Annotated in this window: 47 protein-coding genes (2 of these 47 only partly in view); 27 read left to right on the forward strand and 20 right to left on the reverse strand. The window is 63.3% G+C overall.

The features are described from left to right. The 3 genes in view from PW947_RS17290 to PW947_RS17300 are tightly spaced (at most 18 nt apart) and all read right to left on the reverse strand, a layout consistent with a single transcriptional unit that may run on beyond the window. Positions 1-1672 carry the 5' portion of an efflux RND transporter permease subunit gene (locus PW947_RS17290; RefSeq protein WP_299633565.1) on the reverse strand. 1637 nt of this gene lie to the left of the window's left edge, so 1672 of the gene's 3309 nt are visible here — the first part of the coding sequence; its start codon is at positions 1670-1672; its stop codon lies beyond the left edge, outside the window. Beyond that, positions 1669-4776: an efflux RND transporter permease subunit gene (locus PW947_RS17295; RefSeq protein ID WP_299633566.1), complete on the reverse strand. Its 3108-nt coding sequence runs from the start codon at positions 4774-4776 to the stop codon at positions 1669-1671. The genes PW947_RS17290 and PW947_RS17295 overlap by 4 nt, the downstream gene beginning before the upstream one ends. 18 nt (positions 4777-4794) lie before the next feature. Beyond that, positions 4795-5976 carry an efflux RND transporter periplasmic adaptor subunit gene (locus tag PW947_RS17300; protein WP_299633567.1) on the reverse strand — a complete coding sequence of 394 codons (1182 nt, stop codon included), beginning with the start codon at positions 5974-5976 and terminating at the stop codon, positions 4795-4797. A gap of 420 nt (positions 5977-6396) precedes the next feature. On the opposite strand from PW947_RS17300, the gene PW947_RS17305 reads away from it, so the two are divergent. After that, positions 6397-6690, forward strand: coding sequence for a hypothetical protein (locus tag PW947_RS17305; protein WP_299633568.1), 294 nt, complete (start codon positions 6397-6399; stop codon positions 6688-6690). A gap of 57 nt (positions 6691-6747) precedes the next feature. On the opposite strand, the gene PW947_RS17310 is transcribed toward PW947_RS17305, so the two are convergent. Continuing rightward, the gene (locus PW947_RS17310) at positions 6748-7098 is read right to left on the reverse strand and encodes a DUF3331 domain-containing protein (protein WP_299633569.1); all 351 of its coding nucleotides are present in this window, start codon (positions 7096-7098) and stop codon (positions 6748-6750) included. Positions 7099-7140: 42 nt separating this feature from the next. After that, the gene (locus tag PW947_RS17315; protein WP_299633570.1) at positions 7141-8433 is read right to left on the reverse strand and encodes an NAD(P)/FAD-dependent oxidoreductase; all 1293 of its coding nucleotides are present in this window, start codon (positions 8431-8433) and stop codon (positions 7141-7143) included. A gap of 151 nt (positions 8434-8584) precedes the next feature. On the opposite strand from PW947_RS17315, the gene PW947_RS17320 reads away from it, so the two are divergent. Then, positions 8585-9247 (forward strand): TetR/AcrR family transcriptional regulator, encoded by a 663-nt coding sequence (locus PW947_RS17320; protein ID WP_299633571.1) that lies wholly within the window; start codon positions 8585-8587, stop codon positions 9245-9247. Positions 9248-10096: 849 nt separating this feature from the next. Next, a complete protein-coding gene (locus PW947_RS17325; protein ID WP_299633572.1) occupies positions 10097-11428 on the forward strand; it encodes an MFS transporter in 1332 nt (443 codons plus the stop codon). Positions 11429-11540: 112 nt separating this feature from the next. On the opposite strand, the gene PW947_RS17330 is transcribed toward PW947_RS17325, so the two are convergent. Then, entirely contained in the window at positions 11541-11882 is a 342-nt protein-coding gene (locus PW947_RS17330) for a helix-turn-helix transcriptional regulator (RefSeq protein ID WP_299633573.1), read from the reverse strand. Positions 11883-11962: 80 nt separating this feature from the next. On the opposite strand from PW947_RS17330, the gene PW947_RS17335 reads away from it, so the two are divergent. Continuing rightward, a complete protein-coding gene (locus PW947_RS17335) occupies positions 11963-12763 on the forward strand; it encodes a hypothetical protein (protein WP_299633574.1) in 801 nt (266 codons plus the stop codon). 178 nt (positions 12764-12941) lie between these two features. Here the strand turns inward: PW947_RS17335 and PW947_RS17340 are convergent, their stop codons facing one another. From PW947_RS17340 to PW947_RS17350, 3 genes are all read right to left on the reverse strand, one after another. Beyond that, positions 12942-13166: a hypothetical protein gene (locus PW947_RS17340; protein WP_299633575.1), complete on the reverse strand. Its 225-nt coding sequence runs from the start codon at positions 13164-13166 to the stop codon at positions 12942-12944. A gap of 248 nt (positions 13167-13414) precedes the next feature. Next, positions 13415-13618, reverse strand: a complete 204-nt coding sequence (locus PW947_RS17345; RefSeq protein ID WP_299633576.1) for a cold-shock protein — start codon at positions 13616-13618, stop codon at positions 13415-13417. A 311-nt stretch (positions 13619-13929) separates the two neighbouring features. Continuing rightward, a complete protein-coding gene (locus tag PW947_RS17350) occupies positions 13930-14568 on the reverse strand; it encodes a LysE family transporter (RefSeq protein ID WP_299633577.1) in 639 nt (212 codons plus the stop codon). Between the two features lie 436 nt (positions 14569-15004). On the opposite strand from PW947_RS17350, the gene PW947_RS17355 reads away from it, so the two are divergent. Next, positions 15005-15268 carry an H-NS family nucleoid-associated regulatory protein gene (locus PW947_RS17355; protein WP_299633578.1) on the forward strand — a complete coding sequence of 88 codons (264 nt, stop codon included), beginning with the start codon at positions 15005-15007 and terminating at the stop codon, positions 15266-15268. Positions 15269-15559: 291 nt separating this feature from the next. Here the strand turns inward: PW947_RS17355 and PW947_RS17360 are convergent, their stop codons facing one another. The 3 genes from PW947_RS17360 to pcaH form a co-directional block, all read right to left on the reverse strand. After that, positions 15560-15907, reverse strand: a complete 348-nt coding sequence (locus PW947_RS17360) for a hypothetical protein (protein WP_299633579.1) — start codon at positions 15905-15907, stop codon at positions 15560-15562. A gap of 76 nt (positions 15908-15983) precedes the next feature. Further along, the gene (gene pcaG, locus PW947_RS17365) at positions 15984-16574 is read right to left on the reverse strand and encodes a protocatechuate 3,4-dioxygenase subunit alpha (protein WP_299633580.1); all 591 of its coding nucleotides are present in this window, start codon (positions 16572-16574) and stop codon (positions 15984-15986) included. Positions 16575-16577: 3 nt separating this feature from the next. Then, complete coding sequence (gene pcaH, locus PW947_RS17370) at positions 16578-17282, reverse strand: protocatechuate 3,4-dioxygenase subunit beta (RefSeq protein WP_299633581.1); 705 nt, start codon at positions 17280-17282, stop codon at positions 16578-16580. Between the two features lie 111 nt (positions 17283-17393). Between pcaH and pcaQ the strand changes: the two genes are divergently transcribed. Both pcaQ and PW947_RS17380 read left to right on the forward strand, forming a co-directional pair. Continuing rightward, positions 17394-18557, forward strand: coding sequence for a pca operon transcription factor PcaQ (gene pcaQ, locus PW947_RS17375; protein ID WP_299633582.1), 1164 nt, complete (start codon positions 17394-17396; stop codon positions 18555-18557). 142 nt (positions 18558-18699) lie between these two features. Continuing rightward, positions 18700-19824: a VOC family protein gene (locus PW947_RS17380; RefSeq protein WP_299633583.1), complete on the forward strand. Its 1125-nt coding sequence runs from the start codon at positions 18700-18702 to the stop codon at positions 19822-19824. A 23-nt stretch (positions 19825-19847) separates the two neighbouring features. Here the strand turns inward: PW947_RS17380 and PW947_RS17385 are convergent, their stop codons facing one another. Next, positions 19848-20534, reverse strand: coding sequence for an XRE family transcriptional regulator (locus PW947_RS17385; RefSeq protein ID WP_299633584.1), 687 nt, complete (start codon positions 20532-20534; stop codon positions 19848-19850). A gap of 222 nt (positions 20535-20756) precedes the next feature. On the opposite strand from PW947_RS17385, the gene PW947_RS17390 reads away from it, so the two are divergent. The 4 genes from PW947_RS17390 (at position 20757) to PW947_RS17405 (ending at position 25614) form a co-directional block, all read left to right on the forward strand. Beyond that, positions 20757-22715: an arylsulfatase gene (locus tag PW947_RS17390; RefSeq protein ID WP_299633585.1), complete on the forward strand. Its 1959-nt coding sequence runs from the start codon at positions 20757-20759 to the stop codon at positions 22713-22715. A 79-nt stretch (positions 22716-22794) separates the two neighbouring features. After that, complete coding sequence (locus PW947_RS17395) at positions 22795-23778, forward strand: formylglycine-generating enzyme family protein (protein ID WP_299633689.1); 984 nt, start codon at positions 22795-22797, stop codon at positions 23776-23778. Next, positions 23775-24584: a MetQ/NlpA family lipoprotein gene (locus PW947_RS17400; RefSeq protein ID WP_299633586.1), complete on the forward strand. Its 810-nt coding sequence runs from the start codon at positions 23775-23777 to the stop codon at positions 24582-24584. The genes PW947_RS17395 and PW947_RS17400 overlap by 4 nt, the downstream gene beginning before the upstream one ends. Before the next feature lie 301 nt (positions 24585-24885). Further along, positions 24886-25614 (forward strand): OmpW family outer membrane protein, encoded by a 729-nt coding sequence (locus PW947_RS17405; RefSeq protein ID WP_299633690.1) that lies wholly within the window; start codon positions 24886-24888, stop codon positions 25612-25614. A gap of 69 nt (positions 25615-25683) precedes the next feature. On the opposite strand, the gene PW947_RS17410 is transcribed toward PW947_RS17405, so the two are convergent. Next, positions 25684-26169, reverse strand: coding sequence for a hypothetical protein (locus tag PW947_RS17410; RefSeq protein ID WP_299633587.1), 486 nt, complete (start codon positions 26167-26169; stop codon positions 25684-25686). 176 nt (positions 26170-26345) lie between these two features. On the opposite strand from PW947_RS17410, the gene PW947_RS17415 reads away from it, so the two are divergent. Beyond that, positions 26346-26792 (forward strand): hypothetical protein, encoded by a 447-nt coding sequence (locus PW947_RS17415; RefSeq protein ID WP_299633588.1) that lies wholly within the window; start codon positions 26346-26348, stop codon positions 26790-26792. 15 nt (positions 26793-26807) lie between these two features. Here the strand turns inward: PW947_RS17415 and PW947_RS17420 are convergent, their stop codons facing one another. Then, entirely contained in the window at positions 26808-28865 is a 2058-nt protein-coding gene (locus tag PW947_RS17420) for an FUSC family protein (protein WP_299633589.1), read from the reverse strand. A gap of 256 nt (positions 28866-29121) precedes the next feature. Beyond that, positions 29122-29883: a 2OG-Fe(II) oxygenase gene (locus PW947_RS17425; protein WP_299633590.1), complete on the reverse strand. Its 762-nt coding sequence runs from the start codon at positions 29881-29883 to the stop codon at positions 29122-29124. A 222-nt stretch (positions 29884-30105) separates the two neighbouring features. Here PW947_RS17425 and PW947_RS17430 point away from each other — a divergent pair, with 222 nt between their 5' ends. The 13 genes from PW947_RS17430 to PW947_RS17490 all read left to right on the forward strand — a co-directional run bounded on the left by PW947_RS17430 (position 30106) and on the right by PW947_RS17490 (position 51508). Beyond that, on the forward strand, positions 30106-30960 hold the full coding sequence (locus tag PW947_RS17430; protein WP_299633591.1) for a MaoC family dehydratase N-terminal domain-containing protein: 855 nt from the start codon (positions 30106-30108) through the stop codon (positions 30958-30960). Between the two features lie 136 nt (positions 30961-31096). Beyond that, positions 31097-32260, forward strand: coding sequence for an acyl-CoA dehydrogenase family protein (locus PW947_RS17435; RefSeq protein WP_299633592.1), 1164 nt, complete (start codon positions 31097-31099; stop codon positions 32258-32260). Positions 32261-32276: 16 nt separating this feature from the next. Further along, complete coding sequence (locus tag PW947_RS17440; protein ID WP_299633593.1) at positions 32277-33455, forward strand: CaiB/BaiF CoA-transferase family protein; 1179 nt, start codon at positions 32277-32279, stop codon at positions 33453-33455. A 33-nt stretch (positions 33456-33488) separates the two neighbouring features. Next, the gene (locus PW947_RS17445; protein ID WP_299633594.1) at positions 33489-34937 is read left to right on the forward strand and encodes an MmgE/PrpD family protein; all 1449 of its coding nucleotides are present in this window, start codon (positions 33489-33491) and stop codon (positions 34935-34937) included. Continuing rightward, complete coding sequence (locus tag PW947_RS17450; protein WP_299633595.1) at positions 34934-35797, forward strand: CoA ester lyase; 864 nt, start codon at positions 34934-34936, stop codon at positions 35795-35797. The genes PW947_RS17445 and PW947_RS17450 overlap by 4 nt, the downstream gene beginning before the upstream one ends. Positions 35798-36189: 392 nt before the next feature. Beyond that, positions 36190-37212, forward strand: a complete 1023-nt coding sequence (locus PW947_RS17455) for an IS110 family transposase (protein WP_299633596.1) — start codon at positions 36190-36192, stop codon at positions 37210-37212. 1152 nt (positions 37213-38364) lie between these two features. Further along, positions 38365-39864 (forward strand): aldehyde dehydrogenase family protein, encoded by a 1500-nt coding sequence (locus tag PW947_RS17460; protein WP_299633597.1) that lies wholly within the window; start codon positions 38365-38367, stop codon positions 39862-39864. 48 nt (positions 39865-39912) lie between these two features. Next, complete coding sequence (locus PW947_RS17465; protein ID WP_299633598.1) at positions 39913-41085, forward strand: FAD-binding oxidoreductase; 1173 nt, start codon at positions 39913-39915, stop codon at positions 41083-41085. Between the two features lie 114 nt (positions 41086-41199). Continuing rightward, on the forward strand, positions 41200-43071 hold the full coding sequence (locus tag PW947_RS17470) for a DUF2138 domain-containing protein (RefSeq protein ID WP_299633599.1): 1872 nt from the start codon (positions 41200-41202) through the stop codon (positions 43069-43071). Positions 43072-43130: 59 nt separating this feature from the next. Continuing rightward, the gene (locus PW947_RS17475; RefSeq protein WP_299633691.1) at positions 43131-43784 is read left to right on the forward strand and encodes a DUF1175 family protein; all 654 of its coding nucleotides are present in this window, start codon (positions 43131-43133) and stop codon (positions 43782-43784) included. Next, positions 43781-48718 (forward strand): alpha-2-macroglobulin, encoded by a 4938-nt coding sequence (locus PW947_RS17480; protein WP_299633600.1) that lies wholly within the window; start codon positions 43781-43783, stop codon positions 48716-48718. Before PW947_RS17475 ends, PW947_RS17480 begins: the two co-directional genes overlap by 4 nt. Before the next feature lie 13 nt (positions 48719-48731). Further along, entirely contained in the window at positions 48732-50582 is a 1851-nt protein-coding gene (locus PW947_RS17485) for a DUF2300 domain-containing protein (RefSeq protein WP_299633601.1), read from the forward strand. A gap of 122 nt (positions 50583-50704) precedes the next feature. Then, the gene (locus PW947_RS17490; RefSeq protein WP_299633602.1) at positions 50705-51508 is read left to right on the forward strand and encodes a DUF2135 domain-containing protein; all 804 of its coding nucleotides are present in this window, start codon (positions 50705-50707) and stop codon (positions 51506-51508) included. Between the two features lie 848 nt (positions 51509-52356). Here PW947_RS17490 and PW947_RS17495 read toward each other — a convergent pair. From PW947_RS17495 to PW947_RS17505, 3 genes are all read right to left on the reverse strand, one after another. Then, complete coding sequence (locus PW947_RS17495) at positions 52357-52893, reverse strand: metal-dependent hydrolase (protein ID WP_299633603.1); 537 nt, start codon at positions 52891-52893, stop codon at positions 52357-52359. A gap of 183 nt (positions 52894-53076) precedes the next feature. After that, positions 53077-53421, reverse strand: coding sequence for a sugar ABC transporter ATPase (locus PW947_RS17500; protein ID WP_299633604.1), 345 nt, complete (start codon positions 53419-53421; stop codon positions 53077-53079). Between the two features lie 383 nt (positions 53422-53804). Continuing rightward, positions 53805-54959, reverse strand: coding sequence for a porin (locus PW947_RS17505; RefSeq protein ID WP_299633605.1), 1155 nt, complete (start codon positions 54957-54959; stop codon positions 53805-53807). 704 nt (positions 54960-55663) lie between these two features. Here PW947_RS17505 and PW947_RS17510 point away from each other — a divergent pair. Next, on the forward strand, positions 55664-56191 hold the full coding sequence (locus PW947_RS17510; RefSeq protein ID WP_299633606.1) for a hypothetical protein: 528 nt from the start codon (positions 55664-55666) through the stop codon (positions 56189-56191). A 57-nt stretch (positions 56192-56248) separates the two neighbouring features. Here the strand turns inward: PW947_RS17510 and PW947_RS17515 are convergent, their stop codons facing one another. Beyond that, positions 56249-56764: a hypothetical protein gene (locus PW947_RS17515; RefSeq protein ID WP_299633607.1), complete on the reverse strand. Its 516-nt coding sequence runs from the start codon at positions 56762-56764 to the stop codon at positions 56249-56251. A 347-nt stretch (positions 56765-57111) separates the two neighbouring features. Here PW947_RS17515 and PW947_RS17520 point away from each other — a divergent pair, with 347 nt between their 5' ends. Then, positions 57112-57671 carry the 5' portion of a CDP-alcohol phosphatidyltransferase family protein gene (locus PW947_RS17520; protein WP_299633609.1) on the forward strand. Its footprint extends 124 nt past the window's final position, so the window shows 560 of its 684 coding nt (coding positions 1-560); it begins with the start codon at positions 57112-57114; its stop codon lies beyond the right edge, outside the window.

Here is a 57671-nt window from a genome sequence, read left to right on the forward strand (position 1 = left end):
CCTGTTCCGGGAAAAACGTGGACGGTAGCAGCTTGAACAGAAACACGTTAGCGACCAGCAAGCCGACCAGCAGCACGATCACCAGCAACGCGTGATCGAGCACCAGCGTCAGCGAGCGCGCATACGCCCCTTTGATGCGGTCGAATTGCGCTTCGATCCAGCGCGCCCAGCGTGCCTGCGAATGCCCGCCGTCCTGTCGCGTCAGCACGTACGCGCACATTGCGGGCGTGACCGTCAACGAGACCAGCAGCGAGATCAGGATCGCGATGGAGAGCGTGACCGCGAACTCGTGAAACAGCATCCCGACGATGCCCGGCATCAGCAGAATGGGCAAAAACACCGCGATCAGCGACAGGCTCATCGAGATCACCGTGAACGCGACTTCGCCGCTGCCGCGCATCGCCGCTTCGTAAGGGCTGAGTCCCTGCTCGTGATAGCGCACGATGTTTTCGAGCACGACGACCGCGTCGTCGACGACGAAGCCGGTGCCGATGGTCAAGGCCATCAACGACAGGTTGTCGATGCTATAGCCGAGCAGATACATCGGCCCGAACGCCCCGACGATGGACAGCGGTAACGCGACGGCCGGAATCAGCGTGGCGCGCGGCGATTGCAGGAACACGAACACCACCGCGACCACCAGCAGCACCGCGATCAGCAGCGTGCGTTCGGTATCGCCGACCGACGCCCGCACCGATTGCGAGCGGTCCAGCGCGACTTTCACGTGGACGCTGGCGGGCAGTGTCGCTTCGATCGACGGCAGGATATTGCGGACCTGCGACACGGTCTGGATCACGTTGCTGCCGGGCATCGGAAACACGACCACCAGAATCGCCGATTTGCCGTTATACAGGCCCGCGTTGCGAATGTTCTCGTTCGAATCGACCACCTCGGCGACGTCGCGCAGCATGACCGGCGCGCCGCTGCGATAGGCGACCACCAGATCGCGATACGGCGCGGCCTTGGTGATCTGGTCGTTCGACACCACGACGTAACGCTGATCGCCCTGATCGAGGTGACCTTTCGCGCTGTCGGCGTTCGCGGCGCTGATCGCGGCGCGCACGTCTTCGAGACCGATGCCGTAACTGGTCAGCTTGCCCGGCTGCAACTCGACCCGCACCGACGGCAATGCGCCGCCGCCGAGCGTGATCGCGCCGACGCCCTTGATCTGCGAAAGCTGCTGCTGGATCACGGAGTCTGCGGAATCGTAGAGTTGCGCCTTGGTCAACGTGTCCGACGTCAGCGCAAGCACCATCACCGGTGAGTCGGCCGGGTTGTACTGGCGATAGCTCGGATTGCTGCGCAAGGTGGTCGGCAGATCGGCGCGCGCGGCCTGGATCGCCGCTTCGACATCGCGCGCCGCGCCGTTGATATCGCGATTCAGCCCGAATTGCACCACGATCATCGACGAACCGGCGTAGCTGATCGACGTCAGTTCGTTGACGTCGGCGATCGTGCCGAGCCGTCGTTCGAGTGGCTCGGCCACCGTGGACGCCATGATGTCCGGACTCGCGCCCGCCATCGTCGCCTGCACGACGATCACCGGGAACGCGATGTTCGGCAACGGCGCGACCGGCAAACGGAAATACGCGAGCACCCCGGCGATCGCAATCGCGATCGCCATCAGCGTGGTGGCCACCGGCCGCCGGATGAAGAGCGCCGGGATGTTCACGGCGCCACCTCTTCGGTCGGCCCGCGACGCCAGCGCCGCACGCGCGCGGCGAGACGGTCGAAGAACAGATAGATGACCGGCGTGGTGAACAGCGTCAGCAATTGACTCAGCGTCAGGCCGCCGATAATCGCCAGCCCGAGCGGACGGCGCAATTCAGAACCGGTGCCGCTGCCGAGCAGCATCGGCAGTGCGCCGAGCATTGCCGCGAGCGTCGTCATCAGGATCGGGCGGAAGCGCAGCAACGAGGCTTCGAAGATCGCTTCGCGCGGCGACTTGCCTTCGGTGCGTTCGGCGGCCAGCGCGAAATCGACCATCATGATGGCGTTTTTCTTTACGATGCCGATCAGCAGCACGATGCCGATAATGCCGATCACGTCGAGATCGCTACCGGCGATCATCAGCGCGAGCAACGCGCCGATCCCCGCCGACGGCAACGTGGACAGGATCGTCACCGGATGGATGAAGCTCTCGTACAGCACGCCCAGCACGATATACACGGTGACGAGTGCGGCGATCAGCAGATACACCTCGCTCGACAGCGAATCTTCGAACGCCTGCGCCGCGCCCTGGAACGACGACGTGATCGAATCGGGCAAATCCACGGCCTTTTGCGCGGCGCGAATCTGCTCGACGGCGGTGCTCAGCGACGCGCCTTTCGCGAGATTGAACGAGATCGTCACGGCCGGGAATTGCGCCAGATGACTGATCGCGAGCGGCGATTTCTTTATGCTGATCTTCGCGATGCCGCTCAGCGGCACCTGGCCGGTGCTGCTGGTCTGGCTCGGCAGGTACAGGCTTCCCAGCGAATTCACATCGGGCAGCGTCTCGGGTTTCGCCACCAGAATCACGCGGTATTGATCCGATTGCTGGAAGATCGTCGAGACGATGCGCTGACCGAGCGCGTCATATAGCGCGTTGTCGATCGTCGCGGGCGTGATGCCGAACCGCGCGGCAAGCTGACGGTTCACTTCGACATTGACGCTCAGGCCGTCGGTGTCCATGTCGCTGGTCACGTCCGACAGCGCGGGAATCGCTTTCATGCGCGCCACGAGGTCGGGCACGTATTTCTCGAACGCCTGGCTGTTCGGCCCGCGCAGTACCAGGCTGTACTGGTTCGGCGAAACCGTGGTGTTCAGCGTCAGGTCCTGTTCCGGCTGCAAATACAGCTTGATGCCGGGCACGTCCGCGACTTCCTGTTGCAGACGCCGCGCGACTTCCTGCGCGGTAGTGGAGCGGTCGTCGTGCGGCTTCAGGTTGATCAGGAAGCGGCCGTTGTTCAGCGTCGTATTGATACCGTCGATGCCGACATACGAGGTCAGCGAGGTCACGTCGGGGTCTTTCAGGATCGCATCGGCGAGCGCGCTCTGACGCCGCGTCATCGCGGTGTACGACACCGAGTTGTCGGCGACGCTGATGCCTTGAATCACGCCGACGTCCTGAGTCGGAAACAGGCCCTTCGGAATCACGACGTACAGCACGCCCGTCAGCACGACCGTGCCGACCGCGACGAACAGCGTCAACGTCTGGTGATCGAGCACCCAGCGCAAACCGCGCTCGTAGGCCGCGAGCGTTTTGTCGAACAGCCCTTCGCTGATGCGCTCGAAGCGGCTCGGATGCCGTTGCGCCTGCGCGCGCAGCAGGCGCGCGCACAGCATCGGCACGACGGTCAGCGACACCACGGCGGAAATCACGATGGTGACCGCGAGCGTCACCGCGAACTCGCTGAACAGCCGGCCGATCACGCCGCCCATGAACAGCAGCGGAATCAGCACCGCAATCAGCGACACCGTCAGCGAGATGATCGTGAAGCCGATCTGTCCCGCGCCTTCCAGCGCGGCTTCGAGCGGTGTCTTGCCTTCTTCCAGATAGCGCACCACGTTTTCGATCATCACGATCGAATCGTCGACGACGAAGCCGGTCGCGATGATCAACGCCATCAGCGAAAGATTGTCGATCGAGTAGTTGAGCTGGTACATCACGGCAAGCGTGCCGATCAGCGAGACCGGCACCGAGACGCTCGGGATGAGCGTGGCCGGCACGTTGCGCAGAAACACGAAGATCACGAACACGACCAGCACGACGGCGAGCACGAGTTCGAACGCAGCATCCGACACCGACGAGCGGATCACGCCCGTGCTGTCCGACACGATGGTGACTTTCATGCCGGCGGGGAGTGTCGCTTCGAGTTGCGGCAGCTGCTTCTTGATCTGGTTGACCGTGGCGATCACGTTGGCGCCGGGTTGCCGCTGCACGTTCAGCACGATCGCAGGCGTGCCGTTGTACCACGCGCCGCGTTCGACATCCTGCGCCGCCTGGGTGACGCGCGCGACGTCGCGCATAAACACCGGCGCGCCGTTCTGATACGCGATCACGGTGTTCAGATAGTCTTTTGGATCGGAGATCTGGTCGTTCGCGTTGACCGTGTAGTCGAGATCGGGGCCGTCGAAATTGCCCTTCGGCTGGCTGACGTTGACGTAGCTGAGGAGCGTGCGCAAGTCGTCGATATTCAGGCCGTAGGCGGCCAGCTTGTGCGGGTCGGCTTCGACGCGAATCGCGGGGACGTTGCCGCCGCTGGTGGTGACGACGCCCACGCCCGAGACCTCGGAGATCTTGGTGCCGAGCCGGTTGTTCGCGATGTCTTCGAGTTGCGTCAGCGACATCGATTTCGACGTGACCGCGAGCGTCAGAATGGGCTGGTCGGACGGATTGACCTTTGCATAAGTGGGCGGCGCGGGCAGACCGCTGGGCAGATAGCTGTTGGCCGCGTTGATTGCCTGCTGCACGTTCTGCTGCGCGACATCGAGATTCAGCGAAAGATCGAACTGCAACGTGATGACCGATGCGCCGTCCGAGCTGTACGACGTCATCTGTTGCAGGCCGGGAATCTCGCCGAGTTGTACTTCGAGCGGTGCGGTGACCGTGGTTGCCATCACGTCCGGGCTCGCGCCCGGATAGAAGGTTTGCACCTGAATGGTCGGGTAATCGACGTTGGGCAACGACGACACCGGCAGGATGCGCACCGCGACGAGACCGACCAGCACGAGCGCGACCATCAGCAGCAAGGTCGCGACGGGCCGGAGAATGAACAGACGGGAAATATTCATCGTGACGTCGATCCGCGGCTATGACCCGGCGTCCGGACCGGACGCCGGCGCGGCGCTCGATGCCGACGCCGGCCGGATCTTCGCGCCGTCGCTCAGGCGGTCGGTGCCGTCGGTCACGATGCGGTCGCCCGCCTTCAGGCCGGACGCGATCACGGTGTTTTTGCCGTCGCTCGGGCCGAGTTTGACCTTGTGTACCGACACGGTATTGTTCGCGTTGACGAGGTACACGTAGTCGCCGGGTGCGCCGGTTTGCACGGCCGGCGTGGGCACGAGCACTGCATTGTCCAGCGTGTCCACCAGCAGCTTGACGTTGACGAATTCATTCGGGAATAGCGCTTCGTCGTCGTTCGCGAAGCTTGCGCGCAGCGTGACGGTGCCGGTCGCGGTCGTCATCTGGTTGCTGACTGCGTAGACCGTGCCGGTCGCGATCTGCTGCGCGTTGTCGCTGCTAAAAGCGGTGACGGGCAAACCCGACGACGCTTTCATCCGTTGCAATACGCCCGCCAGCGAATCTTGCGGCACGGTGAATTCCACCGTGGTCGGTTTCATCGTGGTGATCACGACAATGCCGGGGTCGCTCGACGCCGTCACGTAGTTGCCGGGATCGACCAGCCGCAATCCGACGCGTCCCGATACGGGCGCGGTGATATGGCAATACGCGATGTCGAGGTCGTATTGCGCGATGCTGGCCTGATCGGATTTGACCGCGGCTTCGTCCTGCTGGACCGTGAACTGCTCGTCGATATAGGTTTGTTCTGCAATCGACTTGCGCTGGTTCAACTGCGCGTAACGGTCGAGATCGGCACGCGCCTGCGCGAGTGCGGCCTTGTCTTTCGCGAGCGTCGCTTCGGCTTGCTGTTTGTCGATCTGATACTGACGCGGATCGATCTGCGCGAGGAACTGGCCTTTGGTCACTTCCTGACCTTCGCGATAACCCACGGCGGTCAGGTAGCCGCTCAATTGCGGCAGTACGGTGACCGTCGCGGTGGGCGTTACGGTGCCGAGTTCGCTCAAGGTTTCCGGCATCGAACCGGTCGTCGCGGCGGCGACCGTCACCACTTGCGCGGCAGGCCCACGCACGGGCTTTTTCTGCCGCAACAGATGAACCGCCACCACGGCGATCAGCGCCAGCACGATGAAGGCGAACAGGAACAGCTTGCGTCGGGAGCGCGTTGGCCGGACAGCCTCGACTTCGCTCATATCAATCTCCGTAAACGGTCGGGACCGTGACAGTCGTAGGGGTGGATCGGGCAACGCGTGCCGGCGAGAAAACGTCGTAGGGCTTGTCGGTCATCGGCAGAACGTGGGGTTTTGCTTGCGGTTCGCTTGGGGTTTTCTTTCGCTTTGTCCGTGCGTCGTAGGGCTTTTGTTAGCGATACGAACGGTGCACGATCCGGCGAGTGTAGTGGGTTAAAAGCGCGTCGCGAACACGGTCGCTCTTACAGAGATTGCAGGGCGTTACAGCGGGGGGCGACAGTAACCGAAGGTAACGCGATCGTGCGTACGGCCGCGATTCGACGCGGCACGACGTCGTAATCGACGGTAACCGGATGCGTGCGACGAATCAGGAATTTTGTTCGCCGTGGCTCATCTGATGGTCTTTTGATGCGGAGGTCGTCCATGCAGCGCGTCATCGAACCCAGGGAACTTGGCGAAGTCGAACTCGACGGCTTTCAATCCGTCCGCGTCTTCGATGGCGTGACGAGCGTGACGATCTGGGAAGGGCCGATCCCGCTAGGGCGGCTCTATGTGTCGAGCGTGCGGCCGAGCGGTCTGGGTGATCTCGCGATCCTGATCATCGCGGTGGACGATGTCATGGACGACATCGCGCGGCGCTCGATCTGCGAATCGCTTTGGCCGCGGATTGCCGCGCGCGGCGGCGCGCGTGGCAGCGGCTGGGTGGAAGGCGTCTAGCGCGGCGAGGGTGCCGCGCGTGGCGACATCCTCAGATGTCGATGCTCGTGGCGAAGATCATCGAGCCCGCGTTGGCCGGCACGATGCCGCGCGATTGCGGACGGTAGACGGTTCGCCGCGCCGGATCGGCCGTCCGCTCAACACGCAGATACCCGATTTGCGCGCCACGCCGACGCGCCACGTTTGATCGCCGTAATGACCGGTGCGCGAATCGCACCATGAAATCGACACGGTTTGCGGACTCGGCCGGTCGAGCACCTGCACGGTCGGTTTGCCGAGCGCGTCGCCGTGCCGGACACCGGCTTTCGCGCGGGCATTGCCGAGCGTTTCGATGATCTTGTGCGCGACGCCGGTGTTGGCGATCATCGCAAGTGTCTGCGTCCAGACATCGGCGTATTCATAGGGCATGTCGTGCTTTCCTCTAGTTGAAGCGCGCGACCTGGCACAGGCTCAGGTCAGGCGGATCTTCGGCTGAACCAGTCCGTTGATCTGCTCGGCCGTCCACAGCAGCGTGGCTTTTCGAAAGCCGTGCAACGCCTGCTGATGACGGCGGTAAAGCATCGCGTGACTCAGTTGCGCAAAGCGGCCGCGAATGAAACCGCCTTGAAAGAATCCGAAGCGTCCGAGCGTGCCGAACGCGTTGTAATCGCTCAGCGACACCAGCGAACCGAAATCGCGGAACACGAAATCGGGCATCGGCGTGCCGGCGAGCCAGCCGGGCAGATGTCGCGCCAGGTGTTCGGCCTGCTGCGTCGCGACCTGCGCGGTGGGCGCGAGCGGACGGTCGTGATCGGGCAGGCTCAAGCTCGAACAGTCGCCGAGCGCGAAGATGTGATCGTCCGCGGACGATTGCAGCTTCGCGTTGACGACCACCTGATTCGACCGGTTGATGTCGAGCCCGTCGAACTGGCTCATGAAGTCAGGCGCCTTGACGCCCGCGGCCCAGACCATCAGGTCTGCATCGACCAGCGCACCGTCGCCATGACGGAAGCCGCCTGCTTCCGCCGACGTCACGCGGGTCGAAGTCAGCACGTGAAAACCGATATGTTCCAGTTGCTGCCGGCTCGACGCCGACACCTGTTCCGGGAACGACGCCAGCACGCGCGGACCGCTTTCGAGCAAGGTCAGACTCAGGCGCTCGCGCACACGCGGATCGCCGTAACCGGACGCCACTTCGAGCAGGCGGCTCAATTCCGCCGACAACTCCACGCCCGTCGCGCCCGCGCCGACGACCGCGACACGCAGCGGTTCGTCTTTGGCAACGCTGCGAAACACGCGCGTGCGCAACGCGACGTTGAACGCTTCCGCCTGCCGCTGGCTATCGATGAAATGACAGTGCTGCCTGACGCCCGGCGTGCCGAAGTCGTTCGCGCGGCTGCCGAGCGACAGCACCAGCACGTCGTAGCCGACGGTTCGCGGATCGAGGATCGTGTCACCTTGCGGCGATGTAATCGCGGCAAGCTGCACCTCGCGGCGCTCGCGATCGAGACCGGTCATTTCGCCCGGCTGATAGGTAAAACCGTGCTCGCGTGCATGCGCGAGATAGATGACCTGCTGCTGTTGAACGTCGCGCGTGCCGGCTGCAATGGTGTGCAACATCGGCTTCCAGATATGCGTCGGGCTGCTGTCGATCAACGTGATGTTGGCCTGACCGCTACGTCCAAGCTGATTGCCGAGTCTCGTCGCGAGCAACAATCCGGCGATACCGCCGCCGACGATGACAATCCGTACCGGTTGGGACATAATATATTCAACGAGTGATGAATAACGGTATCGTAGCTGGAAGCGTCGATGTGTGTCAAACCGTCAGCTTGACGATTGCGCACGGAAGGCGTGACACCAAACGGCTGTCGGTTAAACTTCCGGCTGGATCAGCAATCCCTATTCCATACAGATGAACGCTGTCACGTCAGGATCACACAAGCCGGTCGAGAAAAAGCGCACGCGCGGGCGACCCGCATGCAGTGCTGCCGTCGGCGCCGACGTGCTGCTGCGATGCGCGCGCCGCATCTTCGCAAAACGGGGTTTCGACGCGAGCAGCGTGCGCGAGATCGCGCGCGACTCGGGCGTCGATCCCGCGCTGATCGCCCATCATTTCGGTTCGAAGGAAGCGTTGTGGCTGGCCGTGGTCGATCAGATCGGCGAGCAGATCGCACCGCTGATCGACGCCACCGCGCAATTGCGTTCAGCCGAGCTCAGCCACCGCGAACGGGTCGAGCGGGCCATCGTGCTGTTTATCGATCAGGTCTTCAACGAGCCCGATACCGGCATGTTTTTTTCGACTGCCGCGACGGAGCAGGGCGCGCGCCTCGATGCGCTGATCAACCGGCTGGTGCGTCCGTATCACGATGTATTCGTGCCGCTGCTGGCGGATGCATCGAAGGCGAAAGAACTGAAATCGCACGACCCCGAAGTGCTGTTTTCGATGCTCACGCATGCAATCAGCAAGACCGTGGCGTATAGCCACGTGTTGCAGGCATTTTCGTCGTTGCCCGACGACGAGAAGCGTTTCAAGCGAACCGTCATCAAGACCGCGTTGGGCATGCTCGGCGATTGAAAGCGGGCGGCAGTGCGTTTCTTTAGCGCGTTCTAGCGTTTCTCTAGCAGTTCTCTAGCAGTTCTCTAGCGTGTTCCTTTAGCAGATGTCATGGCCGATGCGTTAGCGCAATTCAGTCGCGCATTGCATCGACCTCATTCGCCGTACGACTTAAACGGGGACATGACCTTTTTGATCATATGCTCTTCGTATGTATAATCGACCGCGCAATGAGGCGTGTATGAAGTCTGTTTTCTTTATGCATCGGCGTAGGTCGGTACTGTCCGGCAACGTGCATCCTGATTGCTCAATGTGTATCCGGTGCAAGTACATAAAGTACTGAAGCATCGAACATCATCATCGTTCCGATCGTTTGAAGATCGGATCCTCGTCTGCAATGCAGGCGGTGAAGAGCCAGAGGAGACGCTGGCGACTTCCCCGAAGTGCGGCTCAAGATCGTGCGGAAACCCTAAGAATCGACGAAGCGAGTTGGGATGTCCCAACCGGTATCTGCTTACGACGATTCAAACCACGGCTACTGTCATGACTCATCTTCATCCACAGGCTGGTCCGTTACTGTTCACGCGTCCGACGCATTGTGCGCAACTCGTGCAGCGCATTTCACGCAACGATCCTTCGCCTCAAGCTCCCTATACGGTCTGCTGACGCAGCCCAACTTCTTCCGCTGTCGCTAACCGTCGATCTACATCGACGGCGTCTGTCAGCGACCTCATCGGGCTAACGGCATTCACATGCCGTGCCGGTTTGCGTCCGCTCGTCCATTGCGGGTGCGGACTGCGTTCGCCCTCGATTTACGCGTTATCAGCGCGTGTCCCTGCACGCCTGTACGTTTTGTCTGGAGCCTTTTCTATGTCGACTGCGCCTTCCGCGTCATCGCCTTCTTCTCCTTCTGCGCCCACGGGTCTGCTCGAACGGATCGGTATGCCGAGGTCATTGCTGTTTGGCTTTATCGGACTGTTGCTGTTCATGATCGGCGACGGTGTCGAAGCAGGTTATCTCGCGCCGTTCCTGTCGAGCCACGGCGTGTCGAATGCAAAGATCGCGTTGCTGTTTACGATCTACGGTGTGGCCGTATCGATTGCGTCCTGGTTGTCGGGCGCGCTGTCCGATCTATGGGGACCACGACGCGTGATGGCGATCGGGCTCGCGATCTGGGCCGTATTCGAAGTCGTTTTCCTGCGTTTCGGCGTGGCGCCGCAAAGCTATACGGTGATGGTGATCGCGTACGCGGTGCGCGGTCTCGGCCATCCGCTGTTCGCGTTCGGGTTTCTCGTGTGGATTGCCGCCGCGACGCCGCCGCGTCAACTGGGGTCGGCGGTGGGCTGGTTCTGGTTCGCCTTTGCGGCCGGTCTGCCGACGCTCGGTTCGCTGTTCGCCAGCATCGCGATTCCGGTCATTGGTCAGCTGGCGACGTTCTGGGCTTCGCTCGGTCTGGTTATCGCCGGTGGGCTGATTGCGCTGCTGTGCTGCCGCGACAAGAGCGGCGATCGTCCGCCCGCGCAGCCGGATACGAATCCGGTTAGCGTGCTGTTCAGCAGCGTGTCGATCATCTGGCGCGAGCCGAAGATCATGATGGCCGGCGTCACGCGTGCGATCAACACGTCGTCGGAATATGCGTTTCTGGTAATCATGCCCGCGTTCTTCACGAAGACGATCGGCTTTACGCTGGAGCAATGGCTGCATCTGCTGTCGATCGTGTTTCTGAGCAACATCGTTTTCAACCTGGCTTCCGGCATGGCCGCCGACAAGGTGGGCTACCGCCGTGTGATCGGCTTTGCGGGTTGCGTCGGCACGGCAATCAGCGTGCCGCTGTTCTACTACATGCCGCTGATGTTCAAGGGCGACTTCACCGTCGCGGCGATTTTCGGTGCGTTTTACGGCGCGACGCTGGCGTGCTACGTGCCGTTGTCCGGTCTGGTGCCGCAAATCTGCCCGAAGGAAAAGGCGGCGGCGCTGTCGGTGCTTGGACTCGGCGCGGGCGCGAGCGTGTGGCTGGGACCGATCATCGTGACGCTGTTCGAAAGCACGGTGGGGATTGCCGGCGTGATCTGGATTTTCTGCGGGATGTATCTGGTGTCCGGCATTCTGACGCGCTTCCTGACGGTCTCGGACGAGGCGCGGGCGGTGTCTAAAGCCCAGGCGGAAAGCGGCGAAGAGGGCGCGTTTTCGTTGAGCCACTAGCCTAGCCGCTACCGCGAATCAGCGGTTCAGCAGCAGAAAAAGGGTTCGCCGGAATGGTCCGGCGAACCCTTTTTTTGTTTGTTCTTCCGGTTTATCTGCGTCCCGGCGACGCTTACTCCACGCGACTGCCCAAACCCTTCAAGCTCTTGATGACAACCAGCAGCGCGCGGCCGTGTTCTTCGGAGCCGTCCCACGCATCGACGATCGCGCTGCGCAGCAGGTCGTTGTAGCCCGCCGCGCGTTTGCCCGACAGATACGGTTTGACGCCGTAGAAACTGCATAGCTTATTGAATGACGCGCTGCGCCGCATCCGCCCGCCGCTGGACAGCCGAAGCCGCGATACGGTGGGCTGGCTGACACCGGAAAGCCGCGCTATTTCACTGGACGAGCGCTTATCCGCCGTCAAACGGCGCAATAGATCCTGTACGGGAAAATGAGTGTCTGGGGCTTCCATTCTATGCATTATAGCTATACATTAGCGTTTATTGAATTGGCCGTTCGTTTTTGCCGGATGGCAGCGTTCCGAGGAAGTTGATGACACTGAAGCACCTACCGCCCACGTTTTGCTGGACTCGCACTGGTTCCGAGTCCGGCGAAGATCTCCCTACCGTCGTTCTCCAGAAGGAGTGGGAACGCAGGCTGGGTGGCGGGCGGTTTTTGTGGGGCATCAACCAGTCGCTCGGCAGTAGCGCGCATATCGCCGCGCATCGCACGGGTTCGTTGCTGGCACTGTTTTCGCCGATGTCGGGCAAACCGCGTCCGGTCGAGCGCATGCGCGAAGACGTATTGCTGTGGAATGCGTGGGTGGATAGCAGCGGGCAGGTGCGGCAATTGCCGCCGCACGCGTTTATCGTCAGTCGCGCCACCCTGCCTTCGGGGCGGCGTCGTGAGCGCCACTACGCGCTGGTGTGTTCGTCACCCACCGATCTGAGCATTGGCAGCCGTTTGCGGATTTATCCCGAGCATTTGCGTAGCGTCAGCACGGGCAAACCGCTCGGTCCGGTGCAGGGCACGGTAGTGGTGGATTGCACGGCGCGTGCGGGCGAGTTGAGCGGGAAAAGTTATCCAATGGCCGTTTCCGTTGAGCTGGAGGCGCCGTATTTCGTGCGACTCGCGCAGCCGAGCCTGCTGAAGGCGCGTGATTTCGCGGAGATCAACAAGGCATCGCGCGACGGCGACTTCGAAGGCTTTATCGATCTGGTGCGTCGTTCGCGCAACCGGCCGAGCGCGGAGCGCATGCGCGGCTTCACGCGCGATCTCTTCGACATGCTTGCGCCGTCGGAACCGATGGTGGCGTTCGGCACTGTTTCGCACGGGCAGGTCAGTTACGTGTAGCCGTTGCGTTGTGAGTGAGCCGAATGTGCGCTGACGTTATGTCGCGCGGAATGAAAAAAGCCCCGTACTCGTAGAGTACGGGGCTTTTTATTTGCGCCGGATAAGTGGCGCTCGCATTCTCGTCGTCAATGGTGAGCTGCGCTCGTTGCGGTCGCGTCGGCCGCAGCGCAGCGCCGCGTCAACCGCGGGTATCGACCCAGTCTCGCGCCCAGCTAAACGAGTGCTGAAGCGCTTGTTGTTCGTCGCTGAAGTAATCGAGCGAATAAAACTGATACTGCGCAGCGGGATTCGCGCGGTCGGCGCGTTCGAGCAGCAGATTGGAAGAGAATGAGCCATCCGGCAAACGATGTGCGGACGGTTTGACGGCATAGCCGTTGTAATGGTGAATCGTCGAATTTTGCATTTTATTTATATGTGCGCACGCATGCGCGGCGATCGGAAAGCGCCGATGTCAGCCGGAGAATATGCGTGTGTATGCCTGCGACAGACGCAGAAATGTGTAGAAGTCAGAAAGACTGGGGGAGCAAGCAAGGCGATTGGCGCTTTACATCACACGCACCAACGATGGGAGTTTTAAAACTCCGCGAAGGATGTCGCTCCAGTCCAGTGTCGATATCGACACTGGACCCGTCAAACTTTTACAGCGAAACTTTACAGCGGCTTGATGTTAGCCGCTTGCATGCCCTTCGGGCCACGCTTGGTTTCGAAGCTGACTTTCTGGTTTTCAGCGAGCGATTTGAAACCGTCGCTCTTGATTTCGGAGAAGTGTGCGAACAGATCGTCACCGCCAGCATCCGGCGTAATGAAGCCAAAACCTTTGCTGTCGTTGAACCACTTAACGGTACCGGTATCCATGGAGAATCCTTGAGGTATAAAAATGAGAAATCGCTCCGTAGCGGAGCACGGAAAGTATCAAGGAGGGAGAGGACAACGAATACCGCTGAGGAGGCGGACAATTGATGAACAGCAATCTAACTTCTTGAACTTCAGGGCTCCACATTAACCGCGAGGTCGCCCGAGCGTCAAGAACTATCTTGTAACTACTTGAATCCTAAGCTAGACGGGCCTGTGCGGACCTCGCTCTGTCTCGGAAATGACGGAAGTCCGAGCTGTTCCGGAATCGCGCGGGGCGTTTTCGCTTCGCGCTGACCGGAAAATGTGTTCGCTCAGATGCCGGTGTGTCGGGCGGTCCAGATCAGGCGCAAGCCCAGTGCGCCGATGGCGGTAGCCGCGACGCGATCCACCCATTTCTTCGATTTCAGATAGAGATCTCGCGGCCGTTTGCTTGAAAAGCACAATGCAACGACCGTGTACCAACCCGCTTCGATCGCGAATACGGCGGGCGGCAACGCGAAGTAGCACCAGGTGGGCGGCGAGTGCGGCAACAGCGCCGCGAAGATGCTGCCGTACGCGATGGCGGTTTTCGGATTGCTTAGTTGCGTGCTCAGGCCGATCCAGAACGAGCGCAGCGGATTGCCGGGCGACCGCGCGTCGACTGACGCGAACGCAAGCGGGGCGGCCGCGCCGCGCCAGATTCTGGACGCGAGGTAGAGCAGATAAAAACCACCGGCGATTTTGAGTCCCGCGTAAAGCCAGCCGACCGTCGCGAGTAGCGTATAGAGGCCGAGCAACGCGACGGCGCTGAAGAACACCCCGCCGACACCCATCCCGAGCGCCGTGGCGAGGCCGTCGCGGCGCGACAGGCCGATCGCGTTGCGCGCGACGATCACGAAGCTGGGGCCGGGGCTCATTGCACCGATCAACAGGGCGGCAAGGATCGCGGCGATTGCGGCGGAAGCGGACATGATGGGTTTCCGGGAAGTCGTTTGCGCAGATTCTACGGCAAGACATTGTGAGGACGGATGAACCGGACGGATACCGGATTGTGAATGCCAATTCGCAATTCAGTTTTAACCCGTATTGAGTGCGTTAGCCGATATACAGCGAAAAATGGAGTGCTAGAATTAATTGCATAGGCAGAAGCGACCCGAGCGGGCTGGAATGCCAATTGGCATTCGAGTGATGCGAGTGGCGGATTAGCAGGGTTAAGCCGTATTTCGAGCGGAATTCTTTAGGTAGGGCGTTGTGTGGAATGCGAGATTCCGCGCAAGGTTTGCATGAGAAGAAAGTATATGCGTTCGAGTGGCGCCCGTCCCCGACAGTCATAAAGAGGTTTCGCGTTTTCCCAGCGGAGTCTTTACTTTTTCAGCGCGGGTTTATTCGGCGCGAGACCGGTACGTTATGAAAGAGCGAGAAGAACAACGGTTGTTCGACCTCGATGGGAATGCGCGCGAGCGTTTGGTCCTGTGGATTCGGCGTCGGATGGATGAGTATGGCATTACCGTCGATGCGCTCGCGGAAGCGCTGGATGCGGATGAGGCCGCTGCGCGGGCTGTCAGGTATCGCGATGCGTATGGGAATACGTGGGATGGGTTTGGCGAGAAGCCGGATTGGCTCGCGAGGGCGATTTATGCTGGGCAGGATATTGATCATTTTCGGTGTTGAAAATTGGGGTTTGGGTTTGGGTTTGGTTCGGGTTGGTTTGGTTGTCCCGGTTTCGCGCTGGTCTGCCTGGATCGTCCCTGTGCGGGACCGCACCTACTTTTCTTTGCTCGCGCAAAGAAAAGTAGGCAAAAGAATGCGCGTTTACACCGCCACTTCGTAGCGAGTGGCGTTTTTTCAGAACGGGTAGTGGACCGCGCGCGATTTGAGTTGCCGCACCGCTTAAGCTAGTGACAAGGTAGTCATTCGTTCCGGCTGTTCGCTTCGCGACAGCCGTTGGGCACAGCCCCGTCTTCATCTCTCGGCGCTCTTCGCGCGCTGCACTCCGTCGGTCACAAAACCCACTTTCCTGGCAAGCGCCGGCCAGTTCGCGTCCGCAAAATTCCAGGCAACTCGCACGCGAGCAAAGAAAAGTAGGTGCGGTCCCGCACAGGGACGATCCAGGCGGACCAGCGTGAAAACAGGCCACGCACGCCACCCCAAGAACAACCAAACCAGCAAAACCCCCCACCCACCACCCGCAAAAAAACCAAAAGGCCAAAACCAAAACCAAAACCAAAACCAAAACACCAAAACCAAAACACCAAAACCAAAAAACCAAAAAACCAAAACCAAAACCAAAAACGCAAAAGGGGCCCGCATACCACACGAGCCCCCAAATCCATCAACAACCAGCAGAAATCAGAAAAAACCAAAAACCAAACCCTATGCCATTTCCTCAAACATCAAAGAAAACAGTCTCCGCATCTCCCTGCATCCGGATATCAAACCGATAAACCGCATTCCCCGTCCCCAGCTCACGCTTCGCAATCAATGTCCCGCGCCGAGCTGCCGGCACCGAAGCCAACACCGCATCGCCTTCGTTCGCTGCCGCTTCGTCCTCGAAATAAATCCGCGTGAACGCATGCATCAACGTCCCGCGCATCATCACGTTCACGCTCACGTGCGGCGCTTCCTGCGGCGAACGGCGACCCGGCTTCACGGTCTCGACCACGAATCGCTGCTGCGGATCCGTACCCGTCCCAACCCGCGCAAAGCCACGGAACTTCCGTTCTGTCACGTCCGCGCGCGACGCCGGATAACGTCCCTCGCTGTCCACCTGCGTGAATTCGAGCACCGCGTCGCCCACCACCGCGCCGTCGGCATCGAAAACCTGACCCACGATCGTGATGTGCTCGCCCGCTGCTTCACGGTCCGCCAGCGCCGACGTGAACAGGCTCTTCAGATCGAAGTTGTATTGCTCGGGACACAGCCCATACGCGAAGTACGGCCCGACCGTTTGCGAAGGTGTCTGTTTCAATTGGCTCATGGCTTAACGCTCCATCGGGGTTTCGTTGGCGCCGCGCAGCACGATGTCGAACTCGTAAGCGAGCGCATAGGCTTCTTCGGTCCGGTCGAGCGAGAAGCGCGAAATCAGGCGCTCACGTGCCTGCTCCGGCGTGCCCTGGAAAATCGGGTCGTACGCGAGCAGCGGATCGCCGGGAAAATACATCTGCGTCACCAGACGCGAGCCGAAATATTCGCCAAACAACGAAAAATGGATGTGATTCGGACGCCATGCGTTCGGATGGTTGCCCCAAGGGTACGCACCCGGCTTGATCGTCAGAAAACGGTAACGGCCGTCGTTATCCGTGATGCAACGTCCCGCGCCGAGGAAGTTCGGATCGAGCGGCGCGTCGTGCTGGTCCGCCTTGTGAACATACCGGCCCGCTGCGTTCGCCTGCCAGATTTCAACCAGCGTATTGCGCACCGGACGGCCACCTTCGTCCAGAACCCGCCCGCCGACGATGATCCGCTCGCCCAGCGGCTCGCCGTTCCGGACGGCGTTACGCGTCAGATCGTTGTCGAGCGTGCCGAGATCTTCGGCGCCATAAACCGGCGCGTACTGGTCGCGCAGCTTTTCCTTCAGCGGAATCAACGGTTGCGTAATGCCGCGCTTCACCGACGAACGGTAGCCGGGCGCAATGTAGAGGGGATGCGACTCGAAATCGCGGGGGGAAAGGAAGTTGTCTTCCATGATGTCTCCTGCGGGGGGATTGTTTATTGGTTCAATCAGTACGTGGGACTTTATCCAATCCTGGAAGTTATGCAAAATGACGTTTTTTCGTATCTCGTATAACCTCCCGTTATGCAACGTAGTCTCGCGGACAGCCGCGTCAAATTTCGTCATCTCCAGTGTTTTCTGGCCGTCGCCCAGTTCGGCGGCGTGCAGAAGGCCGCCGAACGCCTCGCGATCACGCAGCCGGCGGTGTCGAAAACCGTCGCCGAACTCGAAGCGATCCTCGGCGTCCGGCTTTTCGAGCGCGGCCGGCACGGCGCGGTGCCGACCCGCGAAGGCCAGCTTTTCATGCCGCACGCGAGCGCCTGCGTCAGCGCGCTGCGGCAAGGCGTCGATCTGCTCGCGCGGGCGGAAGGCACCACCGCCGCCACGCTCGACTTCGGCATTCTGCCGACGGTCGCCGCCGCGCTCGTGCCGTCGGCGCTGCGGCTGTTCAGCGCGCAGTGGCCTCGCGTGATCGTGCGTCTCGCGACGGGCGCCAACACCGATCTCCTCGAAAAGCTGAAGGCCGGCACCATCGAATTCGCGGTCGGGCGTCTGGCCGATCCCGAACGGATGGTCGGTCTGAGCTTCGAGCAACTGTTCAGCGAGCCGCTGATCGCCGTGGTCCGCGCCGGACATCCGATCGCATCGAGCGCGGGCTTGCCGGTCGCACTGCTCGAGCAATATCCCGTGGTTCTGCCGCCGCCCGGCACGCTGATCCGCCAGTCCGCCGACAGTCTGCTCACCGCATGGGGCGTGCCACCGCTGTCGGCGTTTATCGAAGTGCTGTCGGTGTCGATGGGGCGCGCGCTGGCGCTCGAAAACGATGCCGTCTGGTTCGTGCCGCTCAGCGCGGTCGAATATGAACTGGCACATCGGATGCTGGTGCGTCTGCCGTTGCCGTTCGCCGGCACCGACGAACCGGTCGGGCTGATTCGCCGCTCGGACACCCAACCGTCGGCGGCGGGGCGCGCGCTGATCGAATCGATGCGGCATGTCGCACTGCAACGCATGACGACCGTCGGCGCGGTCGCGACCGCGCCGAAAGCGGGCAGCAACGCGAGCGTCAACGGCAGCGTCGGTGCAAGCGCCAATGCGAGCCCAGGCCGTCAGAACGGCACAACCGGCAGCACCACAGCCGTGACGACGGGCGCGACGACCGCCAGCACGACGCGGAGCCGACCCGCCAGCCGGACCCGCAGCAGCGCCGCGCCCGGCGACACGCCGAAGCGCCGTCGCAAAGCAGGATGAACCATATAGTACAGACCGGCAGTTGCGGGGAGCCCCGCACCCGGTGTACAAACACGGTGCGCGCGGGATTGCGGTCTTTAGCGCCCAGCCAAACACCGCGCACGATAGATCGCGCGCCGACCGATTGTCCAAGGAGATAGCGATGCCCAGCGACCTGCCTACCCCGAACGCCGCGCAGTGCGCCGTGGTGGACCCGGAGCACAACCCGCTCGGTACTGCCGGCCTCGAATTCGTCGAATTCGCCACCCGCGACCCGAAGGAACTCGGCGGCCGCTTCGCGCAACTGGGCTTCAAGCCGATCGCCCGCCACATCAGCAAGGACGTCACGCTGTACCGTCAGGGCGAGATGAACTTCCTGATCAACGCGGAGCCCGACTCGTTCGCCGCGCGCTACGCGGAGGAATATGGCGTCGGCATCTGTGCGATCGGGATTCGCGTCGACGATGCGCAGCATGCATTCGACCGCGCGATCGAACTCGGCGCGTGGGCGTTCGAAGGCGAGAAAACCGGTCGCGGCGAATTGCAGATTCCGGCCATTCAGGGCATCGGCGATTCGCATATCTATTTCGTCGATCGTTGGCGTGGGCGCGGCGGTCAACGCGGCGGCGTCGGCGATATCTCGATCTTCGACATCGACTTTCGCCCGATCCACATCGACACCGCGCACGCCGATCTGAGCCACGCAGGCACCGGCCTGGTCGCCGTCGATCATCTGACGCAAACCGTCGGCGCGGGGCGCATGCAGGAATGGGTCGATTTCTACAAAGACCTGCTGAATTTCCGCGAGATTCACGAGTTGCACGCGAACTGGCACGTCTCGGCGGAATCGCGCGTGATGGTGTCGCCGTGCGGCGCGATCCGGATTCCGCTCTACGAAGAAGGCACGCGGCGCACGAACCTGATGCACGACTATCTGCCGGAACGTCCGGGTGAAGGCGTGCAGCATATCGCGCTCGCCACGCACGATATCTTCGCGACGGTCGAGCAGTTGATGGCCAGCGGTATCGAACTGGTCGAGCCGCCGCCGCGTTACTACGCGCAGCTCGACACGCGTTTGCCGGGTCACGGCGTCGATGTCGAACGGCTTGCGCGCGGACGCATCCTGGTGGATGGCGAGATCGGCGAAGACGGTGTGCCGCAGCTGTTTTTCCAGACGTTTATCCGTCGCCAGCCGGGCGAGATTTTCTTCGAGATCGTGCAGCGCAAAGGCCATCACGGCTTCGGCGAAGGCAACCTGAGCGCACTCGCCCAGGCGCGTCAGTCGTAACGCTTCAACGCAGCGCTTCCGCGCTACCGGATTTTCCTTGCGACGAGCGGCGCCGACGATTCCGGCGCGGCATCGAGCACCGCTTGCGGCGACGGCGCGTGACCCGAGCCCGGCGTCGCGACCGCACTGGTCGCCATCCACAACACCTCGGCATCGTCGATGCTGGTCGAGACGGCCGCGTGGCCGGTCCGGCTGTCGAAATACAGACTGTCGCCGGCATTCAGATGCGTCGGCGCATACAGCTCCGAATACAGGCACACGCTGCCGCTGATCACATACAGAAACTCTTCCCCTTCGTGACGACCCCAGTCGTCGAAGGCGTCGAGCGTATGCGCCGAAATGCGGATGCGAAACGGCAGCATGGTCTTGTGCGCGAGATCGGTGGCGAGCAACTCCATCTGATAGCCGCGATACGCGTGGCGTTGTCCTTCGTCCTTGCGCGTCAACGCGCGACGTCCGCTCGCGCCGGGCTTCGGCGCCGAGCCGAACAGCTCGCCGATCTCGATCTTCAAACCCAGCACGATTTTTTGCAGCACGTCGAAAGTGGGCGACATCAGGCCGTTTTCGATTTTCGACAGCGTCGAGCGCGACACGCCGCACAGGCGGCTCGCGGTTTCGAGCGTCATGTCGTGTGCGACGCGCGCGGCGCGTACGCGACGGCCGAGATCCGTGGTCGAAGGTTCGACGGGTTTGGTGAGGGACGTGTCCATAGCGATGATGAAAAGCGTGGGCGGCGCAAACTGGTTTCGATCATAGCATCGACGCCCGCACGGTCATCCTGGCCGCTGTCGCGCGCATGCGGCACAGCATTACGCGTTATCGCGCGATGTCGCTAGCTTCGCAGAAATCGTTGGTTAGCCGAGCCCTTACCGATTGCTACGATCGCCCGCTCAGTCAACCTCGAACATTGAGACAACCTCGGTCGAAGAATAATGAAAACACTCAGATCGCAGTCTTCTTCATTGCGAACCGGCCTGCGCGTCGGCCAGCTCGGCGCGGCGATTGCCAGCGTGATTGCACTCGTGTCCTGCTCGGGCGAAGTATCGGTGGCGCCGCAAACGGCATCGACGCCGGTCGTCGCGAAGCGTCCGAACATTCTCTACATCATGGCCGACGATCTCGGCTACTCGGACATCCACGCGTTCGGCGGCGAGATCGACACGCCGAACCTCGATGCGCTGGTGCAATCGGGCCGCATCCTGACCAACCATCACACCGGCACCGTCTGCGCGATCACGCGCGCGATGCTGATTTCCGGCACCGATCACCACCTCGTCGGCGAAGGCACGATGGGCGCGCCGACCGACGAGCGCAAAGGCTTGCCGGGCTACGAAGGCTATCTGAACGATCGCGCGTTGTCCGTTGCGCAACTGCTGAAGGACGGCGGTTATCACACGTACATGGCGGGCAAGTGGCATATCGGTTCGGGCATCGTCGGCAGCGCGACCGGCAGCGGCCAGACGCCGGACCAATGGGGCTTCGAGCACAGCTACGCATTGCTCGGCGGTGCGGCGACCAATCACTTCGCGCACGAACTCGCGGGCTCGAAAAACTACGCGGAAGACGGTCAGTACGTGCAGCCCGGACAACCCGGTCAACCGGGCGGAACCGGCGGCAGCCCGGCCGTCTTTTACTCGACCGATTTCTATACCCAACGGCTGATCTCGTACATCGATTCGAACAAGGGCGACGGCAAGCCGTTCTTCGCGTACGCCGCGTTCACGTCGCCGCACTGGCCGTTGCAGGTGCCGGAACCGTATCTGCACGACTACGCGGGCAAATACGACGCCGGTTACGACGTGATCCGCGCGGCACGGATCGCGCGTCAGAAAGCGCTGGGCATCATTCCCGCCGACTTCAATCCGTATCCGGGCGCGACGGAAACGCTCAGTGCCTCGGCGGGGACCGCGAACAACGGCACGGTCAACGCGAAATACGTCAGCGCCGTGCATAGCGCCGCGCAAGGCTATACGGACTACGGCACGGGTTACGTGAACAAGTCGTGGGCGAGTCTGTCGGCCGACGAGAAAAAGGCGCAGGCGCGCTATATGGAGATCTACGCGGGCATGGTCGAGAATCTCGATCACAACATCGGTTTGCTGATCCAGCATCTGAAGGACATCGGCGAATACGACAACACCTTCATCATGTTCCAGTCGGATAACGGCGCGGAAGGCTGGCCGATCGATTCCGGCGCCGACCCGACCGCGACCGATACCGCCAACGCCGCCGACCCCGTCTACTCGACACTCGGCACCGACAACGGCCAGCAAAACGCGCGGCGTTTGCAATACGGTTTGCGCTGGGCCGAAGTCAGCGCGACGCCGTTCCGGCTGACCAAGGGTTATTCGGGCGAAGGTGGCGTATCGACACCGCTGATCGTGCATCTGCCGGGGCAGACCGCGCAGAAACCGACCTTGCGCGCGTTCACGCACGTCACCGACAACACCGCGACCTTCCTCGCCGTGGCCGGCATCGCGCCGCCGACGCAAGCCGCGCCCGCGTTGATCAGTTCGCTCACCGGCGTCGATCAGAACAAGGGCAAGGTGGTGTACGGCAACCGCTATGTGTATCCCATCACCGGTCAGTCGATGCTGCCGTTGCTGAACGATCAGGGCACCGACGTGCATACCGCGTCGTTCGGCGACGAAGCGTACGGCCGCGGTTATCTGCGCAGCGCGGACGGCAAGTGGAAAGCGCTGTGGACCGAACCGCCGCGCGGGCCGGTGGACGGTCACTGGCAGCTTTACGACATGACGTCGGATCGCGGCGAAACCACCGACGTCGCCACACAGAATCCGTCGATCGTCGATGGACTCGTGCAGCAGTGGAACGCGTATATGACCGGCGTCGGTGGCGTCGAACCGCTGCGTCCGCGCGGCTATTACTGAGCGGATGGCGGTCGTGAGTCTTACTGTCAAAACTGTCGCCGGATACGGCGTGGTGTTCGCGGCGGTGTTCGGGATTGCGATGGCGGCGTCGGCGGCGTGGTCCGGCGCGCCACGCGGATTCGACGACGCGAACGGGTCGCGGCCGCTCGCGCCGCTCGGCTCGGAACACGCGTGCGAGCGCTATTCCGGCTTGCCGGCCGGATGGCGTGACGATCCGAAGGCGGGCATGGTGCATCTGCATGGCGGCGCCTTCGTGTTCGGCAGCCGGCGCGGCTACGAAGACGAACGTCCGGCGGGCGACGGCAAAACGACCGTCGGCGGATTCTGGATCGATCAGACCGACGTGACGAATGCGCAATTCGCGGCATTCGTTCACGCAACCGGTTACGTCACCGAGGCGGAAAAGCAGCACGGCGCCGCCGTTTTTCATACCCCGACGCGCGACGAAATGAACGCCCGCGATCTCGCGTGGTGGACGTGGGTGAAAGACGCGGCGTGGAATCGGCCGGGCGGACCGGGCAGCCGTATCGACGGACGGATGAACCAGCCGGTCACGCTCGTGACGCAAACCGACGCGCTCGCGTACGCGCGCTGGCTCGGCCGCGATCTGCCGACCGAAGCCGAATGGGAATACGCGGGCAAGGGCGGCCGTGACGACGCGGATCTCGATGTCGCGCCGCACGATGCGCACGGCAAGCCGACCGCGAATTACTGGCAGGGCGTGTTTCCCGTGCTGAATACGGATGAGGACGGTCACGCGGGATTGTCGCCGGTCGGATGCTACGAGGCGAACGGATTCCGGCTGTACGACATGATCGGCAACGCGTGGGAATGGACCAAAGATCCGTACACCGGCGCGCATCAGTCGCACACCAACGGCGACACGGCGGCCGTCGCACCGGCTTCGCGCCGGCACGACACGCCGATGGTGATCAAGGGCGGCTCGTTCCTCTGTTCGCGCGACTATTGCGTGCGGTATCGCGCGTCGTCGCGGGAGCAGCAGGAAGCGGATCTGCCCGCGTCGCATATCGGTTTCCGGACGATCTCGCGAGACGCAGGATGAGGCGGCTTCCGGTGGTGTTGACAGGACTCGCGCTCGGCGGCGCGCTGGCGGTTGCATTGCAGGCCGGCGTAAGCGCCGCGAGTGCCGTGCCGGTCGTGAAGGTCGGCGTGACGCGCGGCACGCATGCGGAGATTCTGGACGAAGTGCAGCGCGTGGCGGCGACACGCGGGATGCGGATCGACGTCGTCAGGTTCGACGACAGCACGCGGATCGACGCCGCGCTGGCCGCGCACCAGATCGACGCGGCGAGTTTCGAGGACGAACCCGCGTTCGATGCCGCGCGCACGCAGCACGGTTATCCATTGTCGAATGTCGCCACGACGATCACGTTGCCGATGGCGCTGTATTCGCGCAAGCTGACGACGCTCGCGCAGATCCAGCCGGGCGCGACCGTGGCGATTCCAGCCGATCCCGAAGGCATGGCGCGCGCGTTGATCCTGCTGCAAAACTACACGCTGCTGACGTTCGACGATCGAGCCGGTTTGCATGCGAAGCTGCGCGACGTGACCAGCAACCGGCTGCATCTGAACTTGCGTGCGTTGCCGCGCGAGCGCCTGTACGCGTCGTTGAACACCGTGACGTTCGCGGTGATCGATAGCGTGACGGCGGAGCAGGCGGGCCTCTTTCCGGCGCGCGACAGCATCGGTATCGAGGACGCGCGCTCGCCGTTTGCGAGCGTGCTGACCGTGCGCGACAGCGACCGCGCGCAAGCGTGGGTCGCGCAACTCGTCGCCGCCTATCACTCGGACGATGTCGCGCGCTTTATCCTGACGCGCTATCAGGATTCGGTGCGTCGGCCGTGGTGAATCGTGACGGTTGCCGGATCGTGCGACGGGGCGGTTGCGTCGCGCGTCAAGCGTATTTCGATCGACGCCGCGACTCAAATACAACACCTCGTCCGCCGATGCGCGACGCGTCGAAGCCCGCTGAACGGTGTCTGAACCCGCACCGTTGCGAACGTCCGGCACGATCCGGCGCATCGCGTCAAATCCTTACCAAATTACTGAGCGTTTTACCCAGAATCCCGTGGATGAACCGCACGACCGTTCGCATAGAATCGCCTCCAGATCGTCACATAAATCGACGCAAACCGGAGGAGACAACATGATGAAATTACGAGGGTTCGCCGTGGCCGCAGCCACGCTGTTCAGCGTCGGCGCGCACGCGCAGAGCGCGGGCGATCTGGTCGCGAACGTGGGCTGGTTTCACGTCGCGCCGCAGGATTCGAGCAAGCCGCTGACCGTCAACGCGCTCGGCTCGACCGTCACGGCGGCAGGCAGCGGCGCGAGCGTCGAGAGTTCGGACACGTTCGGCCTGACGCTGACGTACTTCATCACCGATCACTTCGCCACCGAAGCCGTGCTAGGCGTACCGCCCAAGATGCATCTGGACGGCACCGGCACGCTGTCGTCGCTGGGTGAAATCGGCTCGGCTTACGAGTGGAGCCCGACGCTGCTGTTCAAGTACTACTTCAACGATCCGCAAAGCCATTTCCGGCCGTACGTCGGCGCGGGTGGTTCCTATGTCTGGTATAGCGGCGTGAAACTGAGTTCGGCGATGTCGAGCGGCAGCTTCCTGTATTCGAGCACGTACGGCACGGCGCTCGAAGGCACGACGACGGCGAAGCTGAGCAGCTCGTTCGCGCCGGTGATCAACGCCGGTTTCGCGTGGAATTTCGACAAGCACTGGTCGGCGAACGTGTCGCTGTCGTATATGTGGCTGTCGACGCGCGCCACGCTGACCACGCATTCGGCGGTGGCTGGCACGGTGACCAGCAGCACCAAGCTGAAGGTCAATCCGATCGTGTCGTTCGTCTCGGTCGGATACCGGTTCTGACGACGTGTCCGTGACGCGGCCGCGCGACTGCGTCGTGCCGCGTCGCCGGATTGTCGGTCACGCGATGCTTCAGCGTGTCAAACCGGCAGGGCACGACAGCACGTGTTGCGGTGCGAGTGTCGTGCCGGGCTGGCCGTCGGTGGCGGGCGTGCCTTGGGGCGGCGTCACGATCAGCCTGACGCTGTTTTCACCCGCATTCGCCAGCACGTAACGATCGACGCTGCCCTGCGGCTGCCAGTACGCGCGATACACGCTGCCGTCCTTGAAAACATGCAAGGTGCCGTGAGCGGTTGCGCCGCCCGCGATGAAATCGACCGGTTCGCCGTCACGCAGCCTGAACGCGGTTGGCGCGCCTGAACCGGTCGAGGCGCCCGCAGCGCCCGAATTCCCTCCCGACGCCGCATCGCCCGATGCAGCCGACCTCCCCACCAGCATTCCGCACGCCGCTTCTCCTGGCGTCGCCCGGACTGGCGTCGGCGCCACTGCCGTGACCGTTGCCGTGGCGGCAATCATCATCGCCGTGAACAGCGGCGACAGCATCTTCGTTTTTGCCATAACGCGCCTCGTTGCAAAGCTGGACGATGGCCAGCCTACGAGAAGCGTGCGCGCACCGCAAGCGGGTCCGCGTCCGGGATCAGGTCTGAATTTCGCTACTGCAATGCAGGTCGATGCCCGCGGCCGTCAGCACAGCCGGATTCCGGGCCGGCATTCCCTCTACCGGAGCCGAATCCATGACCCGCACGCCTTTTATGTTCCGTACCGTCACTGTCGCGCTTGCCGCTGCCATCGCGCTGTTACCCGCCGTCAGCCGCGCCGACGACACGCCCGCGCCATGTGCCGCGCTCAAGCGGATCGTTGCGGCCGCGCCGCACGGTCTGGGCGCGTTGACGCCCGACGACGGCAAGGGCGTCGCCGAGCCTTATGGCGACGACGCGAAGTGCAGCGCGTCGCGAGGCGCGTATCAATGCATGTGGACGCCGCACCAGGAGGCGGGCTCGAACGCGGACGCGTTGCAGGCCGTGGCGGCCGATATCGCGTCCTGTCTGCCGGAAGCGACCCACGATCAGAACTCGCCGGGACGGCAGCACTTTTACGTCGGCACGCGCAGTCAGCGCACCGACATCACAGCAACGCCCGCAGGCGCGCACAAACTGAAGCTGGTCGTGACCGGAAAGTGACGCGCCAGCGCGGGCTCAGGCGCTGCGCGTGCGCGCAGCCCAGTTGATGCGTCCGCGTGCTGCATCGGCGGTGGCGGCGAGGCGGTCGGCGAGCTGTGCGACGGCGCCGTCCAGTTGAGCCCACGATTGGGTCGACGGTTGCGCGATCAGGTCGGCGGACGCAACGGCGTCGGCCGGGAGCGCGCTCGACACCGGTGAAGCGGTCACAGTGGCCGCAGCGACGTTACGCTCGCCGCGCCCGTTATAGCGCGACAGCAGCGCATCCAGCCGCCCGACGATCGACGCGACGTGCGCGGCGCTCACCCGCGTCTGCGTGTCGATGGCGTTTATCTCGTCGATCGCGTCCGTTTCAGTGCCGCTCCGGTGCGTCAGCGTTCGTGCCCAATGGATGCAGCACAGCAACGACCCGGTGGCGAGTTCCAGCGACGGATTCCACACGAACACGCGCTGTGTCTGGAGCGGCCGCAGCGCGATCCGCAAATCGTGCCAGCTCCGGTCGAGCGTGCGCGTCGCGGCGCCGGTCGCGCGGCCCGCATCCGACAACGTGACGACCTCGCGCAACGCGGCCAGTACGGCGGCCAGCCGCGCGTCGATATGGCGCGTCGCGGCAAGCGGCATCATCAGCATCGCGACCGCGAACGATACGCCGCAACCGATCAGCACTTCCTCGATCCGCAACTCGACCAGCGGTCCGATCGCGAAACCGAGTTCGCCGTACACCAGCCCGACCAGCACCGTGATGAAAAACACGCCCAGCGCATACGCGCTCAGAATGAAATACGCCCAGCCGAACACGCAGACGATCATCGCGATCACCAGCAGCACCGGTGCGTCATGCAGCGTCGACGCAAGCACCACGCTGACCAGCGCGCCCGCCAGTGTTCCGGCGACGCGCTGCGCGCCGCGATAGATCGTGTCGGCGCGCGACCGGGTGCCGAGAAACACTACGAAGGTGGTAATCACCGCCCAGAACCAGCGCTCGGGCGACAGCGAATGACCGAGCAGCATCGCCAGCAACGCGGCCGTGGTGGCGCGGGTCGCGGGAAGCCAGGTCAGCTTCGTGCGCAGACCGGCGAGCCGCTCGCGCAACGGTGCCGGATGCGCGGACGCGCCCGACCCGTGCGACGCGCCGTCGTGGCGCGCTGCCGCCGCGAGCCGGGCGATCGCATGGCGCACGGCCGCCGCGCCCGCATCCGTCGCCGAAGCGCCCGACGCGTACGCATATTGACCGGCGGTCACTTCGAGTTCGACCAGCCGTTCGCGCAGCGCGTCGGCGTGATTCGGCGCGAGCAGCGCAAGCCGTTCCTCGAGCGCGAGCGCGGCTTCGTTCAGGCTCGACAGATTGGCTCGCATCGACGCCGACGTCGTGGTCGACAGCGGGCTGACGTGACGGGGCGTTTGCAGCAGGCGTTGCGCGCGCAACGTCACCGTGTGGATCGCAAGACGCATCGTCGCGGCGGCGCGCATCGGCACGACCAGACGTCCAATCAGCGCAATCGCCGCAGGCGCGGCCAGCGACAGCGCAAGACTTTCGGCCAGCAGCGGGATCGACGGATGCAGATACAGACCGAGATAGAACATCACCACGCCGAGCATCGCGCTGCCGAGCGCGCGCGGACCGCACGCCTGGCACACCATGCCGATGAACATCACGATCAGGAAACCGGCGTCGCCCGCGAGCGGAATGCGGCCGAGCAGCGTGGCGACTGCGAAATTCGCCATCGCGCACACGTAGAGCAGAAAGAGGGAGGTGAACCAGTCGGCGCGGCGGGCGTCGCGGATAAACAGCGGCGCGACCATCGCGAACAGCACGCCGGGTGCAGCGACGATCAGCGGCTGATGCGAGCCGACGGCCCAGCCGATACTGACGACGCCGGTCAGCAGGCACGCGAGCGCGGCGCGCAACGCAGTGTGTAGCCGGACGAGTCCGGGGTCGGCAACCAGCAGGCGGCCGGTGACGCGCGAAAACGCGGCAGCAATCATGGTGTTGAGTTCCAGGCGGTGTGTCGCGCGGCTTTTGGCCGGGAGCGGCACGACGGGCGTCGTCCAGACGACCCGCATATCCTTCGTCACGCCGCCCGTCGCTGCGAACCGGGATCACCGGCATACAACGTCGAACGGCCACGGGAAAAGCTCACCCGCGCCGTTCCGGAGCGCGCGAAGGGTGATCGCGCGAAACAGGCGGCTGCGGGTTTTCCCGGATGATACGTGGTCAAAAATGGGCGTGTCTATCTTCAGTGGAACCCGGCGCCGCGCCGACCCGCATTTGCCGCTGGAATGCGGCGAATTTGCGACAGATTCGCCGCGTCGCGCTCGCGGCGGGACGCGCTCATTGCGCGTCGTGAAAAATCACGCCGAGCGTGGTCCGATGCCCGGCGCGCACGCGGCTCACGCCATGCCGCAGATTGACGCGATACACGCCGCGCGTGCCTTGCACCGGCCGGTGATGCACGGCGAACACCACCGCGTCGCCCTGGCGCAACGGTACGACTTCCGCGCGCGACTGCATCCGCGGACGTTGTTCGGTCAGCACGAAGCCGCCGCCGTCGAAGTCGCGTTGCGGCTCCGACAGCAGAATCGCCACTTGCAGCGGAAAAACGTGCTCGCCGTATAAATCCTGATGCAGACAGTTGTAATCGCCGGCTGCGTATTGAAGCATCAGCGGCGTCGGGCGCGTCTGACCGGCCGCGTGACAGCGGCGGATAAACGCGTCGTGCCGCGCCGGAAAACGGGTGTCGATCGACATCGACTCGTTCCAGCGATTCGCGACCGGCGCCAGATGCGGATATAGCGCCGTCCGCAATTCGCCGGGCAACGGCGGCAACGGATACGCGAAGTACTGGTATTCGCCGCGCCCGAAACCGTGGCGCGCCATCACCACGCGGCTGCGAAACAGCGCGTCACGCGGATACAGCGCGGCGCATGCGTCGCATTCGTCGGCGCTCAGCAGCGCGGGCAGCGTCGCCCATCCGTCGGCGTCGAGTTGCGCGGCGACGCGCGGCCAGTCGATTGCGTCGATGCGTGCGGTCAACGGCGACGGCAAAGCGGCCGCGTCGGCGGGGACATTCCATTCGTTCAGCGCGTGCGACATCGCAAGCTCCTTCGCCTTCCGGCGTCGATTCGATGCAGCCAGTCTAGTGACGGCTCGCCGCGCGCGCACTCCGTCTCTTGCGCTGCAATTCGGGTTTCCGCCGATCCTTCGGCGCAGCGTCTTAAGCAAAACCAAACGCATGCTTTTGGAATGCCAACTTCGCGAATCCGCGCGGGCGGTTCATAGTAGGTCCCAATCAAAGCAATCAATCGGAGACCTTTCATGACCGGAGTTCCGCCGCGTCTGGACGACTGGCTCAACAAGGAAGCCGTGGCCGAGGACGACATCACGGCTTTTCCGCTGACGGCGCTCGCCGCAACGTTCGACCGTGAAGAAGCCGCCGCGACGCGGCATCTCGTGCCGCCGCTGTGGCACTGGCTGTATTTTTTGCCGGTTTCGCCGCTTGCCGAAACCGGCGAGGACGGCCATCCGGCGCGCGGCGGATTCCTGCCGCCGGTGCCGTTGCCGCGCCGGATGTGGGCGGGCGGACGGCTGACTTTTCATGCGCCGCTGAAAGTGGGCGAGCGTGCGACGCGCACGTCCACCATCGTCAATATCGACGATAAAACCGGCCGCTCGGGCCGCCTCGTGTTCGTCACCGTGCAGCACACCATCGAAGCCGACGGCGAACTGAAGATCGACGAAGAGCACGACATCGTCTATCGCGACGCGCCGCAACCGGGCGCAACCGACACGTCGAAACCCGCGCGTGCGCCCGACCGCGAAACCTGGTCGCGCCGCATCGACGCCGACGCGGTGATGCTGTTCCGCTATTCCGCGCTGACCTTCAACAGTCACCGGATTCACTACGATTTTCCGTACGTGACGCAAGTGGAAGGTTATCCCGGCCTGATCGTTCATGGACCGTTGATCGCCACGTTGCTGCTCGACCTCGTGCGTCGCGAGCAACCGGACGCCAGCGTCCAGAGTTTCGCGTTTCGCGCGCAGCGCCCGACCTTCGCGGGACAGCCGTTCACCGTCTGCGGCACGCCGTCCGCAGACGGCAAGACGATCGAGCTGTGGGCCAAAGATCACGAAGGCTATCTGACGATGCGCGCCACCGCCACACTGGCCTGAGGCTCCGCTTCGTCACTGCATCGTGCTGCGCGCGGTTCGCCGTTCGCGAAACCGGGACCGAACCGGTACGCGCTTACGCTTGCCTAAAGCACGCCCAAAGCACGCCCATTCACCGTCACAACCTTCATTCACGCTCATGCAAACCACGCAACAGGAATCGTTCCAGGACATTCGCGAAGCGGTTCGCGATCTGTGCCAGCAATTCTCCGGCGAATACTTTCGCAAGATCGACGAGGCGCGCGGCTATCCCGAAGCGTTCGTCGATGCGCTGACGCAGGCGGGTTGGCTCGCCGCGTTGATCCCGCAGGAATACGGCGGCTCGGGGCTCGGGCTGACGGAGGCCTCGGTGATCATGGAGGAGATCAATCGCGCGGGCGGCAATTCGGGCGCGTGTCACGGCCAGATGTACAACATGGGCACGCTGCTGCGTCACGGTTCCGACGCGCAGAAAAACCGCTATCTGCCGAAGATCGCCAGCGGCGAGTTGCGTTTGCAGTCGATGGGCGTGACCGAGCCGAGCACCGGCACCGACACCACCAAGATCAAGACCACCGCGCAGCGTCGCGGCGACCGTTACGTGATCAACGGGCAAAAAGTCTGGATTTCGCGGATCCAGCATTCCGATCTGATGATCCTGCTCGCGCGCACGACGCCGTTGTCGGACGTGAAGAAGAAGTCCGAAGGCATGTCGATTTTTATCGTCGATCTGCGCGACGCGATCGGTCACGGCATGACCGTGCAGCCGATCCTCAACATGGTCAATCACGAGACCAACGAACTGTTCTTCGACAACCTCGAAATTCCCGCTGAAAACCTGATCGGCGAGGAAGGTCAGGGCTTCAGATACATTCTCGACGGCCTGAACGCGGAACGCACGCTGATTGCCGCCGAGTGCATCGGCGACGGCTACTGGTTTATCGACAAGGTGAGCGCCTACGCGAAAGAGCGGATCGTGTTCGGCCGTCCGATCGGGCAGAACCAGGGCGTGCAGTTTCCGATTGCGCGCGCGTTCGTCAATGTCGAAGCCGCGAGCCTGATGCGCTTCGAAGCCGCGCGTCGTTTCGATGCGCACGAGCCGTGCGGCGCGCAGGCGAACATGGCGAAACTGCTCGCCGCCGACGCGTCGTGGGAGGCCGCCAACGCGTGTCTGCAGTTCCACGGCGGCTTCGGTTTCGCGTGCGAATACGACGTCGAACGCAAGTTCCGCGAGACGCGTCTGTACCAGGTTGCGCCGATCTCGACGAACCTGATCCTGTCGTACGTGGCCGAGCATATTCTCGGTTTGCCGCGTTCGTTCTGACCGGCCGGAGACACGGATGAAACCGCTCGAAGGCATCAAGGTCGTCACGCTCGAACATGCGATCGCCGCGCCGTTCTGCACGCGTCAGCTGGCCGATCTGGGCGCGCGCGTAATCAAGATCGAACGGCCGGGCACCGGCGATTTCGCGCGTGGCTACGATGAACGTGTACACGGTCTGTCGTCGCATTTCGTGTGGACCAACCGTTCGAAGGAAAGCCTCGCGCTCGATCTGAAACAGCCCGCCGCGATGGAAATTCTCGACGCGCTAGTCGCCGATGCCGACGTGCTGGTCCAGAACCTCGCACCCGGCGCCGCCGACCGGCTCGGCCTCGGTTACGAGCAGTTGAGCGCGCGTTATCCGAAGCTGATCGTCTGCGATATCTCCGGCTATGGAGCGGACGGACCGTATCGCGACAGGAAGGCCTACGACCTGCTGATTCAAAGCGAATCGGGATTTCTGTCGGTAACGGGCTCGCCGGAACAGCCCGCGAAGGCCGGTTGCTCGATCGCCGATATTGCCGCGGGCATGTACGCGTATTCGAACATTCTCAGCGCGCTGTTGCAGCGCGGCCGCACCGGACGCGGCTGCCGGATCGATGTGTCGATGCTCGAAAGCATGGTCGAGTGGATGGGCTATCCGATGTACTACGCGATCGACGGCCAGAGTCCGCCCGCGTTGTCCGGCGCCGCGCACGCGACGATCTATCCGTATGGTCCGTTTCCCGCAGGCGACGGCAAGACCGTGATGCTCGGTTTGCAGAACGAGCGCGAATGGAAGCTGTTTTGCGATCAGGTATTGCTGCAACCCGAACTCGCTGCCGATCCGCGCTTCATGACGAATTCGAAACGCACAGCGGCGCGCGACGCGCTACGCGCGGTGATCGTCGATGCGTTTTCGGGCTTGAGCGCCGCGCAGGTCGGCGAGCGGCTCGATGCGGCCGGTATCGCCAACGCGCAGATGAATACGTTGCACGACGTGTGGTCGCATCCGCAACTGAAGGCGCGCGAACGCTGGCGCGAAGTGGCGACACCAGCGGGGAATGTGCCGGCGCTGTTGCCGCCCGGCGTGCCGTCGAATGCGGACGCGCGGATGGACGCCGTGCCCGCGCTCGGCCAGCACACCGACGCGATCTTGCAGGAACTCGGCTACGACCGCGTGCGCATCGACGCGCTGCGCGCGGACGGCACGATCTGAGACCCGCCCACTTTCACCGGAATCCAGACTGACATGAACGATCAGGCCTCTTTCGACGATCATCCCGGCCGCGTGCTCGCGACCTTTGCCGCGCAACTCGATTTCGACGCGATTCCCGCCGACGTCGTCGAGCGCACGGTGAATCTGTATGTGGACTGGATCGGCTCGGCGCTCGCGGGCAAAGGCGCGCGCCCGGTCGAAACGATTGCGGCGTTCGCGCGGCAAGCGGGCGGCGCGTTCGGTGCCGGTGGGCCGTCCGAAGTGTTGATCGACCGCACGCGCACGACGCCGTATTTCGCGGCGATGGTGAACGGCGCAGCGTCGCATTTCGCCGAGCAGGACGACGTGCACAACGGCTCGGTGTTTCATCCGGCGACCGTGGTGTTTCCGGTCGCGCTCGCGTTGGCGCAGGCGAAACGTCTGTCCGGCCGCGACCTGATCGTGGCGGCCGTGGCCGGTTACGAGGTTGGGATCCGGATCGGCGAATTTCTCGGGCGCTCGCACTACAAGGTTTTCCATACGACCGGCACGGCGGGCACCGTCGCGGCGGCGGCCACGGCAGGGCGTCTGTTGGGGCTGAGCCCGTCGCAGATGCTCGACGCGTTCGGCTCGGCCGGCACGCAGGCGAGCGGTCTATGGGAGTTTCTGCGCGACGCCGCCGATTCGAAGCAACTGCACACCGCGATGGCCGCCGCGAACGGGCTGATGGCCGCGCAACTCGCCGCCGACGGTTTCAAAGGCGCGACACGGATTCTCGACGGTGACAAGGGCATGGCCGCCGGCATGTCGAGCGATGCCGATCCCACGCGTCTCACCGACCGGCTCGGCACGCGCTGGGCGACCGCCGAAACCTCGTTCAAGTATCACGCCGCGTGCCGCCACACGCATCCGGCCGCCGACGCGTTGCTCGCCGTGATCCGGCAATACGCGCTCGCACCGGAGCAGATCGCGAGCGTCACCGCGCATGTCCATCAGGGCGCGCTCGACGTGCTCGGCGCGGTGGTCGTGCCGCGCACCGTGCATCAGGCGAAGTTCAATATGGGGACCGTGCTGGGGCTTGTCGCGCATCACGGTTACGCGGGCGTCACCGAGTTCGAGCAGAATTTTTCAGCGGACGCGATTGCCGCGTTTCGCGACACCGTGCGAATGGCGTTCGACGACGAAGTGGACCGCGCCTATCCGGCGCGCTGGATCGGCAAGGTAACGGTGACGACGCACGACGGCCGCACGTTGACCGGACGCGTCGATGAGCCGAAGGGCGATCCCGGCAACACGCTGTCGCGCGACGAACTGGCGGCCAAGCTGCGGCGGCTGGCGGCGTTTTCAGGCGCGGCATCGGACGATGAAGCGTCGCACATACTGGATCGCGCGTGGCATGTCGTGTCGCAGGAAACGGTGGGCGACGTGTTCGCCGTTGCAAGCCGTGAAGCCGGTGGCGGTTCGGCGCAACGTGCTGAAAAAGCCGCGCGGGCGGCGGCATGAGTACGCGCGTGAATGTCCGGGTGCCGCGCTCGTATCTGTTCGTGCCGGGCAATCGTCCCGAGCGGTTCGGGAAGGCGTTTGCAGCCGGTGCCGACGCGGTGATTCTCGATCTCGAAGACGCCGTGCAACCCGATGACAAACCGTCCGCGCGTCGAATCGTGGCCGAGGCGCTGGCGACGCTGACCGCTTCGGCCCCGGTCGCCGACGATGCGCCGGAGCGGGCGCAGCCGCGGGTACTGGTGCGGATCAACGGGTCGGACACGCCGTGGTTCGCCGACGATCTCGCGGCGTTGTCCTCGCAGGTTGGGTTGAGCGGCATCGTGTTGCCGAAAGCGGAAACACGCGAGCAGATCGACGCGGTGCTGGCGTCGGCGCATGACGGATTGTCGGTGTTGCCGATCGTGGAGACCGCGCGAGGAGTCGCACAGCTTGGGGCGTTATGCGGTGCGCCGCGAGTGAGCCGGATCGTATTTGGGACGCTCGATTTTCAGGTCGATCTCGGCATTGACGGCGATGGAGTCGAGTTGCATTTTTTCCGTTCGCAGATCGTGCTGGCGTCGCGGCTGGCGGGGATCGGTGCACCGGTCGATGGTGTGAGCACGACGCTTGACGATCCCGCCGCGATCGAAGCCGACGCGCGGTGCGGGCGACGGTTTGGGTTTGGGGGCAAGCTTTGCATTCATCCGAGGCAGGTTGATGCGGTGCATCGGGCTTATGCGTGGAGTGATAGTGAGAGGGAATGGGCTGGGAGGGTGTTGGCGGCGGTTGAGGGTAGCCGCGGCGCGGCTGTGGCTCTGGATGGGAGGATGGTGGATTTGCCGGTGATTTTGAAGGCCAGGACGGTGATGGAAGGGATTTAGAGGTTTGGTTTTGGTTTTGATTTTGGTTTTGGTTTGGTTGCTCCTGGCGTGGCGTGCGCGTCCTGTTTTCACGCCGGTTTGCCTGGATCGTCCCTGTGCGGGACCGCACCTACTTTTCTTTGCTCGCGCAAAGAAAAGTAGGCAAAAGAAAGCGCGTTTACACCGCCACTTTGTAGCGAGTGGCGTCCTTCCAGAACGGGTAGTGGACCGCGCACGATTTGAGTTGTCGCACCGCTTAACCTGGTGACAAATGGTATGGACGCCTCCCCCTCGCGAGGGCTGCTGACCGAATGGTCGGGGCGCGACCAGGAAGGTGGGTTCTCGCAACCGACGGCCTCAGATGTGCCAGAGTGGAAGTTGGGCAACGTACCACTTGAGGAAGGAGAACCCAAATGAAGCTTACTCCGGTTGGTGTCGATATTGCGAAGCAGGTGTTCCAGGTCCACTGGGTTGATCCGCAAACAGGCGAGGTCGTCAGTTGGCAGATCCGACGCGCCACGTTTCTGTCGCACTTTGCAAATCGCGCGCCGTGCCTGATCGGCATGGAAGCGTGTGGCGGTTCCCAGCACTGGGCGCGTCATCTGGAGCAGATGGGTCATCAGGTGAAGTTGATGCCGGGCCAGGCGGTCAAGGCGTTTGTGAGCGGTAACAAGAGCGACGTGGCTGATGCACGGGCAATCTGGACCGCGGTACAGCAGTCGGGCGTGAGGTCCGTGACGGTCAAGACTGAATCGCAGCAGGCCGTGCTGGCATTGCACCGGATGCGCCAGCAACTGATCAGGTTTCGCACGATGCAGATCAATGGATTGCGTGGGCTGCTGACGGAATACGGTGAAGTGATGGCGGTAGGCCGCGCCGCGCTGAACCGGGCGATGGCTGATGTGCTGGCGCGCCTGGAGGCGCGTTTGCCCACGATGCTGGTGGACACGCTGCGTGAGCAGTGGCAGCGGCTTGACGTTCTCGATGAGCAGATTGCGCGAATCGAACGCCGGCTCTCGGACTGGATGAAGGAAGAGCGTGCCTGCCGGCAGATCGCCGACATTCCCGGCGTCGGGCTGCTGACAGCGACCGCTGCTGTGGCGACGATGGGCGACCCCAAAGCGTTTCATTCAGGACGTGAGTTTGCGGCCTGGCTGGGTCTGGTGCCCAGACAGACCGGCACCGGTGGCAGGATCAGACTGCATGGGATCAGCAAACGCGGTGATGTGTATCTGCGCACACTGCTGATCCACGGTGCACGATCGGTGCTCGCGCGCGCGAAAGAGCCAGGCCCGTGGCTCGAGCAGTTGGGCCGGCGGCGCCCGCATAACGTGGTAATCGTTGCGTTGGCCAACAAGATGGCCCGAACGATTTGGGCGCTGCTGGCGCACGGGCGTACGTACGAGAAAGGCTATGTGAGTACGCGAGCGGCGTAAGCGCTGCAATGACTGAATAAACCGGTTTTGCAGGAGATGGGATGTCAAAGGTTGCGCAAGGTAATTGAGTGTGATGGCACACAGGTCAGACCGGGACTCACCAAACCTGAACTGCCTTGCGGGCTAACAGCCCGTGTGTCAAGTGAGGCGTGAGCCAGCGGATTCCATCGAGGCCAGCGGGTTCGACCTGCAACAAGGCCGGATATAAAGCCGCAACCTTCCTGTCTACCAACACACACGAAAACCCTTGGCAAACGGGAGGCGTCCATATAAAGGCAGTCATTAGTTCCGGCTGTTCGCTCCGCGACAGCCGACGGGCACAGTCCCGTCTTTATCTCTTGGCGCCATTTCATGCGCTGCACTCCGTTCGTCACAACACCCGTTTTCCTGGCATGCGCCGGGCGGTTCTCGCGCGCAAAATTCCTGGCAACCAGGAACGTCGAAACCTTCGTGAAGTTGGGCGAATGCCGTGGCGCAAACCGGGCTTCGATCCGGACGCTAGAGCGGTCGTTAAGGCGGGCGAATCGTGTGGCGTGAACGGCCTTTGAGCCGACGCCGGAACTCTCGAAAAAACGGGCGAATGGCGTGGCGAAAACCGGGCTTCGATCCGGGCGCCGGAACCGTCGAAGCGGCGGGCGAATGACGTGGCGCAAATGGGTTTTTGAAGTGGGCTACCGCCGCGAAGCGGGCGGGATGTGCGGGCGCGGACCACCACGTCAGGCGGCGCGGCAACTCCAAACGTGCGCGGTCCACTACCCGTTAGTCAGTAGACGCCACTCGCTACGAAGCGGCGGTGTAAACGCGCTTTCTTTTGCCTACTTTTCTTTGCGCGAGCAAAGAAAAGTAGGTGCGGTCCCGCACAGGGACGATCCAGGTAAACCGACGTGAAACCGGGACAACCAAACCGGGACAACCGACCCGACCAGCGCGAAAACAGGCCCCACGCACCAGCCTAAGAACACCCCAACCCCAATTAAAAACCAAAAACGTTTCCGATAAGAAAACACCCCACTCCACCGTCCCCCAAAAAAATAAAACCCGAAAACCAAACCAAAACCCAAAGCCAAACCCCAAGATTTGCCGCCAAAAACCCCCCGGTGTATAGTCGAAACCCTCACCAAGTTTCGTATCGGAAATTAAAAGGACCCGTTTATGAACGCCTCGACCATCCTCGCCGATCTCGGCATCGCCGACACCTCCCAAACCGGTGATATCGCGGTTCATTCGCCGGTCACTGGCGAACTGATCGGCCGCGTGACAAGCAGCACGGCGGCGGATGTCGAAGCGGCGCTGGCCAGCGCGAAACGCGCGTTCGAACACTGGCGCAACGTTCCCGCCCCGCGTCGCGGCGAACTGGTCCGCCTGCTCGGCAACAAGCTGCGCGACAAAAAGCAGGCGCTCGGCAGCCTCGTCACGCTGGAAACCGGCAAGATCCTCCAGGAAGGCCTGGGCGAGGTGCAGGAAATGATCGACATCTGCGACTTCGCGGTCGGCCTGTCGCGTCAACTGTACGGCCTCACCATCGCGTCCGAACGGCCCGGTCACCGGATGGCGGAAAACTGGCACCCGCTCGGCACCTGCGTCGTGATCTCCGCATTCAATTTCCCGGTGGCGGTGTGGTCTTGGAACGCGGCGCTGGCACTGGTCTGCGGCAATGCGGTGATCTGGAAACCGTCGGAGAAAACGCCGCTGACGGCACTTGCGGTCAACCGCCTGATGCAAGACGTACTCGCCGAATTCGGCGACGCGCCCGCTGGCCTCACTGCATTAATCAACGGCGGCCTCGACGTCGGCGCGCAACTGGTCGCGGACCCGCGCGCGTCGCTGGTCAGCGCAACCGGCAGCACGGAAATGGGTCGCACGGTCGGGGTCGAAGTGGCGAAACGCTTCGGCCGCTCGTTGCTCGAACTCGGCGGCAACAACGCGGGCATCGTCACCCAAACGGCCGATCACCCGCTGGCGTTGCGCGGCATCCTGTTCTCGGCGGTCGGCACGGCAGGGCAACGGTGCACGTCGCTGCGCCGCCTGTTCGTCCACGAGAGCGTGTACGACCAGACCGTCGATCGTCTGAAGCAGCTGTACAGCAAGGTGCCGATCGGCAATCCGCTGGAAAAGGGCACGCTGATGGGCCCGCTGATCGACCGTCAGTCGTACCAGCGGATGCAGGAAGCGCTGCAACAGGCGGCAAGCGAAGGCGGCAAGGTGTCCGGCGGCGAGCGCGTCGAGGTCAAGGGTTACGAGGGCGGCTACTATGTGCGTCCGGCGCTGGTCGAAATGCCGTCGCAAACGGCCGTCGTGCTGAAGGAAACCTTCGCGCCGATCCTGTACGTGCTGCGCTATTCGAACTTCGACGAAGCCGTCGCGGCGAACAACGCATCGGCGCACGGATTGTCGTCGTGCGTATTCACGACCGATCTGCGCGAAGCCGAGCGTTTCCTGTCGGCGGCGGGCAGCGATTGCGGAATCGCGAACGTCAATATCGGACCGAGCGGCGCGGAAATCGGCGGTGCGTTCGGCGGTGAAAAAGAAACCGGCGGCGGCCGCGAATCCGGCTCGGATGCGTGGAAAGCCTACATGCGTCGCGCGACCAACACGGTCAACTACTCGTCCGCGTTGCCGCTCGCGCAGGGGATCGACTTCAACCTCGACTGATACGGCAACGCGTCAAGCGTCCGCTAACGGAGAACGTAGGAGACGAATGTGAGTTCGAGCGTCGTGGTGATGGGCGGTGGGGTCGTGGGCAGTTCGATCGCGTATTTTTTGCGGGCGTCCGACCCGACGGTGAACGTCACCGTCATCGAGCGCGATCCGACGTATGCACGGGCGTCGTCGGCGCTGTCGGCGGCATCGATCCGCCAGCAGTTCTCCACGCCGTTGTCGATCCAGATGTCCTTGTACGGCATCGAATTTCTCCGCAGCATCGGCGAGCGTCTCGCCATCGACGGCGAGCAGCCGCAGATCGATCTGCACGAGGGCGGCTATCTGTTCCTCGCCACGCCGTCGGGCGAGCCGATCCTGCGCGCGAATCACGCGCTGCAACGCAGTCTGGGCGCGGATATTCATCTGCTCGACACGCGCGGCTTGCAGGCCCGTTTTCCGTGGCTACAAACGGACGATCTGGTCGCGGGCGCATACGGCGCGACCGGCGAGGGCTGGTTCGACGGCTACGGTCTCGTGCAGGCGCTGCGAAAAAAAGCGCGGGCGCTGGGCGCGCACTATGTCAACGACGAAGTGACCGGCCTGACGCGCGACGGCGCACGCATCACGCATGTGGAAACCCGGAACGGCGAGCGTTATGCGTGCGACTTCGCGGTGAATGCCGCGGGCGCGTGGTCCCGAAAGCTGGCGGATCTCGCGCAGATCGACTTGCCGGTATTCGCGCGTCGCCGCAGCATTTTCAACGTGACGTCGCCGGCGCGGTTGACCGGTTGCCCGCTACTGGTCGATCCGACCGGCGTGTATTTCCGTCCTGAAGGCGCGGGTTATATCTGCGGGACATCGCCGTCCGAAGAGAACGACCCGAACGACTTGCCGCTCGACGAAGTGGACCACGCCATTTTCGACGACGTGATCTGGCCGGCTTTGGCGCATCGCGTTCCGGGTTTCGAAGCATTGCGCGTGCAGCGAAGCTGGTCCGGCTATTACGAATACAACGTGTTCGATCACAACGCGATAATCGGCTGTCATCCGAGCGTGAATAACCTGATTTTCGCCAATGGCTTTAGCGGCCACGGACTGCAACAAGGACCGGCAACCGGACGCGGCGTGAGCGAACTGATATTGCACGACCGTTATACGACGCTGGATTTATCGTCGTTGAGTTTCGATCGCGTGATTGCCAATACGCCTATCGTCGAAAGAAACGTCGTTTAAAACGCGTCGTAGAAAAAGCGCTTAAACCGGCCAACCACACACAATACAAAACGAGGACAAACCCAAAAGCATCTTCGGTTATCATCACCGCGACCTTACTGCATTGAAAAGAACATGAAGATGCCGCGCAAGAGGGTAATCGTTCTGACCGTGTTACTGCTCGCGTTGGCCGCCGCGCTGACCCAGGCAATCTTCCATCCATTCGGCCGCAAGCAGGCTCCGCAAGCCGAAGGCGAGATCCAGCTGGACATTCACCATCCGGACGCTGTCATCGACAGCGAAGCGCTGTCGCGACTGCCGCGCGATCTGCTCAAAGTCCCGCTACTGCACGATGTGCTGACCCAAGACTTCGTCGACTACTACGAATCCAATCCCACGCGTCTGTCCGCAGAAGGCGCATTGCGTCGTCTCGCATTCGAGCATCAACTGGATTTTCGTGACGAACTGCTGCGTCGCGTATTCGACGAACCTGCACACGTGCTCTTGTGGCGCTCGCCGGACGGCCGCCTCGGCTATTGGGTGATGTCGATCCGACGCAATGGCCTCGCCAAACTCCTGCAGGCGTTCGCCAGCGTCGCCACGAGCGATGCGCAACTGAGCCAGGTCGCGAAGCTGTCGAACGACGTGCCGGTCTATGCGTTGAAGCTGGCGGTCGGCCACACGTTGCTGTTCGCGTCGAAGGACGACCGGCTCGTCGTGCTGTCCGCGCCGGGCGTGCTGCTCGACGCGAAGGGCGGCGTGCTGTCGGATCGCGGCGATGCGGTCGCCACGTTGCTGACGTCGGGCAACGACGACGCCGCGCGCGCCTACGGGTTGCAGGCATCGGGCGATGCGCCGAACGGGCATCGGTTGATCGTGTCGGCGAACTATCTGTCGTTTGGCTACCAGACGTTCTTCCCCGGCATCGAAGCGTTGCGCTTCGACTTTAACGGCACGAACGGCACCGGTACGAACGGCACCGGCGCGAACTGGCAAACGGCCGCGCTGATCGACCCGGCCAGGCTGCCGCAACAATGGAACAGCGCTGCGCTGTGGCGAGCGTTGCCGGCGAACCCGGCCGCGTGCGCGAGTCTCCCGGCCGACTGGAACGCCGCGACGGCCTTGCTGGGCAAGATCGATACAGCCGACGCCGCGCCCGACGCGAAAGCCGCATTGACCGCCGCGTTGAGCGGGCCCGCCGCCGTTTGCTGGTACGCGAAATCCACGCTGGTCGCACCCGTGTTTATCGCCAGTGTGAAAAATGCGGACGCGGCGTCGATGACCGCGTTGAAAGCCACGCTCGGCAAAACCTTCGGCGACGTGATCGGTGCATACGAAGCGCGCGCCGCGCAACGCGGCGACGCCAACGGAACGAGCGGTTCCAGCAGCACCGCCGACGCATACCGCCGTCTCCCCGTCACCACCACCGACCGCAGCGCCGACGTCACGCTATGGCAGCGCCCGGTCAGCGCGCGCGCCGGCACCGCGCTCGCGAGCAAGGCGTCGTTCGCGTCGCAACTGTCGGCGGATCGTTACTTTCCGGTGACGCTCGCGCTGGCTCACGGCTATCTGATTTTTTCTCCCGATGCACGACTCGTCGACGACACGCTGGCCGTGCTCGACAAACGCTATCCCGCACTCGCCGATACCCTCGCGCCGCAGCGCTTGTCGCGCACGGTGTTGACGTTGACGCCCGCGTCGGCGGCGGCACTCGTCGAACGCGAAGCTGCCGCCGCGTTGCCCGCCGATCAGGAAGCGATCTTCCGTAACGCCGCACGCACGCATCTGAATCCGAAGTTGCGCGCGCTTGCCCACTATCCGTCGCTGTCGCTGAGCTTGCCGGCGTCGTTGCCGGGATCGACCGCATGGGTGCCGGTTGACTGGCAGTTCGAACGATCCAGCGCTAATCCGGCAACGGACGCCGACCCGACCGTGGCCACGCCCGACGCACCCGGCGTGCAAAACCCACAAGGCGGCCAGCCCACGCAGGCGACGCAAGGCGACTGACGATGCACGCACTCCGACGTCGCCGCGCCGCGCTGAAAACCGTGGCCGCCGCCATCGGCATGGTGGCGGCGTATGTGGCCGCGCCCGTGCCGCTCGCACACGCGTTGTCCGGCAACGCGCCCGCGCCCGATCCCGACGCGTTGTCGCCGCAACAGACCGCCGCGTTTCGCGCGTGGTTCGTGCGTATCGTCGATCAGCAATTGCGACGCGGACCGACGCCGCGCTGGACCCAGCGCGATTGCGCCGGTCTCGTGCGCTTCGCCGCCAACGAGGCGCTGAAGCCGCACGACGCGCGCTGGTTGCGCGCGAACGGGATGTCAGGCGCGGCCGACGCGAGCCGCCTGCCGCCCGAGCTGCAACTGTCGGCAGCGCAGCGCACGCTGACGAATCGCTGGACGCAGCTCGACGGCAGCATCGGCGCTTACGCGTCGGCGATCGCGCTGGTTCAGCGCAACAGCCGTTTCGTATCGAAAGACGTGAACCAGGCGTTGCCTGGCGACCTGCTGTTCTTCGACCAGGGCGACGATCAGCATCTGATGATCTGGCTCGACCGCTACATCGCCTACCACACCGGCACCGTCACGCCGACCGATACCGGTCTGCGCGCCGTCGCCGTTTCCGAGTTGATGCAATGGAAAGATTCCCGCTGGCAGCCGCTCGACGGCAATCCGAACTTCGTCGGCGTTTTCCGACTCGACTTTCTGACGCCATGACGCGCATTCGTCTTCATCTTCATCTGTCGAACCCGCGTCCGGTTCCTGCCGCTGTCCGCGTCCGCGCGATGCTGGCGGCGTGGCTCGTGACGATGCTCGTCGCGCTGCCGTTCGCCGCTGCGCCGACCTGCGCCCAAGCCGCGCAAGCCGCACAAGCCGCGCAGCCTGCATCCGGTGGCGGCTCCGACCAGAAAGCCGAACAGTCCGACGACGACAACATCGCCGCGAATCCGACCTTGCAAGCGACGCCGCCAAGCGGTTTCGACACGCAGAAGATCAACGGCCAGCCGTTCTTCCTGTTGTCGGATGCGAGCTTCGGCGCGGATCAGGTGGCGCAGGTGCGGCTCGAAGCGCCGGGCCGCGAATTTCGCAGCGAACTCGAAGGCTACGGCGGCGCGGATATCGTCGTGTATCGGGTGCCGAAACCGCTCGAATTCCTGAAGGCGCAGAAGAACCTGCATCGTCTGACCATCGCGCCGAACTATCAGGGCGAAGGGCTGGCGAACACGCTCGCGTATCTGTGGGACCGGTGGTTCACCGACGCGCGCCGCGCATGGCAACGCGTGCTGTCCTACGCGACCCGCAGCAACGCCACCGACGCGCAACCGCAACTTAAGCTCGGCGATCAGACCGGCAAGCCGACCCGTTTCGCTCCGGCCGCGCAATTCGCGCCGCTCAAGGGCTACGACCTGGTCGCGCGATTCCGCTATCCGATCTGGGACGCCAAAACGATCCAGCCGCCGGCGGGCGTGAAGCTCGAAGGGAGCAGCAGCAACTTTATCGAGCCGGCGTCGGGCAACGTGATGATTCCGGTCGGCAAACTGCCGCCGGGTCTGTATCTGGTCGAAGCGATGATCGGCAATTACCGCGCGCATACGCTGCTGTTCGTGTCGGACACGGTGGCGGTGGTGAAGGCGTCGTCGAGCGGACTGCTGGTGTGGACCGCGCGACGCGACAACGGCAAGCCGGTGCCGCGTACCAGCGTGAGCTGGACCGATGGCGTCGGCGTATTGCAAAGCGGCGCGACCGGCGACGACGGCGCGCTGTCGCTCGCGCATGTGAGCCCGGAGCGCAGCTATGTGCTGGGCGTCGATCCGGCCGGCGGCGTGTTCGTCTCCGAAAACTTCTACTACGACAGCGAGATCTACAACACGAAGCTCTACGCCGTGACCGACCGGCCGATGTATCGCCCCGGCGATCCGGTGCATGTGAAGTTCATCGGACGCACGTTCCAGAGCGCGACGCAGTCGTCCGCGCCGCAAGACGCCGATATCCGGCTCGACGTGATCGATCCGAACGGCGCGCCGGTGGCCAGCCGCACCGTCCATTTCACCGCCGACGCGGGCGGCGACACCGCGTTCACGTTGCCGTCGGCGGCCACGGCGGGCGGCTATACGCTGCGCTTCGACTATCGCGGCGATCTGTACGGCAGCGCGTTTCGCGTCGCCGAATACGTGAAGCCGCACTTCGATATCGACCTGTCGATGGACAAGGCCGACTACGCGACGGGCGAACCGCTGAAGGGCAAGATCCAGTTGCGCTATCCGGACGGCAAGCCGGTGCGCGACAGCACCGTCTCCGTGACCTTGCGCGCGCAAAAAGTCACGATGGTCGAAGGCGAACTGAAATACGCGGGCCTGTTTCCGGTCAAGCTCGAACAGCAGGAACTGAAAACGGACAGCGACGGCAACGCGTCGTTGAGCTTGCCCGCCGCGCAGGAACCGAGCCGTTACGCGCTCACGCTGTTCGCGCAGGACGGCGCGGCGTATCGCGTACGCGTGACGCGCGAAGTGCTGATCGCGCGTGGTGTGACGCCGTACCGGTTGAGCAGCGCGAAGTCGTTCACGCAGCCGAAAGACGCGGTCGAATTCGCGCTTGAGCCGCTCGGCGCGACGGATGCGAAAACGGCTGCCGGCGCACACGCGCCGACGAAGTGGGAATGGGTGCGGCTCGAATCGCGAACGAAGCGCGACGGCGTCGTGAAAGCCGCGGCGCCCGGTCTGGCAACCCGCTTTTCGGTGCCCTTCGACGAACCGGGTTCGTACACGGTTTCGGTCAAGGACGACGCGGGCAACCTGCTGGCCGCGACGAGTCACTGGGTGGCGGGCGACGGCGTGAAAGCGGTGCCGGGCAGCCTCGAGATCGTATTCGACCGCGACCGTTACCGCGCGGGCGATACCGCCGAAGCGCTGATCACGTTTCCGCAACCCGTCGACGATGCATTGCTGACGCTGGAGCGCGATAACGTCGAGCGACGCGCGTTGCTGTCGTCCGGCGGCGACTGGTTGAGCCTGCAACGCGTCGCGCCGTCGCAATGGAAGGCGCGCATCAAGGTCGGGCCCGCGTTCGCGCCGAACATGACGTTCTCCGTGCTGTACGTGCATGCGGGCGAATACGTGTTCCAGAACGCGGGGATCGTCGTCGAACAGCCGAGCCTCGCGCTCGATGTCAAAAGCGACAAGGCGGTCTATGCGCCGGGCGACACCGTCACGCTCGATCTCACCAGTGCGCTGAACGGCAAGCCGCAGGCGGCGAACCTGACGGTCAGCGTGGTCGATGAAATGGTGTACGTGTTGCAGCCGGAGATTGCGCCGAATATCGTCGATTTCTTCTATCACCCGCGTCGTAATAACGTGCGCACGTCGTCGAGCCTGTCGTTCATTACTTACGACCTCGCGATGTCCGCGTTGCGCGGCGCGCCGGGCGGCCCGCAGCGCGCGAACTACAACGAGCGCGGCGTGAAGGTGCTGGAACGGCCGCGTCGCGACGATCAGGACACGGCCGCGTGGCAGGCGAACCTGAAGACCGACGCGAACGGTCACGCCACGATGAGCTTCAGGATGCCCGATTCGCTGGCGCGCTGGCGCATCACGGTGCGTGCGGCGTCGGCCGACGGCATGGTCGGGCAGCGTACCGCTTACGTGCGTTCGGACAAACCGCTGTACCTGAAGTGGAGCGGCCCGAGTCATTTCCGCGCGGACGATCAACCCGCGCTCGACATGATCGCGTTCAACCAGACCGATGCGGATATCGATGCCGACTGGATCGTCGATGGCGGTGGTTTGAGCGTGAACAGAAAGGTCACGCTCAAGCGCGGCGCGAACTATCTGCGCGTGCCGTCCGCCGCGCTGAAAAGCGGCGTGGTGAACGCGTCGCTGCGGCGCGCGGGGCAGGACGTGGACCGCTTGCAAACCACGTTGACGCTCGACGCAAGCGGCTGGCTCGATCTGCATCAAACCACGATCGCACTCGACGCCGCCAGCAAGCCGCTCAATCTCGCGCCCGATGCGCAGAACGTCGGCGTGCGTTTCGTCAGCGGCGCGACTGGCGCGTTTTCGCGGGTCGCCGACGACCTGATCGCCTATCCGTACGGATGCGCGGAGCAGACGTCGAGCCGTCTGATTCCGCTGGCGCTGGCGCACGATGCGCTCGGCCGCGGCGATGCCGCGAGCGCGTCCGGCGCGTCCGGCGCATCAGGCACGTCCGGCACGGCAGGCGGCTCCGATGCGCCGCAGCCGCTGGACACGTTGTTGCGCAACGAACGCCAGCGGCTCGCGATGCTGGCGGGCGTCAACGGCACGTTCGGCTGGTGGGGCGACACGACGGGCGGCAGCGCGTTGATGACGGCCTATGCGTACTACGCGGACTGGCTCGCCAGTCGCAGCCTCGGCATCACATTGCCGCCGTCGAACTGGCAACACGCGCTCGATGTGTATCGCGATGCAAGCGCAAAGGAACCGCTGCTGGATCGTGCGCTTGCGTTGTGGCTGATGCAGCAGATGGGCTTGCCGGTCGCGACGCCGGTGTCGGGGGTCGCCGACCAGTTGATGCAGGCCAATGCCGCGCTTGTAGATCCCAAAGCTGCTCCGAAAGCCGATCCCGCTACCTTCGCCGCGACCGACAGCATCGTCCTCGCGCAAGCCGATTCGCCGCGCGGCACGCGGCTCGCGCTGGTGCTGACCGCGTACCTCGCGCGCGGCGTCAACGCGAGCGTACCGGACGGTTTCGATGCGGCCGCGACGGCGGCGCGAACCGCGCTTGCCGCCGATCCCGCGCCGCTTGCGCAGAGTCTGCTGTCGATGACAGGCGGCGAAGGCATCGATGCAGCCGCGTTGCTGGCCCGAAGCAGCACGGACTATCCGACGATCGATCGTGCGCTGACCTTGTTGTGGTTGCGCAAGGCATTGGGCGGCGACATGGGCGCTGCGGCGTCGTCGAACGGCTTGCCGTCGTTGCAGGGCGCGGGCTGGCAGCGCAGCGTCACACCGACCGGCTCGCCGGTCTGGTCGTGGCATGGCGCAGCCCAACCGGCCACGCTCGATATCGGCGCGGCGCGGCCCGATGTCAGCGCGCTGGTGAGCTTCCGCAGTCGCGCCGCGCAGGCGTCGCGCCTGCCGGTGACGATCGAGCGCCGCTGGTACAAGCTGGTGCCGGTTGCGCCCGTCGTGTCCGGCGATACGGGCAAGGACAAGGCCGCGAAGGACAACCCGCCGGGACGCGCGACGTTTTCGGCGAAGCTCGTGAAAGCCGGCGACGCGCTCGACAGCAATGCGCTGTACGTCGACGAAGTCACGCTGAAACCGCGTGCGGGCAGTGCGTTCCACTACGGTTTGCTCGATGTGCCGCTGCCGCCTGGCGGCGAAGTCGAAGCCACGGTATGGGGCGTCAGCATCGACGGTTTGCCGGGGCAGGGCGAGGGCGGCAGCGGGCCGCAACCGTTCCAGCGTCGCGCGACCTATGAGATGGGCGAGATGTCGTATCACCAGCCGGTGCCGTTGCTGGATCGTCCGGTGACGTTGCGTCAGCTGGTGCGCTTCGCGTTGCCGGGTGCGTTCGCGATGCCGCCTGCGCGCTATTTCCGCATGTATCAGCCGGACGCGAAGGCGTTCGAAGGCGGCAAGAGCGACCGGCTGACGACGTTGCGGATCGAGTAGGCGAGACCAGACGATGCGCGCGATCCTGTCGATGCTTTCGATGCTGCGGGCGATGATCGAACCGCGACCGCGACCGCGTGCGGTGAGCGCGTGGCGGGCGTCGTTCGTGTTGTGCGTCGCGGCGGCGTGCGCAGGCGCGGTCGCCGCGCAGACACGAGGCGGTGAAGACGGTGCGGCAGGCGCGGCGGCGGTGTCGTCGTCGTTGCGTTTTGCGTGGCTGCGCGATGGCGACGCGCAACTCTGGCAGTTCGACAACCGTTCGGCCGATACCGCGTCAACGTCAGCGGCTTCGCACATCGCGCCGCAAGCGTTGCCGCCCGGTTTGCAGACGCCGCTCGGCAGCGTGTGGAAACTGTTCGTCTACGGCTATCTGGTGGATCGCGGTATCGCGTCGGCGGATTACGTGTGCAACGGCGGCGATCCGGAAGAGGTGTATTGCTGCATGACCGGCGGCCGGGTCGATCGCGAGCACGCGCTGGTCCAGTCGTGCGGTCGCTACTTCGAACCGGCCCGTCTGCAACTCGATCCGTCCGGATGGCGCGATTACTGGCGCGCCGCACACGCGCCCGCATGGTTGCAGGATTTGCACGGACTGACGGCCGAGCGTCGCGTGCCGGTCGCGAGTCTGCTTGCCGCATTGCACGCGATGCCGCCGCGCGCGCGGATCGCCGCGTCGGGCACGCTGGTTTCGGTGCTGACGATCGGACGCGGCGAGGGCACGTTGCCGTGGTACGGCAGCCTGTTGCGCGCGAAGACGTGGACGATGCCCGATCCATCGAAGCCGGGCGCGTCGATCGGCGGCGCAGCGGGCTGGCTCGCCGACGGCACGCCGGTCTGGCTCGGCGGACCGGGCGGCAGTGCGCGCGTGCTCGCGGCAGCGGCACCGCACGTCGCGCCGCTGATCGCGCAGATCGATGTGCCGGACGACGACGCGTGCGTGCTGGTCGATTTCTTCGCGCGATATCCGGTGCGGGCGGTGTCGGCGGTATCGGCAGTATCGGGCGGCAATGGGCAAGCGACGTCGAAAGATGTCGTCGGCGGACCGCTGGACGGCGTGTTCAGTGTGGGCTTCGTCAACGGCAATGCGTTGCGGATCGAGAGTCGCGGCGAGTTGATGCTCGGACGCGTCGACGGTGCGCCGCGTGTGACGGGCCGATTCGGTATCAACGATTACGTCGCGCGGGTGGTCGAGCGCGAAGGCGACGCGCGTGAGCCGGAAGCGGCAAAGGCGCTGGCGGTCGCGGCGCGCAGCTATCTGGTTCAGCATGGCCGGCGGGATCACGGTTGCTGGCGGATCGACGACAGCAGCGCGACGCAGCGCGTGTTGCCGCGCGCCGCCGATGCCGCCGCACGTCGCGCCGCCGATCAGACCGACGCGCTGGTGCTGACCGGCGTGCCGGTTCAGTATCACCACGACAAGGCGTCGGCGGGGCAGATGAGCTGGCTGGCCGCGAAGTCGCTGGCGCAGGACGGCATGCGCTTCGACGCGATCCTCGCCAGAACCTGGCCGCAAGCCACGTTGACTTCGTTCGACAGTCCGTTGTCGGGCGACTGCGAGCCGGTTGCCGGCGCGCGTGACTGGCTGCGTCGAAACGCGGCGCAGTGGACGCGGCGGCTGGACGGCGTCGCAGGGTACGAAGCGCCGGATTTGCCGGCAGTGTGTGCCGTTCGCGAAGGCCGTCCGTACGCGGACGCGCAACGCAACCGGTTGTACGTCTATCGTCTTCAGACGGAAGAAGACCGCATCGCGCTGGCGCACGAGTATGTGCACCTCGCGTTTCAGCATCATCCGCGCGGCGTCGACGAAGCGTTCGTCGAGCGCACGGCGCGGACCTTGGTGCGCACGGAGAATCCGATCCAATGACACGTCTTTTTGATTCGAACGATGACGGACTGCGCATGAACGGCGCGAGCCCGTCTGCGACACCGACTTCGATATGCGGTTTGCGTCGGGGCATGCGTGGGCCGTCGAGCCGGGTTTCGACGATGGCGATTCTTATCCGGTCGGGCGCGCGGTATCTGGCCGGATGCGTGTGGCTGGTGTTGGGATGCGCCGGTGCGGCGCAACCGGCGAGCGCAGCCGATATCGATTTCGATGCGCCGTTGAACGGCTGGCGCAATACGACGGGCGACAGCGCGCAGTACACGCAGGACGTTCACTATCCGGCGGTAGCGGTCTCGACACCCGATGGGCAATCGAAGTTCGCGTTGATTACCGGGCATATCCGCAATGCGCCGAAAAAGGCGGGGACGTCGGTGGGCACGTTGATCGTCAACGGGACGCCGTTACCGCAGCGTATCGACGAAGACGGCGATTTCTCGCGACCTTATGCGTTTGCGGGCGGCAGCAATAGTGTGGAATTGCGGGCGCCGGGCGGCGCGCAAAAGCGCATCCAGTTTTACGACGGCAACAGCGGCAAGACCCAGCCGCGCTTGCGGATCGTGCTCGCGTGGGACACGGACGGAACCGATCTGGATTTGCACGTAGTGTCGCCGGATGGCGTGCATACGTTCTATGCGGATCGGGTTGCGCCGAATGGCGGCGCGCTCGATGTGGACGTGACGACGGGATACGGGCCGGAGATTTATTCGTCGGCTTCGCCGTTGAAGGGGGCTTATCTGGTTTATGTGAATTATTACGGGAGTGGTGGGGGCGGTGGCGATATGACGGTCGCGCAGATTTCGATCATCACGGATGAAAATACGCCGAGTGAAAAGACGGAGATGGTGAGGGTTCCGATGCGGAAGGCTGGGGAGTTGACGTTGGTTAAGAGGTTTGTTTTGCCTTAGGGGTTTGGGTTGGGTTGGTTGTTCCTGGGTTGGCGTGCGTGGCCTGTTTTCACGGTGGTTTGCTCGGTTGGCCCGGTTTGGTTGTCCCGTTTTCACGCTGGTTTGCCTGGATCGTCCCTGTGCGGGACCGCACCTACTTTTCTTTGCTCGCGCAAAGAAAAGTAGGCAAAAGAAAGCGCGTTTACCCCGCCGCTTCGTAGCGAGTGGCGGCTATCAATTATCGGGTAGTGGACCGCGCACGTTTGGAGTGGTCGGTCGGTTTGGCGTGGTGGTCCGCGCCCGCACATCCCGCCCGCTTCGCGGCGGTAGCCCACTTCAAAAACCCATTTGCGCCACGTCATTTGCCCGCTTTTTCGACGGTTCCGGCTTCGGATCGAAGCCCGGTTTGCGCCACGGCATTCGCCCAACTTCACGAAGGTTTCGACGTTCCTGGTTGCCAGGAATTTTGCGCGCGAGAACCGCCCGGCGCATGCCAGGAAAGTGGGTGTTGTGACCGACGGAGTTCGGCGCACGAATGACGCCGAGAGATAAAGACGGGGCTGTGCCCGTCGGCTGTCGCGGAGCGAACAGCCGGAACGAATGACTGCCTTGTCACTAGCTTAAGCGGCGCGGCAACTCAAATCGTGCGCGGACCACTACCCGATAATGAATAAACGCCACTCGCTACGGAGTGGCGGTGTAAACGCGCTTTCTTTTGCCTACTTTTCTTTGCGCGAGCAAAGAAAAGTAGGTGCGGTCCCGCACAGGGACGATCCAGGCATACCGACGTGAAACCGGGACAACCGAGGCAACCCAACCCAACCCAACCGCAAAAAAACACCCCAGCCGTCAGGCCAACAAAACCACCCCTAAAACCACCCCTTAAAAACCCCCAAAACCCTCCCCCCCGCCTGCACCCAAACATGCGAAGCAACAAACCAAGCCGCCCCCCACGCCGCCGCGACGACAATCAAATCGCAATGCCCGCTATTCCACAACCGTAACGAATGCCGCCCATAAATCCACGGCACACCAAGCGGATTCGGCCAGTCCGCGAGCAGATGCATCACACCGCCACAGGCAAACCCAAACACCACCGGCGCCACGCCACCCCACACGCCACCGGCACCTTGCCGCTCGCCAAGCAGATGAAACGACACCGCGAGCATCGCCAGCCAACCGATGCCCCAATGCGTCAACGTCCGATGCGTAATCCACAACCGACGCGAGCGCGACCACCACGCGACCTCCAGCCAGTCAGGCGCGGTCGCGCCCGCTACGCCAGCGATAAAACTGCCGATCGCCCAGATATACCCAGCGCCCGATGCGCCGCTTCGCGTGACGATCGCGGCTGCGATCAAACCGGCCGCCCAGCCGGTCGCGTGATGTGCTTTGTTGGAAGCCATGCAAAGACGCGCGTGTCGCGCATCGAAAATAAAGGGCGGGAATGTTCTCAGAACGGCGGGGAAATTGACAGCGTCAGCGAACCCGCTAACAAAAGAAATATCGTTGTTACGTTCGTGCGAGTTTCAGCTCTCTCGCAAGTGCTGAAACTCGCAACTACCGGTGCTAGCGCGGACGGCCTGACGTCACACCGCGCATCGCGCGATGTCGAAACGCATTTCCGGTTCCGGTGGATCGTCCGGGGCATCTGCGGGACGCATGACCTTGATGATCGAGCCGATTTGCGACGGCATCAACGTGACGAAGTACGAAGTATTCGAACTGGAGCCGACGGCTAGCTCGGTGGTCGCGCCGGCCATCGTCCGGTTGACGCGCGAGAGCCGTCCTTCGAGACAGTTGGCGACATACGATGCGCTGCGTTGCGACGACACATACATCAACGGCTTCGACGCGTCGCGCGCGGTAGGACCGCCCGACGAACCGCACGCGGCGAACAGCACAGTGGGAACCAGCAGAAGAAGTCTTTTCATGAGATGGATCGTCGGCGTCCCCGGTCATCAGCAGTGAGCACGACATAAGCGGGAACTTGGGGCGCGGGCGGAGCTATCGCTCCGCGACGAAACCGCGCTTCGCTTGCAGTTCGCTGATGATCGGCCATCAATAGGCTTGCAGTCGAATCCGCGGTTGAAGACCAGTATACCTGCGCGTCGCAGGCCACCCGATCGCAGGTCTCGCAGCACGTTTCGCGAACGGTATCGTCACCTGGCAGCACGCGCCATCGGCTGGCGCGAGACGCAAAAAAACGCGCATGCAATCGTATTGCGTGCGCGTTGTGTTACAGGCCGGATGGATACATCCGGCCTGCCTGCTACATGTGACCGTTTTCCGGGAACAGCGTCCCGGAAGCAGGTTCTTAGAAGCGGTGACGCAGACCGACAGCAACAGCCGTCTGGTTAGCCGTCGACGACGGCGTCAGCGTGTTGATCGACGCGACGTTCGCACCGAAGTTGCCGAGTTCGCCCGTTGCGTGCTGGTACACACCTTCCAGGTACACGTCCGTACGCTTGCTCAGCGAGTAGTCGCCTTGCAGCGACACCGTATGCCACTTCGGATCACCCGAACCGTTCGAGCCGGACATATGGCCGTTCGTGAACGTGTACGCTGCTGCCAGGCTCAACGCCGGCGTCAGTGCATAGCGGCCGTTCAGCTCGTAGTTGTCCATGTGCAGGTTCGTACCCGCGACGCCGCCGAGCGTTTCGCCGCCGACGTTCACGCCCGTGATGCCGTCCAGTTGCGTGTGCGTGTACACGAAGCCGACGTTAGCCGGACCGTACGCGTAGTTGATGCCCGCGCCGAACGTGCGTTGCAGGTTCGCTGCGATTTGCGCCGTGCCGTCACCTTGCGAAACCGCGCCGCTCAGGTTGTCGCTGCTGCCCGACTTGTTCAGTTGCAGGTACGAAGCGGCAACGCTCAACGGGCCGTTCACGTACGATGCGCCCGCGCTCCACGCACGGTTGTTCGAGAACTGGCCGGCGTCGTTGCTGAAGCCGTACAGGCCGCCGAACGTGAAGCCTGCGTAGTTCGTGCTCGTGTACTTGACCGCGTTCTTGACCGAGAACGAGTTGTCGAGGTTGTCGTTGTCGAACGGGTGAGCGGCCAGGTTGTTGCCGTAGCCCGCGCCCGTTTCCGACAGCGGCGCCAGATAGTCGACCATCGAGTCATATTGACGGCCCAGCGTCACCGTACCGTACTGGTCGCTCTTCAAACCGACGTAGGCCTGACGGTTGAAAATCGTGTTGCTTTCCGAGTACGCGCCGCTGTTGATGTTGAAGCCGCTTTCCAACGTGAAGATTGCGTGCAGACCGCCACCCAGATCTTCGTTGCCCTTCAGGCCGAAGTACGTGTTCGACACCGTGCCGCTGCCCTGTTGCCAGTTGCTGTGGCCACCCTGGTTGTTCGAGTACACGAGACCGGCGTCAAGCGTGCCGTACAGCGTCACGCTGCTTTGTGCGTGAGCGTTGATAGCGAAGGCACCCATGATGCCAGCAACGATGAGGGTTTTTTTCATGATTCGTAACTCCAAGACAGTGCGTAGAGAATCGAGTGGTTGAGTACATGCGGCAGATGTCGCCTTCATGACTAACGATTCGCACCGAAGTGTATTCGTACCCTCCATTATTTTGATGTCGCGAATCGCAACAATAATTTTCAAAAACGGTAATGGCGAAAAGGAATCGTCTTAAGTGTCGATTAATAAAGGCTTTTCAGGCGTGATTGGGATCATTGTCAGCCGGCTCGAATGCTGCGCTGTTGCGCAAGTGCCACGGGCCGCCAAGCGGCCTGCGGCGCGGCTTTGCGGGCGGATCATCATTCGCCCGATAGATCAAGACCCGATTCACCGCGTATTGCGCAAGGCTATCTTCCAGTCTGCGTAGACAATAAAGTCGCGAGACGCTTTTACAATGATTCCTGCCCCTCGACCAAGGGTGTCTTTTTCATTTTTAGCGCGACCTTGTGTCGCGCTTTTTTTTGGCCGTTTAGTTTATTACGTCTGACCTGCATTATGAAATCGGCAATAATCATTGTATAAAATCGTCATTCGAATTAATGAACTTTTGTTGGAAACATTAAATTAATCGAATAGCGGGAGCGGGCGCAACATGCCGCTTGCGTACCTGGCTGGACGACATAGGGCCGCATCCGATCGGAGCGGGGCAGGTAGAATTCGGCGCTCGTGCTGTAAGAAGCCCCATGACTCCGAGCAAAACTGCAATGACTGAAAACGCCCTCCCGCCGTCCGACGACGCTGCCGACGAAACCGTGTCCGATACGCCGGAGACGGTGCGTGAACCGAGGTTGTGGCGCGACGACGGCTGGACCGCGCGCGTGATGAAGAACGAAGACGACGACGGCTGGGCTGTTGCGATGATCAAGGACGGCGAGCCGGAACCGGCGCTGATCGGTCCGTGGACAATGGGCCGCGACAAGAAGAATCCGAAGCCGCTCGATACGTCGGCGTTCAATACGCTGGTGAAAACGGCGTCGGAAGTGTTGCGACGTCACGAGCAGCAATTGCGTGCGCAACTGCATAAGAGCGTGTCGGTTGCGTCGGCGGATGGTGAAGACGAATTGCAGATCACGCTCGACATCGTCCCGGATGAAGACGATCCCTACGCGCTGCTGACCGCGCTCGATCCGTTCGGCGAGCGGCTCGCGCAAGTGCGGGTCGCACCGAATTTCAAGCTCAGCAAGGCGAGCGCGGTGGCATGGGTGGACAACGAGTTTCGCCGGCCGGGCTGACGCATCGCGGCGGCTTGGATCGCGCGCCGCGTGATGCGGTCGCGCGTGGCGCGAGCCTCAGCTGCGCTTGCAGAAAATCGCGGTGATATGCGGTGCGACGTGGTGAACGATTGCGGTGCTGCCCGCCGTCGTAATCGCCGATTGCACGCTCGATTCGCCGCCGAACACCACCACGCCATATGCCGAATTCGCCAACGGCGCACCGTCGCCGACGCGGAAAATCGGATCGTCCTTCTCGTAGCCCACCACTGCAAATACGCGGAAGCCGAACGCGGTCATCGCCGCGCCGCGCGCGGGCCAGAATGCATTGATCGAATTGCTTTCGACGCGCATCGGCTTCGGATCGATCAGTTGCTGAGCCGCCAGTGCGCTGACGAACGCATGTGCGGATTCGTTGCACGTAAGCGGCGCGTCGAGCGCGGCGCCCGCTTCGACGGCATGCGCGGAGACCGGCAACACGCTGACGGCGAGAACGACGACGCTCGTCAACGTGGCCAGCGTGCCGCGTGCGAAGCGCGACAGCAGCGGGAACGTCGGGCGCATTGCGCGTGTGGTGGAGAAAGTCTGTTTCATCAGCGTCACATCACGGTTCGATCTCGTCGTTGGACGAAGGGCGGCGTTGCGTCTGCATCGGTACTTCTTGCGGGTGACCGGGAGCGCGTTCGAGCGTGCGGCGCGTCCGCGCGAATTGGCGGAAAAGCCCGTCTTTCAACGCGTGGCGTGACTTCAGGAGCAGGTGTCCCGAAAGGTGTCGCACGCGATATGACAAGGCGCTTGCGCAACTGGGTTCGCACTTTAACCGGGTTCGGAAAATTCTGCTCGCGCCGGGTGCGTTTCCCGTGCGCGTAAAGTTGCGCAAACGCCAAAGACTCGCGCTTGGAAACAGCAAGCTTTTGCGATCCCGTATATATTTCCGGGTTATGAATTCGAGACCCACGCCTCCCAAGAATGTTCCGCCGCCCAAAACATGGGATGCGCGGCTCGCTCGCCGCCTCATCATGCCGCTCGTCGATACGCCGGTTACCCCGAATCACCTGACCACGCTGCGCTTGCTGATCGGCGTTGCGGGTGCGCTGTGCCTCGCTCGCGGCGGTTTCGCGTGGGGCAACGCCGGGGCGTTTCTGATCGTGCTGTCGAACTTCGTCGATCACACCGACGGCGAACTCGCGCGCGTCAGCGGCAAGACGAGTCGCATCGGTCATTTTTACGATCTCGCGTGCGATGCACTCGTGACGGTGATGCTGTTTCTCGGCATGGGTATCGGACTGGGCGTGACGCATGCGCTTGCTTTGCCGCTGCCTGCGGGCGTGCTCGGCGGGATGGCCGGTATCGCGGTCGCGCTGATCTTTTTCCTGCGGATGCGCATCGAGGACATGGCGGGCAAGGCGGGTACCAAACAGGCGTCGATGGCCGGTTTCGAAACCGAAGACGTACTGTATCTGCTGCCGCTCGTGACGCTGACAGGCGGCGTGATGCCATT

The sequence above is a fragment of the Paraburkholderia sp. genome (assembly GCF_028283785.1).
Lineage (GTDB): Bacteria > Pseudomonadota > Gammaproteobacteria > Burkholderiales > Burkholderiaceae > Paraburkholderia.

What these genes read in the sequence shown, in the direction of transcription:
- PW947_RS17330 (WP_299633573.1), bottom strand. Translation starts at nt 11,882, where the DNA reads ATGGAAGCCCCAGACACTCATTTTCCCGTACAGGATCTATTGCGCCGT.
- PW947_RS17345 (WP_299633576.1), bottom strand. Translation starts at nt 13,618, where the DNA reads ATGGATACCGGTACCGTTAAGTGGTTCAACGACAGCAAAGGTTTTGGC.
- pcaH (WP_299633581.1), bottom strand. Translation starts at nt 17,282, where the DNA reads ATGGAAGACAACTTCCTTTCCCCCCGCGATTTCGAGTCGCATCCCCTC.
- PW947_RS17500 (WP_299633604.1), bottom strand. Translation starts at nt 53,421, where the DNA reads ATGAAAAGACTTCTTCTGCTGGTTCCCACTGTGCTGTTCGCCGCGTGC.
- PW947_RS17455 (WP_299633596.1), top strand. Translation starts at nt 36,190, where the DNA reads ATGAAGCTTACTCCGGTTGGTGTCGATATTGCGAAGCAGGTGTTCCAG.
- PW947_RS17380 (WP_299633583.1), top strand. Translation starts at nt 18,700, where the DNA reads ATGCCCAGCGACCTGCCTACCCCGAACGCCGCGCAGTGCGCCGTGGTG.
- pcaG (WP_299633580.1), bottom strand. Translation starts at nt 16,574, where the DNA reads ATGAGCCAATTGAAACAGACACCTTCGCAAACGGTCGGGCCGTACTTC.
- PW947_RS17340 (WP_299633575.1), bottom strand. Translation starts at nt 13,166, where the DNA reads ATGCAAAATTCGACGATTCACCATTACAACGGCTATGCCGTCAAACCG.
- PW947_RS17485 (WP_299633601.1), top strand. Translation starts at nt 48,732, where the DNA reads ATGCGCGCGATCCTGTCGATGCTTTCGATGCTGCGGGCGATGATCGAA.
- PW947_RS17510 (WP_299633606.1), top strand. Translation starts at nt 55,664, where the DNA reads ATGACTGAAAACGCCCTCCCGCCGTCCGACGACGCTGCCGACGAAACC.
- PW947_RS17395 (WP_299633689.1), top strand. Translation starts at nt 22,795, where the DNA reads ATGGCGGCGTCGGCGGCGTGGTCCGGCGCGCCACGCGGATTCGACGAC.
- PW947_RS17355 (WP_299633578.1), top strand. Translation starts at nt 15,005, where the DNA reads ATGAAAGAGCGAGAAGAACAACGGTTGTTCGACCTCGATGGGAATGCG.
- PW947_RS17435 (WP_299633592.1), top strand. Translation starts at nt 31,097, where the DNA reads ATGCAAACCACGCAACAGGAATCGTTCCAGGACATTCGCGAAGCGGTT.
- PW947_RS17425 (WP_299633590.1), bottom strand. Translation starts at nt 29,883, where the DNA reads ATGTCGCACGCGCTGAACGAATGGAATGTCCCCGCCGACGCGGCCGCT.
- PW947_RS17415 (WP_299633588.1), top strand. Translation starts at nt 26,346, where the DNA reads ATGACCCGCACGCCTTTTATGTTCCGTACCGTCACTGTCGCGCTTGCC.
- PW947_RS17450 (WP_299633595.1), top strand. Translation starts at nt 34,934, where the DNA reads ATGAGTACGCGCGTGAATGTCCGGGTGCCGCGCTCGTATCTGTTCGTG.
- PW947_RS17410 (WP_299633587.1), bottom strand. Translation starts at nt 26,169, where the DNA reads ATGGCAAAAACGAAGATGCTGTCGCCGCTGTTCACGGCGATGATGATT.
- PW947_RS17310 (WP_299633569.1), bottom strand. Translation starts at nt 7,098, where the DNA reads ATGCCCTATGAATACGCCGATGTCTGGACGCAGACACTTGCGATGATC.
- PW947_RS17405 (WP_299633690.1), top strand. Translation starts at nt 24,886, where the DNA reads ATGAAATTACGAGGGTTCGCCGTGGCCGCAGCCACGCTGTTCAGCGTC.
- PW947_RS17335 (WP_299633574.1), top strand. Translation starts at nt 11,963, where the DNA reads ATGACACTGAAGCACCTACCGCCCACGTTTTGCTGGACTCGCACTGGT.
- PW947_RS17350 (WP_299633577.1), bottom strand. Translation starts at nt 14,568, where the DNA reads ATGTCCGCTTCCGCCGCAATCGCCGCGATCCTTGCCGCCCTGTTGATC.
- PW947_RS17300 (WP_299633567.1), bottom strand. Translation starts at nt 5,976, where the DNA reads ATGAGCGAAGTCGAGGCTGTCCGGCCAACGCGCTCCCGACGCAAGCTG.
- PW947_RS17315 (WP_299633570.1), bottom strand. Translation starts at nt 8,433, where the DNA reads ATGTCCCAACCGGTACGGATTGTCATCGTCGGCGGCGGTATCGCCGGA.
- PW947_RS17360 (WP_299633579.1), bottom strand. Translation starts at nt 15,907, where the DNA reads ATGCGGGCCCCTTTTGCGTTTTTGGTTTTGGTTTTGGTTTTTTGGTTT.
- PW947_RS17480 (WP_299633600.1), top strand. Translation starts at nt 43,781, where the DNA reads ATGACGCGCATTCGTCTTCATCTTCATCTGTCGAACCCGCGTCCGGTT.
- PW947_RS17490 (WP_299633602.1), top strand. Translation starts at nt 50,705, where the DNA reads ATGGCGATTCTTATCCGGTCGGGCGCGCGGTATCTGGCCGGATGCGTG.
- PW947_RS17430 (WP_299633591.1), top strand. Translation starts at nt 30,106, where the DNA reads ATGACCGGAGTTCCGCCGCGTCTGGACGACTGGCTCAACAAGGAAGCC.
- PW947_RS17390 (WP_299633585.1), top strand. Translation starts at nt 20,757, where the DNA reads ATGAAAACACTCAGATCGCAGTCTTCTTCATTGCGAACCGGCCTGCGC.
- PW947_RS17515 (WP_299633607.1), bottom strand. Translation starts at nt 56,764, where the DNA reads ATGAAACAGACTTTCTCCACCACACGCGCAATGCGCCCGACGTTCCCG.
- PW947_RS17470 (WP_299633599.1), top strand. Translation starts at nt 41,200, where the DNA reads ATGAAGATGCCGCGCAAGAGGGTAATCGTTCTGACCGTGTTACTGCTC.
- PW947_RS17475 (WP_299633691.1), top strand. Translation starts at nt 43,131, where the DNA reads ATGGTGGCGGCGTATGTGGCCGCGCCCGTGCCGCTCGCACACGCGTTG.
- PW947_RS17400 (WP_299633586.1), top strand. Translation starts at nt 23,775, where the DNA reads ATGAGGCGGCTTCCGGTGGTGTTGACAGGACTCGCGCTCGGCGGCGCG.
- PW947_RS17505 (WP_299633605.1), bottom strand. Translation starts at nt 54,959, where the DNA reads ATGAAAAAAACCCTCATCGTTGCTGGCATCATGGGTGCCTTCGCTATC.
- pcaQ (WP_299633582.1), top strand. Translation starts at nt 17,394, where the DNA reads ATGCAACGTAGTCTCGCGGACAGCCGCGTCAAATTTCGTCATCTCCAG.
- PW947_RS17460 (WP_299633597.1), top strand. Translation starts at nt 38,365, where the DNA reads ATGAACGCCTCGACCATCCTCGCCGATCTCGGCATCGCCGACACCTCC.
- PW947_RS17305 (WP_299633568.1), top strand. Translation starts at nt 6,397, where the DNA reads ATGCAGCGCGTCATCGAACCCAGGGAACTTGGCGAAGTCGAACTCGAC.
- PW947_RS17325 (WP_299633572.1), top strand. Translation starts at nt 10,097, where the DNA reads ATGTCGACTGCGCCTTCCGCGTCATCGCCTTCTTCTCCTTCTGCGCCC.
- PW947_RS17440 (WP_299633593.1), top strand. Translation starts at nt 32,277, where the DNA reads ATGAAACCGCTCGAAGGCATCAAGGTCGTCACGCTCGAACATGCGATC.
- PW947_RS17385 (WP_299633584.1), bottom strand. Translation starts at nt 20,534, where the DNA reads ATGGACACGTCCCTCACCAAACCCGTCGAACCTTCGACCACGGATCTC.
- PW947_RS17445 (WP_299633594.1), top strand. Translation starts at nt 33,489, where the DNA reads ATGAACGATCAGGCCTCTTTCGACGATCATCCCGGCCGCGTGCTCGCG.
- PW947_RS17495 (WP_299633603.1), bottom strand. Translation starts at nt 52,893, where the DNA reads ATGGCTTCCAACAAAGCACATCACGCGACCGGCTGGGCGGCCGGTTTG.
- PW947_RS17295 (WP_299633566.1), bottom strand. Translation starts at nt 4,776, where the DNA reads ATGAATATTTCCCGTCTGTTCATTCTCCGGCCCGTCGCGACCTTGCTG.
- PW947_RS17320 (WP_299633571.1), top strand. Translation starts at nt 8,585, where the DNA reads ATGAACGCTGTCACGTCAGGATCACACAAGCCGGTCGAGAAAAAGCGC.